The sequence below is a fragment of the Ensifer sp. M14 genome, from assembly GCF_003355565.1.
Lineage (GTDB): Bacteria > Pseudomonadota > Alphaproteobacteria > Rhizobiales > Rhizobiaceae > Ensifer.
The window spans coordinates 110940-167716 of the sequence record NZ_QJNR01000008.1 but is presented as its reverse complement, the minus strand read 5'-3'; the positions used below and the strand labels follow the sequence as shown (position 1 = coordinate 167716).

At 60.1% G+C, this 56777-nt stretch carries 50 protein-coding genes and 4 pseudogenes (2 of these 54 cut by a window edge); 22 read left to right on the top strand and 32 right to left on the bottom strand.

Annotation, left to right across the window (positions count from 1 at the left end):
* Positions 1-445 (top strand): annotated as a pseudogene (locus tag BLJAPNOD_RS26420) (penicillin-binding protein 2); it begins 1155 nt to the left of the window's first position.
* Positions 446-531: 86 nt separating this feature from the next.
* Here BLJAPNOD_RS26420 and BLJAPNOD_RS26415 read toward each other — a convergent pair.
* Positions 532-753, bottom strand: coding sequence for a heavy-metal-associated domain-containing protein (locus BLJAPNOD_RS26415; RefSeq protein WP_115422045.1), 222 nt, complete (start codon positions 751-753; stop codon positions 532-534).
* 667 nt (positions 754-1420) lie between these two features.
* Here BLJAPNOD_RS26415 and BLJAPNOD_RS26405 point away from each other — a divergent pair.
* From BLJAPNOD_RS26405 to BLJAPNOD_RS26395, 3 genes are read left to right on the top strand one after another with little or no spacing between them, the layout of a single operon-like run.
* Positions 1421-1825: a FixH family protein gene (locus BLJAPNOD_RS26405; protein WP_115422043.1), complete on the top strand. Its 405-nt coding sequence runs from the start codon at positions 1421-1423 to the stop codon at positions 1823-1825.
* Positions 1822-3243: an efflux RND transporter periplasmic adaptor subunit gene (locus BLJAPNOD_RS26400; protein ID WP_115422042.1), complete on the top strand. Its 1422-nt coding sequence runs from the start codon at positions 1822-1824 to the stop codon at positions 3241-3243. Before BLJAPNOD_RS26405 ends, BLJAPNOD_RS26400 begins: the two co-directional genes overlap by 4 nt.
* Positions 3240-6416: a CusA/CzcA family heavy metal efflux RND transporter gene (locus tag BLJAPNOD_RS26395; RefSeq protein WP_115422041.1), complete on the top strand. Its 3177-nt coding sequence runs from the start codon at positions 3240-3242 to the stop codon at positions 6414-6416. Before BLJAPNOD_RS26400 ends, BLJAPNOD_RS26395 begins: the two co-directional genes overlap by 4 nt.
* 356 nt (positions 6417-6772) lie before the next feature.
* Here the strand turns inward: BLJAPNOD_RS26395 and petA are convergent, their stop codons facing one another.
* The 14 genes from petA to BLJAPNOD_RS26320 form a co-directional block, all read right to left on the bottom strand.
* Positions 6773-7330: a ubiquinol-cytochrome c reductase iron-sulfur subunit gene (petA, locus tag BLJAPNOD_RS26385; RefSeq protein ID WP_237244028.1), complete on the bottom strand. Its 558-nt coding sequence runs from the start codon at positions 7328-7330 to the stop codon at positions 6773-6775.
* 92 nt (positions 7331-7422) lie between these two features.
* Entirely contained in the window at positions 7423-8007 is a 585-nt protein-coding gene (locus tag BLJAPNOD_RS26380) for an isoprenylcysteine carboxylmethyltransferase family protein (RefSeq protein WP_115422039.1), read from the bottom strand.
* A gap of 48 nt (positions 8008-8055) precedes the next feature.
* Positions 8056-8646 (bottom strand): hypothetical protein, encoded by a 591-nt coding sequence (locus BLJAPNOD_RS26375; protein ID WP_199566039.1) that lies wholly within the window; start codon positions 8644-8646, stop codon positions 8056-8058.
* A 13-nt stretch (positions 8647-8659) separates the two neighbouring features.
* Entirely contained in the window at positions 8660-9403 is a 744-nt protein-coding gene (locus BLJAPNOD_RS26370; RefSeq protein WP_115422037.1) for a cytochrome c biogenesis protein CcdA, read from the bottom strand.
* Between the two features lies 1 nt (position 9404).
* On the bottom strand, positions 9405-10178 hold the full coding sequence (locus BLJAPNOD_RS26365; protein ID WP_115422036.1) for a DsbA family protein: 774 nt from the start codon (positions 10176-10178) through the stop codon (positions 9405-9407).
* Positions 10171-10491, bottom strand: a complete 321-nt coding sequence (locus BLJAPNOD_RS26360; RefSeq protein WP_115422035.1) for a hypothetical protein — start codon at positions 10489-10491, stop codon at positions 10171-10173. The genes BLJAPNOD_RS26365 and BLJAPNOD_RS26360 overlap by 8 nt, the downstream gene beginning before the upstream one ends.
* A 12-nt stretch (positions 10492-10503) precedes the next feature.
* Positions 10504-11379 carry an exo-alpha-sialidase gene (locus tag BLJAPNOD_RS26355; RefSeq protein WP_158556180.1) on the bottom strand — a complete coding sequence of 292 codons (876 nt, stop codon included), beginning with the start codon at positions 11377-11379 and terminating at the stop codon, positions 10504-10506.
* A gap of 10 nt (positions 11380-11389) precedes the next feature.
* Complete coding sequence (locus BLJAPNOD_RS26350) at positions 11390-12118, bottom strand: SCO family protein (RefSeq protein WP_115422033.1); 729 nt, start codon at positions 12116-12118, stop codon at positions 11390-11392.
* Positions 12119-12188: 70 nt separating this feature from the next.
* The gene (locus BLJAPNOD_RS26345) at positions 12189-12467 is read right to left on the bottom strand and encodes a hypothetical protein (RefSeq protein ID WP_115422032.1); all 279 of its coding nucleotides are present in this window, start codon (positions 12465-12467) and stop codon (positions 12189-12191) included.
* Positions 12464-12952, bottom strand: a complete 489-nt coding sequence (locus BLJAPNOD_RS26340) for a hypothetical protein (RefSeq protein WP_147294590.1) — start codon at positions 12950-12952, stop codon at positions 12464-12466. Before BLJAPNOD_RS26340 ends, BLJAPNOD_RS26345 begins: the two co-directional genes overlap by 4 nt.
* Positions 12953-13002: 50 nt before the next feature.
* On the bottom strand, positions 13003-13593 hold the full coding sequence (locus BLJAPNOD_RS26335; RefSeq protein WP_158556179.1) for a DUF1573 domain-containing protein: 591 nt from the start codon (positions 13591-13593) through the stop codon (positions 13003-13005).
* On the bottom strand, positions 13580-14530 hold the full coding sequence (locus BLJAPNOD_RS26330; RefSeq protein WP_115422029.1) for a hypothetical protein: 951 nt from the start codon (positions 14528-14530) through the stop codon (positions 13580-13582). Before BLJAPNOD_RS26330 ends, BLJAPNOD_RS26335 begins: the two co-directional genes overlap by 14 nt.
* A 28-nt stretch (positions 14531-14558) precedes the next feature.
* Positions 14559-15197: a TlpA disulfide reductase family protein gene (locus tag BLJAPNOD_RS26325; RefSeq protein ID WP_115422028.1), complete on the bottom strand. Its 639-nt coding sequence runs from the start codon at positions 15195-15197 to the stop codon at positions 14559-14561.
* A complete protein-coding gene (locus tag BLJAPNOD_RS26320; protein ID WP_244611108.1) occupies positions 15194-15709 on the bottom strand; it encodes a DsbE family thiol:disulfide interchange protein in 516 nt (171 codons plus the stop codon). Before BLJAPNOD_RS26320 ends, BLJAPNOD_RS26325 begins: the two co-directional genes overlap by 4 nt.
* Before the next feature lie 809 nt (positions 15710-16518).
* Here BLJAPNOD_RS26320 and BLJAPNOD_RS26310 point away from each other — a divergent pair.
* Both BLJAPNOD_RS26310 and BLJAPNOD_RS26305 read left to right on the top strand, forming a co-directional pair.
* Positions 16519-19041 carry a heavy metal translocating P-type ATPase gene (locus BLJAPNOD_RS26310; protein WP_115422025.1) on the top strand — a complete coding sequence of 841 codons (2523 nt, stop codon included), beginning with the start codon at positions 16519-16521 and terminating at the stop codon, positions 19039-19041.
* Between the two features lie 157 nt (positions 19042-19198).
* A complete protein-coding gene (locus BLJAPNOD_RS26305; protein ID WP_173238127.1) occupies positions 19199-19711 on the top strand; it encodes a copper chaperone PCu(A)C in 513 nt (170 codons plus the stop codon).
* A 72-nt stretch (positions 19712-19783) separates the two neighbouring features.
* On the opposite strand, the gene BLJAPNOD_RS26300 is transcribed toward BLJAPNOD_RS26305, so the two are convergent.
* Entirely contained in the window at positions 19784-20989 is a 1206-nt protein-coding gene (locus BLJAPNOD_RS26300; protein ID WP_115422024.1) for a metal transporter, read from the bottom strand.
* Positions 20986-22113 (bottom strand): multicopper oxidase domain-containing protein, encoded by a 1128-nt coding sequence (locus tag BLJAPNOD_RS26295; protein ID WP_115422023.1) that lies wholly within the window; start codon positions 22111-22113, stop codon positions 20986-20988. The genes BLJAPNOD_RS26300 and BLJAPNOD_RS26295 overlap by 4 nt, the downstream gene beginning before the upstream one ends.
* 192 nt (positions 22114-22305) lie before the next feature.
* Between BLJAPNOD_RS26295 and mntR the strand changes: the two genes are divergently transcribed.
* Complete coding sequence (gene mntR / locus BLJAPNOD_RS26290; protein WP_115422022.1) at positions 22306-22791, top strand: manganese-binding transcriptional regulator MntR; 486 nt, start codon at positions 22306-22308, stop codon at positions 22789-22791.
* On the opposite strand, the gene BLJAPNOD_RS26285 is transcribed toward mntR, so the two are convergent.
* Positions 22782-23198, bottom strand: coding sequence for a helix-turn-helix domain-containing protein (locus BLJAPNOD_RS26285; protein ID WP_115422021.1), 417 nt, complete (start codon positions 23196-23198; stop codon positions 22782-22784). The genes mntR and BLJAPNOD_RS26285 overlap by 10 nt on opposite strands.
* Positions 23199-23313: 115 nt before the next feature.
* On the opposite strand from BLJAPNOD_RS26285, the gene BLJAPNOD_RS26280 reads away from it, so the two are divergent.
* The 3 genes and pseudogenes from BLJAPNOD_RS26280 to BLJAPNOD_RS26270 all read left to right on the top strand — a co-directional run.
* Positions 23314-23589 (top strand): hypothetical protein, encoded by a 276-nt coding sequence (locus BLJAPNOD_RS26280; protein ID WP_115422020.1) that lies wholly within the window; start codon positions 23314-23316, stop codon positions 23587-23589.
* A gap of 303 nt (positions 23590-23892) precedes the next feature.
* A complete protein-coding gene (locus BLJAPNOD_RS26275) occupies positions 23893-24936 on the top strand; it encodes a murein L,D-transpeptidase family protein (protein ID WP_115422092.1) in 1044 nt (347 codons plus the stop codon).
* Between the two features lie 279 nt (positions 24937-25215).
* Positions 25216-25485: pseudogene (locus BLJAPNOD_RS26270) on the top strand (helix-turn-helix domain-containing protein); the annotation flags it as partial.
* Positions 25486-26343: 858 nt separating this feature from the next.
* On the opposite strand, the gene BLJAPNOD_RS26265 reads toward BLJAPNOD_RS26270, so the two are convergent.
* Positions 26344-26991 carry a hypothetical protein gene (locus tag BLJAPNOD_RS26265; protein ID WP_115422019.1) on the bottom strand — a complete coding sequence of 216 codons (648 nt, stop codon included), beginning with the start codon at positions 26989-26991 and terminating at the stop codon, positions 26344-26346.
* Between the two features lie 418 nt (positions 26992-27409).
* Between BLJAPNOD_RS26265 and BLJAPNOD_RS36150 the strand changes: the two are divergent.
* Positions 27410-27965 (top strand): annotated as a pseudogene (locus tag BLJAPNOD_RS36150) (L,D-transpeptidase).
* 121 nt (positions 27966-28086) lie between these two features.
* On the opposite strand, the gene BLJAPNOD_RS26255 reads toward BLJAPNOD_RS36150, so the two are convergent.
* Positions 28087-28611 (bottom strand): hypothetical protein, encoded by a 525-nt coding sequence (locus tag BLJAPNOD_RS26255; protein ID WP_115422018.1) that lies wholly within the window; start codon positions 28609-28611, stop codon positions 28087-28089.
* Between the two features lie 581 nt (positions 28612-29192).
* Here BLJAPNOD_RS26255 and BLJAPNOD_RS26240 point away from each other — a divergent pair.
* The gene (locus BLJAPNOD_RS26240; protein WP_115422017.1) at positions 29193-30080 is read left to right on the top strand and encodes an efflux RND transporter periplasmic adaptor subunit; all 888 of its coding nucleotides are present in this window, start codon (positions 29193-29195) and stop codon (positions 30078-30080) included.
* A gap of 394 nt (positions 30081-30474) precedes the next feature.
* Complete coding sequence (locus BLJAPNOD_RS26235) at positions 30475-32019, top strand: oligosaccharide flippase family protein (protein WP_115422016.1); 1545 nt, start codon at positions 30475-30477, stop codon at positions 32017-32019.
* Between the two features lie 18 nt (positions 32020-32037).
* Here BLJAPNOD_RS26235 and BLJAPNOD_RS36415 read toward each other — a convergent pair whose 3' ends face one another.
* The 3 genes from BLJAPNOD_RS36415 to BLJAPNOD_RS26215 form a co-directional block, all read right to left on the bottom strand.
* On the bottom strand, positions 32038-32160 hold the full coding sequence (locus tag BLJAPNOD_RS36415) for a hypothetical protein (protein WP_256372341.1): 123 nt from the start codon (positions 32158-32160) through the stop codon (positions 32038-32040).
* Positions 32161-32723: 563 nt separating this feature from the next.
* Entirely contained in the window at positions 32724-33527 is an 804-nt protein-coding gene (locus BLJAPNOD_RS26220; protein WP_115422015.1) for a methyltransferase, TIGR04325 family, read from the bottom strand.
* A 137-nt stretch (positions 33528-33664) separates the two neighbouring features.
* Entirely contained in the window at positions 33665-34657 is a 993-nt protein-coding gene (locus BLJAPNOD_RS26215; RefSeq protein WP_115422014.1) for a CheR family methyltransferase, read from the bottom strand.
* 269 nt (positions 34658-34926) lie between these two features.
* On the opposite strand from BLJAPNOD_RS26215, the gene BLJAPNOD_RS35465 reads away from it, so the two are divergent.
* The 6 genes from BLJAPNOD_RS35465 (at position 34927) to BLJAPNOD_RS26185 (ending at position 43395) form a co-directional block, all read left to right on the top strand.
* Positions 34927-35118 carry a hypothetical protein gene (locus tag BLJAPNOD_RS35465; RefSeq protein ID WP_158556178.1) on the top strand — a complete coding sequence of 64 codons (192 nt, stop codon included), beginning with the start codon at positions 34927-34929 and terminating at the stop codon, positions 35116-35118.
* A 770-nt stretch (positions 35119-35888) separates the two neighbouring features.
* Positions 35889-36557, top strand: a complete 669-nt coding sequence (locus tag BLJAPNOD_RS26205; protein WP_115422089.1) for a CBS domain-containing protein — start codon at positions 35889-35891, stop codon at positions 36555-36557.
* A 78-nt stretch (positions 36558-36635) separates the two neighbouring features.
* Positions 36636-37949, top strand: coding sequence for a glucoamylase family protein (locus BLJAPNOD_RS26200; RefSeq protein ID WP_115422012.1), 1314 nt, complete (start codon positions 36636-36638; stop codon positions 37947-37949).
* A gap of 553 nt (positions 37950-38502) precedes the next feature.
* Complete coding sequence (locus BLJAPNOD_RS26195) at positions 38503-39489, top strand: HlyD family efflux transporter periplasmic adaptor subunit (RefSeq protein ID WP_244611107.1); 987 nt, start codon at positions 38503-38505, stop codon at positions 39487-39489.
* On the top strand, positions 39479-42265 hold the full coding sequence (gene rbbA, locus BLJAPNOD_RS26190; protein WP_115422010.1) for a ribosome-associated ATPase/putative transporter RbbA: 2787 nt from the start codon (positions 39479-39481) through the stop codon (positions 42263-42265). Before BLJAPNOD_RS26195 ends, rbbA begins: the two co-directional genes overlap by 11 nt.
* 2 nt (positions 42266-42267) lie before the next feature.
* Positions 42268-43395 (top strand): ABC transporter permease, encoded by a 1128-nt coding sequence (locus tag BLJAPNOD_RS26185; protein ID WP_115422009.1) that lies wholly within the window; start codon positions 42268-42270, stop codon positions 43393-43395.
* A 351-nt stretch (positions 43396-43746) separates the two neighbouring features.
* On the opposite strand, the gene BLJAPNOD_RS26180 is transcribed toward BLJAPNOD_RS26185, so the two are convergent.
* The 9 genes from BLJAPNOD_RS26180 to BLJAPNOD_RS26140 form a co-directional block, all read right to left on the bottom strand.
* A complete protein-coding gene (locus BLJAPNOD_RS26180; protein WP_115422008.1) occupies positions 43747-44658 on the bottom strand; it encodes a ribose-phosphate diphosphokinase in 912 nt (303 codons plus the stop codon).
* Entirely contained in the window at positions 44655-46241 is a 1587-nt protein-coding gene (locus BLJAPNOD_RS26175; protein ID WP_115422007.1) for a thymidine phosphorylase, read from the bottom strand. Before BLJAPNOD_RS26175 ends, BLJAPNOD_RS26180 begins: the two co-directional genes overlap by 4 nt.
* A gap of 37 nt (positions 46242-46278) precedes the next feature.
* Positions 46279-47550: an MFS transporter gene (locus tag BLJAPNOD_RS26170; RefSeq protein ID WP_115422006.1), complete on the bottom strand. Its 1272-nt coding sequence runs from the start codon at positions 47548-47550 to the stop codon at positions 46279-46281.
* A complete protein-coding gene (locus BLJAPNOD_RS26165) occupies positions 47547-49973 on the bottom strand; it encodes a heavy metal translocating P-type ATPase (protein ID WP_115422005.1) in 2427 nt (808 codons plus the stop codon). The genes BLJAPNOD_RS26170 and BLJAPNOD_RS26165 overlap by 4 nt, the downstream gene beginning before the upstream one ends.
* Positions 49974-50033: 60 nt before the next feature.
* A complete protein-coding gene (locus BLJAPNOD_RS26160; protein ID WP_115422004.1) occupies positions 50034-51476 on the bottom strand; it encodes a multicopper oxidase family protein in 1443 nt (480 codons plus the stop codon).
* A 133-nt stretch (positions 51477-51609) separates the two neighbouring features.
* Positions 51610-52278, bottom strand: a complete 669-nt coding sequence (locus BLJAPNOD_RS26155; protein ID WP_115422003.1) for an isoprenylcysteine carboxylmethyltransferase family protein — start codon at positions 52276-52278, stop codon at positions 51610-51612.
* Positions 52279-52280: 2 nt separating this feature from the next.
* On the bottom strand, positions 52281-52607 hold the full coding sequence (locus tag BLJAPNOD_RS26150) for a DUF2933 domain-containing protein (protein WP_115422002.1): 327 nt from the start codon (positions 52605-52607) through the stop codon (positions 52281-52283).
* Between the two features lie 131 nt (positions 52608-52738).
* Positions 52739-53056, bottom strand: a complete 318-nt coding sequence (locus tag BLJAPNOD_RS26145; protein WP_115422001.1) for a DUF5676 family membrane protein — start codon at positions 53054-53056, stop codon at positions 52739-52741.
* Between the two features lie 134 nt (positions 53057-53190).
* Complete coding sequence (locus tag BLJAPNOD_RS26140) at positions 53191-53610, bottom strand: hypothetical protein (RefSeq protein WP_115422000.1); 420 nt, start codon at positions 53608-53610, stop codon at positions 53191-53193.
* Between the two features lie 254 nt (positions 53611-53864).
* Here BLJAPNOD_RS26140 and BLJAPNOD_RS26135 point away from each other — a divergent pair, with 254 nt between their 5' ends.
* From BLJAPNOD_RS26135 to BLJAPNOD_RS26125, 3 genes and pseudogenes are all read left to right on the top strand, one after another.
* A complete protein-coding gene (locus BLJAPNOD_RS26135; RefSeq protein WP_115421999.1) occupies positions 53865-55151 on the top strand; it encodes a hypothetical protein in 1287 nt (428 codons plus the stop codon).
* A gap of 17 nt (positions 55152-55168) precedes the next feature.
* The gene (locus BLJAPNOD_RS26130) at positions 55169-55432 is read left to right on the top strand and encodes a hypothetical protein (RefSeq protein WP_147294588.1); all 264 of its coding nucleotides are present in this window, start codon (positions 55169-55171) and stop codon (positions 55430-55432) included.
* Positions 55433-55436: 4 nt separating this feature from the next.
* Positions 55437-56777, top strand: a pseudogene (locus BLJAPNOD_RS26125) (phosphoketolase family protein) (it continues 1012 nt past the right edge of the window).

Below are 56777 nucleotides of genomic sequence, written 5' to 3'. Positions count from 1 at the left end.
CGGCGGCGAGCTCATATCACCGACTTTCCTCCCACGATCCCGCGACGAGGCAAGAGCGAAGGCCCGGCAAGTGATACAGGCGACGACCAGTGCCGATATGCGCTATCTCTACAACCGGAACGGCGTGATGGGGTCTGGTCGAAGTGCCCAGGTTCCGGGCTTCCATGTCGGCGGTAAGATCGGCACCGCCGACAAGGTGATAAACGGCAGGTATGCCACGGACCTGAATTTTAATGCCTTTCTGGCAGGTTTCCCGATGGACAAGCCGCGATACATCGTCCTGTCGATCATCGACGCGCCGCTGACGGGCGAGAAGGGCGGACGCCAAGCGGCGTACACCGCAGCGCCGATTGTTAGAGAGATCATCAGCCGCGCGGGTTCGGTCTTAGGCGTTCAACCTCGGTTCGGTACCGAGAGCGAACCTCAATTGCTCGTCAACTATTGAAGCTCGTTCTCTCGCGCCTGATCTCTGAAAACTTGGAAAAATCGCACGCCGTCGAGACGGCCGTGATTGAGAAGTGGCGTTGAGTCTCAAGCAACGTGGCTGCAGCAGGATTTCTTGAATGATGCCTGATATCCAGCGTTCTCAATCGAAGCGATAAACGCGTCCGAAGCGACTGCCGACTCGATGGATGCAGTCTTCGAGTCGAGATCGACGGCAACCACTGCGCTCGGATCAACCGCCTTGACAGCCTTTTCGACTGCGTTGACGCAATGTCCGCAGGTCATGTCGGGTATGATGAGATGATACATTGAAAAGTCTCCTAGTTACTCCAGCTAACAGAATGTGGGGCTTCCAACGGTGGGAAGGTCAATAGGCGCTTCTGTCCATTCGCCTTCAAATACTCGCAATTTTAAGTCGGTAAGTGCTGGGCAGGCACCGAGGACCGAGTGCCTAAAATCTTCGTGAGCCACTTTCCAAGGCAGCTCGCGGCATGCAAAGCTAGGAACATGATAGTCGTGGCCGCCATTCGGCGTATCCTATATCTGATTGCGTTGCTCGGGATCGTATTTGGTCCAGTGAGCATAAGCACGGCTGCCAGCGCGATGGCGCTTTCCTCTGACATGCAGATGAAAGCAACGTCTGGCATGGACGACATGTCTTGCTGCCCAGAGGAACTGCCTTCGCAAAACAGCGACTGTGGCAAGGCCTGCCCTCTCGTGCTTGTATGCTCGTCCATCATTTTGGTCCATCAGAACACTGCCGAAGGCTGGAGCGTCGCTCTCAATCCGCGCAGCCTTCCGCTTGGAACTTTTGAGGAAAGCAACATAGCTTCGGCTGTCATTGAGCCGCCCGCACGGCCGCCAAAAGCCTGATCTCTCGCTCTGCACAGTTGGATGCCTCCTTCTCGTAAGGTGCGTCCGATCATTGTTATAATTCCGGGACGCGCCTCGAAGCGCCCGCCCGCGTGAGATCATTATGAAGACAATCTTTCTCTCTCCGAGGAAAATCCTCGGTGCGCTGGTCATCGTTTTGGCCGCAACAAGCACATCCCTCGCGTCTGCTGCCGATTATGAGTTCCAGCTGGTGGAGCCGGAGGTGGCGCAAGGCCCGGACGCAATGGTGGCCATCCGCCTCGTTGATAAGCGAACAGGCAAGCCGGTTGCGGACGCAGTGATCTTCACGACCCGAATGGACATGGCTCCGGAAGGAATGGAGACGATGACAACCTCGGTTGAGGCGATGGCTTCTCCGGAACCCGGGGTTTACAGGTTCAAGACGAACCTGAGCATGGAAGGTGGCTGGCGGTTCAAGCTGGCCGCCAAGGTCCAAGGTGAACCCGATACGGTCCAGGGTGAACTGGTTCTGCAGGCAAAGCCGTGAAGATTTACAAGTTGGCACTCCTGGCTGGCTCCCTCGCTATTGCTGGCGGGGGAGGGTACGTGGCTGGCACGCGTGGCCTAGGCCCCGAACTCAACGCACTTCTCTCCGAGCCAGCGCTCGGGGAGACGATGACCCCTGAAACTGCGCCGAACGGCGCGGTCATTTATTATCAGCACCCAGATGGAACACCGGAATACTCTGCCCGGCCCAAATCAACAACGGACGGACGGTCGTTCCGTGCCGTCCTGCAAAGCGAAGACGTAAGCTTTGAGCCATTAAAACCGAGCGCAGAAAGGACCGCGTCGGCAGGTGAAGAACGCAAGGTCCTTTACTATCGTAACCCCATGGGTCTGCCCGACACGTCAAAAGTGCCGAAGAAGGATCCCATGGGAATGGACTACATCCCGGTCTATGAGGGGGATGACGCAGGCGGTTCGGCAATCAAGATATCCCTCGGCAAGCTTCAGCGGACGGGTGTCAAGACAGCGACGGCAGAACGCGCTGTCGTTGGCCGCAAGACGCGGGTGCCCGGCACAATAGCATTGGACGAGCGCCTGATACGGATTGTCTCCATGCGCGTGGACTCATTCGTCGACGAGGTTGCCGACGTCACGACGGGGGACCGAATCGAGAAGGGTGACGACCTTTTCCATTTCTACTCGAAGGAGATTGCAAAGGCGGGAGCAGAATACGCCACCGAATTGCGAGGCGGCGGTAAGGCGAACCTCGAAGTCGGTGCCGCGCTCCAGCTTCGCAATCTTGGCGTCCCAGAAGAGGCAATCAGGGCGATAGCAAAAGATCGGTCTGTTCCGCGAAGCATTCCCTACCTCTCACCCAGCGACGGTGTCGTCCTCGAAAGGCGGGCGACAGCTGGAATGATGGCGGAGGCAGGTGATATTCTCTTCCGCATCGCGGACACCTCGAAGGTCTGGGTGATCGCCGACGTGCCCGAATACGATGCAGCTTCCATCAAACAAGGCGCACCAGCGACAATCAGCGTGCGGAACCTGTCCGGCAGAACCTTCACGGGTACCGTTGATCTGATCTATCCCGAGCTTCAAGCGCAAACGCGCACCACGAGGATGCGGATAGAACTTCCCAATTCGGAAGGCCTCCTCCTGGCGAATATGTATGCCGAAGTCGAGATTGATTCGGGAGTATCGGCACCTGTTGTAGCGGTGCCCAATAGCGCCGTCATAGATACCGGCGACCGGCAACTGGTGTTCGTTGATAAAGGTGATGGACGGTTTGAACGCCGGGATGTGATTTTGGGCATTCGCGGCAAAGACAAGACGGAAATCACCAAAGGGATTGCCGTGGGTGACAAGATCGTTGTTTCGGCGAACTTCTTGTTTGATGCGGAAAGCAATCTGAATGCCGCCCTGAGTTCGCTGAACGCCGACGAGGTTTCGCCATGATAGCGAGCGTCATCGCCTGGTCTGCCCGTAATCTTGTCCTGATCGTCGTTGGAGCCGCGCTTTCGATTGGAGCGGGTATCTATTCGCTTCGTACGCTTCCACTTGATGCGATCCCCGACCTCTCGGATGTACAGGTCATTGTCTTCACCGATTATCCCGGTCAGGCACCCCAAGTTGTCGAGGATCAGGTCACCTACCCATTGACGACGTCGATGCTGACCGTGCCGCGTTCAAAGGTCGTGCGCGGCTTCTCGTTTTTTGGTGTTTCATTCGTTTACGTGATCTTCGAGGATGGGACCGATCCCTATTGGGCTCGTAGCCGCGTGCTCGAGTACCTGAACGCCGCCTCAAGCCGTCTTCCAGACGGCGTGTCCCCGAGCCTCGGCCCCGACGCGACGGGCGTTGGCTGGGTCTATCAATATGCCGTGGTTGCCAAGGAACTATCGCTCGCCGAACTCCGCTCGCTTCAGGATTGGGTGGTCCGTTTTGCGGCCTCCAAGTCTGAAGGCGTGGCTGAGGTCGCGAGCGTTGGCGGCTTCGTCAAACAGTATTCTGTCGTGGTCGATCCAGCCCGATTGAAGGCCCAGAACGTAACGCTGAAACAGATCGCCGACGCGGTCCGTGCCAGCAATCGCGATGTCGGTGGTCGGACGGTAGAAATCTCTGAATTCGAGTTCATGGTTCGGGGTAAGGGTTACCTTCAGGGTATCCAGGATATTGAGAACATCGTTCTGATGACGGAAGGTGGGACACCGCTCCGTCTCGGTGATGTCGCACGGGTCGAAACAGTGCCTGACGAACGTCGCGGGATCACTGAGCTGAATGGTGACGGTGAGGTCGCCAGCGGCATCGTGCTGCAACGCTTCGGCGCAAACGCCCTGACTGTGATCGACAACGCCAAGCAAAGCCTGGCTGCGATCAAGGACAGCCTTCCAGCAGGGACAGAAATCGTTCCGGTATATGACCGATCCGAACTGATCAATGCTGCGATTGAAACGCTCAAGGGAACACTGATCGAGGAGTCCATCGTCGTCGCTCTGGTGACAATCGCCTTCCTCCTCCATGTCCGCAGCGCCCTAGTCGCCATCATCATGTTGCCAATCGGCATACTGATCGCCTTTACCGCAATGCGTGCATTAGGCATCGGAGCAAACATTATGAGCCTTGGCGGCATCGCCATTGCTATCGGTGCGATGATCGACGCCGCCATCGTCATGATCGAAAACGCTCACAAGCACCTGGAACGTGCTCCGCCTGACAAACCTCGAACCGAGGTCCTGATAAAGGCTGCGAGCGAGGTCGGGCCAGCTCTGTTTTTCAGCCTGTTGATCATCACTGTGTCGTTTCTGCCGATTTTTACATTGGAGTCACAGGAAGGCAGATTGTTCGGCCCACTCGCTTTCACCAAGACATTCGCCATGGCTGCGGCGGCACTGCTGTCGGTTACGCTTGTGCCAGCGCTGATGGTCGTGTTCGTCCGCGGCAAGATCGTCCCGGAGCACAAGAACCCACTCAACCGGTTTTTGATCTGGATTTACCGGCCAGTTATATCCGGGGTGCTTCGCGCAAAGACGCTGACCATTCTTCTGGCCGTGATCGCATTGGTGGTCACGGTCTGGCCCGCCCGTCAGATCGGCAGCGAGTTCATGCCGAACCTCAACGAAGGCACGCTGATGTATATGCCGACGACGCTTCCTGGGTTGTCGATCACCAAGGCGGCCGAGTTGATGCAGACACAGGACCGGATCATCAAATCCTTCCCGGAGGTCGAAACCGTCTTTGGGAAAGCAGGAAGGGCGTTGACCGCGACTGATCCGGCACCCACCGAGATGTTCGAGACGATCATCACCCTCAAGCCGAAGTCTGAGTGGCGACCGGGGGTGACCATCGACAGCTTGAAGCAGGAGATGGATTCCGCACTTCAGTTTCCAGGTGTTTCCAATGCCTGGACGATGCCGATCCGCGCCCGCATCGATATGTTGTCGACGGGCATCAGGACACCCGTGGGCGTCAAGGTCTACGGAACCGATCTCAAGGAAATGGAGCGGATCGCCCGCGATGTCGAAGCCGTCCTGAAGACGATCCCCGGCACATCGAGCGCCTATGCCGAGCGGGTGATCGGCGGATACTATCTCGACATCGTTCCGGACCGCATCGCGCTCGGGCGTTACGGCCTGAGCATCGACGACGTCCAGGAGGTCATCGGCACGGCGCTCGGTTCGGAGGTGGTGACATCAACGGTCGAAGGCCGCGAACGCTACGGGGTGGCGGTGCGTTATCCGCGCGCGTTGCGAAGCGATCCGCAGTCGATCGCCCGCGACGTCCAAGTGGCGCTGCCGGGCGGTGGAACAGTCCCTCTCGGCGAGGTCGCCGAGGTGAAGCTGACGCGGGGTGCGACAACGATCCGAACGGAAAACGGTCAGCTTGCCGTCTACATTTTCGTTGATATCACCGGGCGTGATCTCGGCGGCTATGTCGCCGAGGCACGGGAGGCGGTGGCGAAGAGCGTCGAGATGCCTGCCGGCTATTCCGTGGCATGGAGCGGCCAGTTCGAGTATCTCGAGCGGGCGAAGGCGCGGCTGGCGATCGTCGTGCCCCTGACATTGGCATTGATCTTCCTGCTGCTCTACCTGAACTTCAGGAGGCTCACGGAAACGCTGATCGTCATGTTGTCGCTGCCGTTCGCGCTCGTCGGCGGCATCTGGCTGATGTGGTGGCTCGGCTTCAACGCCTCCGTGGCGGTCGTCGTCGGCTTCATCGCCCTTGCCGGCGTCGCCGCCGAGACCGGCGTGATCATGCTGATCTATCTCGACCAAGCGCTGGCCGAAGAATGGCGAGAGGCCATGCAAGCGGATCGTTTGATGACCCGCGCCGACCTGAATCGGGCGATCATGGTCGGGGCGGTCGAACGGGTGCGTCCGAAGATGATGACCGTTGTCGCGATCATGGCCGGGCTCGTGCCGATCCTCTGGAGCACGGGAGCCGGTTCCGAGATCATGCAGCGCATCGCCGTGCCGATGATCGGCGGTATGGTGTCATCGACGATCCTGACGCTGGTGGTCATTCCGGCAGTCTATGGCATCGTCAAAGGTTGGCGACTGCCGAAGCGGCAAGATGTTTCGGCACAGCCTGTCGATCGCGTGACAGTGCTGACGAGGCAGGCTGCGAAGTAACCAGCAGAGCCCCGTGTTGCATGGCAGCACGGGGCTCTGCATTGACGGCGGGTCCACGCTCAACGCGGTGACCGACCATGAAAAGTCATCGATCCAGAGCGACGAAAAGGTATGCTTCCGGCAAGGGATCCCCGATGCCTTCCACAGTTCCACTGACGCTCATTTCGTCTGCCGCCTCAAGGGCGCGCAGGAGATGTTCGGCGATGTCCAGTCTACGTTGTCGGCATGCCCGCTTGAACAGGATAAGGATATCTCGCTCCAGTCTGTCGCTTTGCACACTCATAGTGAACGCCTCCTTCACTTACACGATGCTACGGCTTGCCACGATGGGAAGGTCAAGCAAAGAAGCTGCGCATTCACCCAATTCTCAGCTTCTGTTCGCCCACGAATGCATAGGGCGGGACCTCAAGGTTACGAGGTGCTGGCCCCTTCCGAACCCTTCCTGAACTGTCATAGATGGACCCGTGGCACGGGCAGAACCAACCGCCGTAAGGGCCACGGGGGTCGCCATCCTGCTGGCCGAGGGGTATGCAGCCGAGATGGGTGCAGACCCCGACAAGGATCAGCCACTCGGGCCGCTGGACCTGCGTACTATCGGAAGCCGGATCGATCAGAGCCGGGCTGGCATCGTCAGCCTGGGCCTGTTTGACCATCTCGTCGGTGCGATGAACGATGAACAAGGGTTTGCCGCGCCATTTGACCGTGACGCGCTGCCCGGGCTCGATCAGCGATATGTCGATCTCGACAGATGCCATGGCCGTGACATCGGCTGATGGCTGCATGCTGTCGATGAAGGGCCAGAGTGCAGCCGCCGCGCCGACCGTGGCCGCCATGCCCGTGGCGATATAAAGAAAATCGCGCCGCTCCGCAGACATCGGCGTGATAGGGTCGAAATGTTCCACCTTCATGCTCATGTCGGGCCTCCTTTCAGGCATGCCCTGTGCCGTGGCTCGGCGTAATGTTGTCGCGACATCCAGCGAAGCCGAGGTTGCGGGTCCGCGTTACACTATGCGCCTCCCGACAGCATGCGAGACAACCCACGCAAATGCGGGACGAGCATGGGCACCCGCCGCCGAAAGTCTTCGTACGTGTCTCCGAGACGCTTAACCAATCGTGCTTCCTCGTATCGGGCCAACCGCAAGAGCCAGACGATTACCGGCGCGAGCGCCAGCGTGAACACGGTCGGCCAGTGAACGAGCTGCCCAAAGACGGTCACAAAGATGCCGGCATATTGCAGGTGTCGGATGAGGCCGTGGGCGCCATCGGTCACCAGCGTGCCATCGCTGAAATAGATCTTCACCCAGCCCTTGATGATCAGGAGCAACCCGATCAGGACGAAGACGGAGCCGGTCATCATCTCGACGACCGCACCCGTGTGGCCGAAACCCAGCAAGGTCGCCCAAAGATGGCCGCTCGCATGCACGAGCGGTATGTCGGCGGGCAGGGCACTGGTCAGCAAGTAGATCGTCAGCGGAAAGCCATACATCCCGGCGTAAAGGGCAATGATGAAGCTGTGGAGGGCGCCGCCCAGTAAGATCAGCAGGATCCCGTAGGGCCATAGCCGGATCCACGGTTCGTACCCGTCTATCATCGCTCGTCTCGCCTCATCCTTCGTTCCCTTTGTCCGCGAAGGGAGATTTTAGTTTTGCGGATGGACGTGGTCTTCGCCGCCACCGCAGCCATCCGAAAGGTCCCAAACAGCCGCCACCTGCTCGCCCGTGTAGCCGTGCTCTTGGATCAGATATTTTGCCAGCCCGCCGTAGACCCGCCAGCGCCAGCACTGGCAGCAGCATGGCCCCTGTTCATCGGAATTCTTCATTGCATAGTCGTAGGCGACCTGCTCTTGCGCCGTGAGCTCGACCGAATAGCGCGCTATAAGCTGCCGCGCGATACCGGCCGGCAAGTCGTAAGGATCGGCCGGAATCATCGTGATGTCCTTGTACTTTCTCAGCCCCTTGACCTGCTCGATATAGCGATGCTCGTCCATCGGGCTGCAGCACGAGCCTTGCAGCTGCGCCATCGCGGGAAGCGTGGCGATCGATTCCATAAACGCGCGCGAGCAGTTGCTGTTGCCGCTTTTGCTCAGATACTCGAAGCGATGCTTGAGTGCTTCATCGCTAGCTTGTTCGGCGGCAAGGTTTCCTTCCGCGGGCAGTCCCGCTCCAAATCCAACTAGGGCGAAGATCAGCACTCCGTAGATTTTTCTTCTCGGTCGCAATTTTCGAGTCACCTGGATATCCTCCTCAGCCGATTTTTGTGAGAACGGGGAATTGCTCGAGCAGCCAGAACGAGAACATCGGCATGGTGCCGGTCATCATCGTCACGCCCATTCCCACCATGACCGCGCCCGCTGCAATCTGGAGCAGCCGTCCCGTGCGCTTCAGGCCCTTAAGCCGCCTTGCAAGTGTTTCGGTGAACAGGGCGGAGAGCAGGAAGGGCCCGCCAAGGCCGAACGAATAGATACTGAGAAGCGCGATCCCACTGGAGGCGGTCGAAGAAAACGCGCTGACGCTGAGAATCGCGCCGAGCACCGGGCCGATACAAGGGGTCCAACCGAAGCCGAAAGCCAGGCCAAGAACGAAAGCGCCGAGAGGGCGGCCACCGGGCAGGCTACCGTGAAAGCGGAACTCGCGTTGAAGCCACGGCAAACGGACGAGCCCGGTCATAACGACGCCGAAGACAATGATGATGGCTCCGCCAAGGATGTTCGTTTCGTAGCGGTATGATAGCAGGAGCCGGCTGATAACCGTGGCGCTGGCGCCCAGCGCCACGAAGACAACCGAAAAGCCGAGAACAAACCACGTGCTGAGAAGCAATGCGGAAAGCCGGGTACCGACAGACCGGTGTTGCCCGCCAACCGCGGTTGCGTTTCCAGCCACAAAGGAGATATAGCCCGGGACGAGCGGCAGGACGCAGGGCGAGAGGAAAGAAATAGCTCCCGCCGTAAGCGCCGTCAGAATGCCGATGTTGGAAATCTCAAACACCATATCAATCCTTGGGTTTCTCTCGAGCATTGACGATGAATTGCTGCAGTGTCGCGAGGTCGACGAGGCCGCGAACGATTTGATCGCCGACGACGAAGGTCGGCGTACCGGCGATGCGCAGATCGTTGGCGAGCGCGCGATTGCGCTCGATTCCGGCCGCAATGGCGGGATCCTGCATATCCTGCTGAAGCCGTTCGATATCGAGCCCGACTTCTTTTGCAACGATCAGGGTAGACTTTTCGCCGGCGGCACCGGAATGGGACATCAAGGCCTTATGAAAGACCTCGTATTTTCCCTGTTTGTGGGAAGCAAGCGCCGCCTTCGCGGCGAATTCAGATCCCGGCCCCAGGATCGGCCACTCCTTGAACACCAGCTTTAGACCGCTATCCCCTGTCATTGCTTGCTGGAGTATGGCCGCGGCCTTGCGGCAGTAGGGGCAATTGTAGTCGAAGAACTCGACTAGCGTCACGTCGCCTTGCGGATTGCCGCCGACCGGCGCGGTTGGATCGTTGAAGATCTCCTCGCGTCGTTCGACGATGATCGCCTCGAATTCATTGGTCGCCGCTGCCTGGCGGCGTTCTTCCAGTCGCTGAAGGGCTTCGGCGACGATTTCCGGTTTCTGCAGCAGATATTGCCGCGCCTGCGCTTCGAAATTGGGCGGCGCCGGCCTCTCGGCGCCAAGCAGGCCGGCGGCAAAGAGTAGCGCCAGGCCAGAGAAGAGCACGGCAATTCCTGAGAGGATAATAGCGGCGGCAACGCCCTTGTTCACCTTAGACATGATCCTGCCTCCGAAGTGGAATAATTTGCGCGCCGACCGCGCCTGACCTCAGGTTGTGCCGGATTGGCCGGTACGCCCACCAGAAACCGAGAAGCGGGACGATGATCCACTGCGCCAGCGGGGAAGGGCCTGCATTGATGATGGGGATAACCGGCATCACGTCCTTCGCTTCGCCGGGCATCAAAGCAAAACTCACGCCGACCATGGTGGTGGCGAGAAGAACCTGCGATGCGGCCGTCCACCGTTTACCACGGGCGCTTGCATTGCGGTTGCCGGCCCCTTGGTTTTCGATAGGCTCTCCTGTGAACACCATTGCATAGCCTCCTTACGAGCCAATGGGCACCCAGTTGCGACCGCCGTCGGTGCTGACCAGGATTTTACTCTTGTCCGTCACCGCGAACAGACGCTTCGGGTCGTTGGGATCGATCGCGAGGTGGAGAAGGATTTGGTCTCCGAATTTGTCGGAGACCGGTTCCCAGGCGAGCGCCATCGCGGGCGCTTTAACCAGCCCCGAGCCCAGAACAAAGGCGTAAACGGCGCCGTCCGGCCCCGCCTTGACCATGGAGGCGGGTTGGCCCTCAAATCCGGCGGTCGCCCAGCTACTGCCGCCGTCACGGCTGATCATCAGTCCGTTCCGGGTGGCGGCATAGACAATGTCCGGATTGACCGACGACGCCGCGAGATCGAAGACGTCAGCCGGCGGCGAGCCGCCGGCCTTCCAGCTCTTGCCACCGTCCCGACTGACCTGGAGGTTGCCGTAAAGGCCGTAGATCACATTTGAATCGGCGCCGCTTATGTCCATTGCATGGAAGTCAACCGGCCCCTCAGCACCGTTTGCCAACTGCTGCCAACTGCGGCCGCGATCGCGAGAGATGATCACACCCATATTGCCGCCCTCTTCGGGGTGGCCACTGCCCAGGAAGACGCCCGCCTCCGATGGGTGGGGTGTGAAGCCCATATAGTCGTTGCGGTTGTCCGATATCCGTTCCGCAGTTCCCTCGGTCGAGGTGTGCCAGACGCCGTAATGGGTGGCGAGATAAAGTCGCGACGGGTCCGCCGGATCGACGGCAATTCCGTGAATGTGTGAAACCTCCGAAAGAGGCAAGCGTTCGCCGGCTTGGCTCTGCCGCCAGGCAGCATCCACGATAACAACTGCTGCCAGCGCCCCGGCAAGGGTCAATGCGTTAACGAGAAGCTTCATGATGAATTCCTCAATTGATCGTATCTTTTGTTGTTTCCGGGAGCAGCGCGCGGAAGCGCTCCCAGAGCGATGCAGGCCTGGGTTCCTGGTGGGGTACGGTTGCATTCGTTAGCGCGTTGATGAACACGACAAGATTCATCGGTTCAAAACCGAGACCGTGAAAATTCGCCACCCATCGGCCGTTCTGGTCGATGAGATGGGTGACGACGCTGTGGATCTGCAGTTCGTCTTCCGTAACGATGAACTTGTGGCCGAAGCTCTGCGCGAGCTTGCGGGTGGTATCGTCAGGTCTGTCCGGCCCGCTCGTCAGAAGAACCCAGTTCATTGCCGGATCGAGGCCGTGCGCCGGGCCATAATCTCTCAATACGTCCGGCGTATCGCGCTTGGGATCCGTGGTTATGGTGATGAACTGGACCCGGTCCTTCATCGGTGTCTGATTGACCATCTTCTGGATTGCTGCGATCCGCTCCGCGTGCAATGGGCAGACGTCCGGGCAGCCGGCGTAGATGAAGTGAAGGACCACGACCTTGCCGCGAAAATCCTCAAGCCGGGCCGGATTGCCGTCCGCATCCTGAAGCACGAAATTCGGCGCAGGGTCGTCCTTCACTTGAAAATACTTCTCCTTCTCGAAGAGCTCTTGCTGCACGTCCTTGAGCGAGTGTGCCGGGGCCGGCGAGGGAGCAACGACCACGGCAATGACGGCGACTGTCGCGGCACCCAGGCCTGTCGTAAATCTCATCAAGGTTCTCCTCGGCTCTCCAGATGAAAGGCAGGCCGGGATGAACGACCTGCCTCGCGACGGGGACTATTTAGCCCTTGTCCGGCTGCTTGCCGTCTTTGGGGGCGGTGTCCGTGGTCGGCATCATGGCCTGCATCATCTTGGTGCAGGCCCCCATCATGTCATTCATCTGAGTCATCATATTCATCATGGGCATCATCCCCGTGCCGCCGTCCTTCATCATGTCTTGCATGTTCTCGGACGCGGCTGGCGGCTTCGCGCCAGGCTCGTTCTGCGCAAGGGCGATCGGGGCAGCGGCGAGGGCCGCAAGCGTGAACATTGTAGCGATGGTTTTTGACGTTCTGTTCATTGGATCTTCTCCTTATCCAGACTGATTTCTTCGCCGGAAAGCCCAGCGTCCTCGGGCAAAGCTCCACGCTTGCCCTCAACGAGGTTGAATTTGGCTGGGGGGGTGGCAACGAGGGGAGCCGCCGGTTCCGTGCTCCTGTCCGCAGATCGACCGACGGTCATCGGAGCGCCCACCTTGTCGGCCGCCTGCGATTGCGAGCAGCAACCTGCTCCACTGCCGATTTTGTCAGAACCGACGTCACTCGCGTTTGCGTTGGAGCTGCCTTTCATTGCACACAGGCCGAGCGCGCACATGATGGCGCAAGGGGCCACGGCGACGAGAATCGGTGCCATGCCGACAGCCACCAGCCATGGCCACCCGAGCCAAAGACCAGGAATGGCGACGGCCGCCGTCCCGGCGACCAGGCCACGGCGACCGCGGAGCTGGTAACGCAGGTAGCGCCATATATCGGCGCTCAGCGATGTCTCAGATACGGAATTGCTCATCAGTAGTCCTTTCTTCTGTGTGATCGGCAGACGTGATCCTCGGTTGGTCATCAGCCCGACGTTGCTCCCTTCACCGTCGCATGGACGTCAAGCTCGACGACCGGCTTTTGCGGGTCGTTGGTGGCGAACTTGACGTTTCGCGCGACAGAGCCTTCCACGGGCATCAGCGAGGGCTTGTAGACGACGGTGACGGTCGCCTCCTCGCCGGGGTCAAGCACACCCTTCCAGGCATTCACGGCGGCATCGTTGTGCATCGCCATGTTGAATTCCGGACTATTTCCCCTTGGCAGGGCGATATCGGCAAAGGTGCACATGCAGGACGTGCGGACCTGGCTGATCTCGATCGGCTCAGTGCCGCTGTTCTTCAGCCGGAAACCCGCACGGCCCACTTCGTCGACCGCCAAGACGCCGAGCTCGGCCACCTCCCGATCGATGGCAAGGGTGGCTCCCTGGGTCACCTTCGCCGGCAGGATTTGACTGTAGTTCGCCCGCGGCACCGGCGGTGCAATCGCCGTATAGGCCGCGACCGCCGCCCCGCCTGCCATCGTCGCGATCAAAAGCAACCGCATCAACGTGGCCTTGCCGGCGGCGATTGTCCGTCGCCGCGATTTAGTCATACGCATCGATCTAGTGCTGTGCATTGTCATCTTCCGCTCTTGTCCAGCGTTCTCCGGCGTCAGCGCTGACGAGGACCGTGCCATCCGCGCCGACGGCATAGACATGGCCGGGATCGCCGGCGTCCAACGTCACGACGGCGTCCTCGATCAAGTCGGTGATCGGTCTCCAGCTTCGCGCGCCGTCCGTTGTCTTGAAGATGCCGTCGCGCAGGCCTGCATAAAGGGTCGTCGGGTTCGACGGATCGGCCGCCAGACTGTAGACCCGGCCTTCAGGCAGCCCTTCGTTTGCAAGCTTGTCCCAGCCGCAGAAGCAGTCCGGGCTCTTCATCACACCCATGTCCAACCCCGCGTAGAGCCAGATTCCGCCCATGCCGGTCGGGCTGTTGACCGAAACGAGGCTGCGGATTTCTTGGTTTTTCGGGCCGTCATCGACCCGCTGCCAGGAGCCTGCGGCATCCTTGCTGCGGTAGAGCCCCTTGCCGAGCACCCAGACGTAAAGCGTATTCGAGTCTCTGCCATCAACGGTGAGGCCCTCCGCGGAGAGCCCGTCAAGCCCCGAACTTGCGGAATTCCAGGTCTTGCCGCCATCAACGCTCTTAACCACGCCGATCCCGTGGCCAGTGGTGTAGATCACCTGCGGATCGGACGGACTGATGGCGATCGTCGTGATGTTGGCCCGTTCCTCGCTCTTCGGGATGCCGTCGATCGCTGTCCAGGATTTCCCGCCGTCCGTGCTGCGGTAGATCAGCCGGGCACCCAGGAAGATCTCCTTCGTCTGCGGGTTCACCGCGAGCGCACGAACGCGGCCACCAAATCGGCTCGGTGCCAGATCTTTGCTATGCTGGCTTGCTTGTACGGCCGGGAGCACAGGTGTTGCGCCTTGTTCGGCCATCGCGGACCCGGCAAAGACCATGACTGCGGCAATCGCCGGAAGTAACAGGTGTCTATTCGGTCTTTTCATGTTGGATTCCTGTTTACAAAGCGAGGTTTCAATTCGCCTCGCGAGGCGTCTTGCCGAGTTGCCGTTGGATGATGTTGATCAATGCCGGACCGTCCCATTCCGCCGGACCGACGAGGCGTCCTGCTTCCAGGCCGGCAGGATTGATCAGCAGGGTCGTTGGAATGCCGACGGTGCCAAGCCGGGCGGCAGTCCTGCCGGATGCATCGACGTAGATACCGAGCGCCTTCAATCCAAGTTCGCCGTAGAAGGCCTTGACGGGGGCAAGACCGCCGCGGTCGATCGAGACCGCGACAACTTCGAAGTCGGGACTGCCGAGCTTTGCTTGAAGCCTGTCGAGCGCGGGCATTTCCTTGCGACACGGTACACACCATGTCGCCCAGACGTTGAGCAGGATCGCCCTGCCGCGGAAGTCGACGAGCGACAGCTCGCGCCCCTCGTCGTCGACAAAAGAAAGCTCCGGCACGGGTTGCGGTGTCTCATGAAGCACAAGTGAGCGGTCAGTCTTGGCTCCCGTGGATGCTGGCGCAAACGGGTTCGAAACCACAGCGTCGTCCTGCCGAGTGCCGGCAAAATACTGATATGCGCCTGCTATGGCGAGGCCGATCGCACTCAGCGAAATTACGACGATGACCGTTGTCAGGCGCGTTCCAGCCACCTCCGTCCTCATTTCCGCAACTCCGCGATAATCGGGGCCAGTTTCTCCCGGTAGACCTCGGGCGTGACGGCGCCGACATGTTTGAACGCAATTCGGCCATCGGCATCGATCACGAAGGTTTCCGGAACGCCATAGATGCCCCAGTCGATCGAGACCCTGCCGTTGAGATCCACTCCGGTCCGCGTGTAGGGGTCGCCCATGGTGTTGAGCCATTTTTCCGCATCCTGCGGCCGGTCCTTGTAGTTAAGGCCGTGGATAGGAACAGCGTTGGTTCGCCGCAGTTCCATGAATACGGGATGCTCCTCGCGGCACGCGGTGCACCAGGACGCAAAAACATTGACCAGCGAAACCTCGCCCTTGAGGTCGCCGCTAGACAAGCCAAGCGTACGCCCTTGAACTGCCGGCAGGCTGAACTCCGGCACCGGCTTGCCGATCAGGGCCGAGGGAATGACTTGGGCGTTGTGGCTCAATCCCCAACCGAGCGCGACCGCCAATGCCGAAAAAACACCGAGCGGCAGCAGCATCAGCAGCCGACGACGCCCTTTTGACCGGTCATCGGGCGCGTATGCCCTGTCTCCGGCATGGGGTGCTGGAGCACTCGCATCAATGCGAGCCGTATGTGAATTGGTGAACATCCCATCCTCGTTGGCTGGGTGTTTTGTCACGTGCAGGCATCAGGCTATGTGAATGCCGTCCATGCATCCGACACGCCAAGGCGTGCAGGACCATCCGGAGACAGGACAGGGAACTACCGCGCGACGCGGAAAGAGCCGTCCTAAGCGAGGATGTCAGACCTGGGAGGGAAGGGGTCGGGTGCCCCTTGAAAGCCGCTGATGTGGTCAGCGTCGTACGAGTACGACAGGGGAACGCTCTGCGCGATGAAATTGATTGAAGCCGGGATCGAGCCCAGCCCGCAGGCCCCAAAAACGGAGCACATGGTTCCTGCCATAGCCATGTCTTTGTCGCCACAATGGTCGCAGCCGTGAGGAACTCCATCATCCATCGGGGCCCCGACGACAGCGGGCTGAACCATGGCATCGGCCTGTATCGGAACCATAGTTCCGCTGGCCCCGAGAACGAGGAGCAACAGCGCAGCTATGAGGCAACGAACGCTTTTCATCACAGACTAATATAGAGACCTCGCACCCAGATGCCAATCACCTCATCGAGAGATAAGTTTAACGCGGTTACGACCGAGCATCGAAGCGACGGGCCACGCTCCTCAAATCCGCTAACCTGTGCCTGACGAATTTCACTCGTTCGGCGATTTTCACTTGCACCTCTAGTAGCTAGAGGTCGTAAACAGGCTCACGAACAGCATGAGGATTGATCGATGAGCGGACCGCTGCAGACGAGATTCAGAGTTGAGGGTATGGACTGTGCTTCATGTGCGAGCAAGATCGACACCGCTGTCAGGCGCATGCCTGGAGTCTCTGATGTCTCGGTATCTGTTACGGCTGGCACGATGACGGTAAGCCATGACGGCAGCGGCGACCTTGATGCAATCGGCCCAAAGCTGTCACGGCTCGGTTACAAGGCGAAAGCTATCGAAGCAAAGCCCAGCGTGATAGGCGAGCCGAAGCCGGGCCACGTGCACGGACCCGGCTGCTCGCATTCACACGACGACCACGATCACACGCATGCGGCCGTCTCCCAACCAAGCAGCAGTCAGACCCGTTTTCGTGTCGGCGGAATGGATTGCGCCTCCTGCGCCAGCAAAATCGATACCGCCGTCCGCCGACTTCCGGATATCGAAGAGGTGAGCGTGTCGGTGACCTCCGGCACGATGACTATCACTCACGCGCCCAGCGCAGACCTCGATGCTCTGCAAAAGAAGGTATCGGGCCTCGGTTACTCGATCGCGCCGATTGTCAGGACCGCAAGGCCCTCGGCTGCCCCAACCCCGGCAACCGGTGAACACACGGGCCACGTACATGGGGCAACTTCCGGAGCGGAGATCGAGGGCCTGCACGGACACGACCATGGGCCAAGCGAAGGCGCCTGGTGGCGAAGCAAAAAGGGCCACCTGACGATCCTGGCCGGAGGCTCGCTTGTCGTGGCATATGGCATCGGCCATCTTTTCCCGGCGATCGAGACCTACGCGTTCATGGTCGCCATGTTGGTCGGACTCGTTCCGATCGCCCGCCGCGCCATCATGGCCGCACTCGCCGGGACACCGTTCTCGATCGAAATGCTCATGACCATCGCGGCGGTCGGGGCGCTTTTAATCAACGCCACCGAGGAAGCCGCCGCGGTTGTCTTCCTGTTCCTCGTCGGCGAACTGCTCGAAGGTGTCGCCGCGGGCAAGGCGCGCGACAGCATCAAATCGCTGACCGCGCTGGTGCCCAAGACCGCATTGTTGGAAGATGGGGGAAAGACCCGCGAGGTTCCGGCTGAAACACTCACCGTCGGATCGATCATCCTCGTCCGACCCGGAGACAGGATCTCCGCCGACGGCGTGATCGTCGCTGGCGAAAGTTCGGTAGACGAGGCTCCCGTGACGGGCGAGAGCGTTCCGGTCCGCAAGGGCGTTGATGACAGAGTCTTCGCGGGCACCGTGAACGGCGATGCAGCGATGCGAATCCGGGTGACGGCCGCGGCCGAGGACAATACCATCGCCCGCGTCGTACGCCTCGTCGAGGAAGCGCAGGAATCGAAGGCTCCGACGGAGAGGTTCATCGACCGCTTCTCGCGCTACTACACGCCAGGCGTCGTCGTAGTTGCCGCACTCGTCGCCATCATACCGCCGCTCTTTGCCGGCGGCGTCTGGAGCGAATGGGTGTACAAGGGCCTTGCAGTGCTCCTGATCGGCTGCCCATGCGCGCTCGTCATTTCGACCCCGGCGGCCATTGCCGCGTCGCTGTCTTCCGGAGCGCGCCGTGGCCTTCTCATGAAGGGCGGTGCCGTTCTCGAGGGGCTGGGCAAACTGACCGCCATCGCCTTTGACAAGACGGGCACGCTCACGGAGGGCAAGCCCAAGGTGACGGATGTCGTTCCGTTCGGCCGCAACGTGGAAGATGTACTGCGCTACGCTGCGGCGCTCGAGACCGGATCCAGCCATCCGCTCGCACTCGCCATCCTCGACAAGGCAAACGAAGACGGGATCGATACTCCGGCCGCCACCGAGGCGAAGGCGCTTGGCGGCAAGGGCGTGACAGCGGTCGTGGACGGCGTCGAAGTTTTCTTCGGCTCTCCGAAGGCTGCCGCCGAACGCGTGACGGTGCCGATGGCCCACTCCAGGAAGATCACATCGCTCAACGATGAGGGAAAGACGGTGTCGGTGCTGATCATAGGCGACGTCCTGGCAGGGGCCATCGCGATGCGCGACGAGCCGCGGCCCGATGCTGTCGCGGGGCTGAAGGCCCTGACCGATGCGGGCATCAAGACGGTGATGCTGACGGGCGACAACGAGAGGACTGCGACGGCCATCGGCGCGCAGCTCGGTATCGAGGTCCGTGCCGAACTCATGCCCGAAGATAAGCAGCGGATCGTCGGCGAATTGAAGAAGGACGGCTACGTCGTCGGCAAGATCGGCGACGGCATCAACGACGCTCCGGCACTTGCGGCTGCCGATGTCGGGATCGCGATGGGTGGGGGTACCGACGTTGCTCTCGAGACGGCTGACGCGGCGGTGCTGCATGGTCGGGTAGGGGATGTCGGCCTCATGGTCGATCTCTCGAAGCGGACGATGCGGAACATTTTCCAGAACATCACGATAGCACTTGGGCTGAAGGCCGTGTTCCTGGTGACCACCATCATCGGCATCACTGGGCTATGGCCTGCCATCCTCGCCGACACAGGAGCAACCGTTCTGGTCACGATGAACGCGTTGCGGCTGCTGCGCCCGATCAGGTGAGGCGTCCGTGCTGAGACGTTGGTTTCCTCCTCCTCCTCGTCGCCGCTTCCGCGGTGTCCAGCGTAGTCGGCGTCGTTTCGGTGTGGATTCCGATGCAGTTGTTCGGATATGGAGACCTCTAATGGAATTCGACTGGTCCGCGTGTGGAGAATACAGAATGAAGTCCAGGATCGTGGAAACAGCCCGGATGGCGGCTCTCATGCTTGCGCTCGCGGTCCCCGGCATTTCTGCCGCGCACGATTTCAAGGCCGGAAGCCTGGAGCTGAAGCATCCATGGTCGGCCAAGGCACCTCCGGTGGCTCCGGTACTTGGCGGATATCTGACCATCGTGAACACAGGCGCGGAGTCGGATCGCCTGCTGGGCGGGAGCACACCGGTCGCCGAGCGCCTGGAGATCCACGATTCCTCGATCGTCGACGGGATCGCGAGGATGCGGCCTGCGAAGGACGGGATCGAGATAGCCCCGGGTGCGACCGTCAGCCTCCAGCCGGGCGGTGCGCATATCATGCTCGTAAATCCCAAGCAGCGGCCCGCCGAGCGTGAGAAGTTCAAGGCTACCCTGCAGTTCGAGAAGGCGGGCTCTGTCGAGGTCGAATTCGTGGTCCAGGGCAAAGGCAAAGCCACTGCGACGCCGCCCGCCGAGGATCACAATGCCCATGGCAAACCCTGACGCCGCATCGGCGCATCCGATAAGCCGCCCTCTGCGGCGGCTTTCTCACAGGTACATTTGAAGGCGATGGCGTCAGATCTTGACGAGCATCGCGGTCGCGTACATGAACGCCAGCCCGGCCGCGATGCCGCTCAAAGCTGCAGGTGTCAGAACCTGCGTGTAACTGGCACGGTCGCTGTCGCTCCTGGCAAGCAGGCCCGTGACTTCCAGTATGACCTGCGCGATGGCACCAGCGCCGATCGCCAGAGCGATAGCGGTCCAGTGCGGAGCGACGGCCAGGCTGCCGAGCCAGATTCCAAGAACCGCGGGGCCGCCGGCGAGCAATGCCAGGCCGACGAAATGGACTAGCTTCGGACGGATCTTCAGAATTGGGGCGGCAATCCCGATCCCCTCGGTGATGTTGTGAAGCGTGAAGCCGAGCACCAGGAACGTGCCTAGCCCTGCAGCGCCTGCCGCGAACGCCGCGCCGATAGCAAGGCCCTCGCCAAAATTGTGCAGTCCTATGCCGAGAGCAATATAGGTCGCGAGCGCAAGGCCGGTCGGCGAACCTTGTCGGCGGCCGATGGCGACGAGTGTCAGGAAACTGGCCGCTGCTGTCAGGATCACCATGACGCTGCCTTGGAAGATCGCCGCCGACTCGGATGCGAATTCGAGGGCCTCCTGGATGGTGTCGACGAACAGAAAGGCGAGCAGACCGACGGTCATCGCCAGCAGGAATGTCATGGTGTTGCGGCCCGCGCCGCGCAGCGCCGGATAGCACATCAGTCCGATTGCCACTGGCAAGATACCGACAAAGGCTCCGAGGACTGCTTGTGAAACGAGTGCGTTTCCGCTGGCCTTGGGCGTCGAGACGGCCACGGGAATTTCATGTTCGAAAGTCGCACCGGTGTTGGTGACGAATGTGACATTGTGGGCCTCACCGAGAACCCACGGGAATGGGATCGCAACCCAGGCGGCGTCGCCGCGCGGGATCGTTCCGGCGGGCTCCTGAGTGAACTGCCAGTAGGCGGCGTCGACCTGCACCTGCGCGATCGTCATCGGTTCCGATCCGCCGCCGCGCACCTGAAGGCGCAGACCGTTCTCGTCGAGCACGGTTCGTTCTACCGTCAGGTTCTCGACAGGCGGAGCACCGTTGTTGAAACCTCGCAGGGGGTCGCTCTGAAGCAGCCACAGTACTGCTGCGATCAGCACGATTAGCGGTAGTGCAAGCCACAAAAGGTGCCGTTGGGTCGGCGCGTTGGTGGAGACCGATCGGAAGTTGCGAGGATTTTCGTTCATGACAGCGTCTCCCCAACATCGAACATGCCCATCCAACCAAGTTCGGTGAATTCGGATTGGTGGGCGTGAAACATATAAAGCCCGGCTTCGTGTTCCTTGTAGGTGAACTCGATGATGCCGCGCTGGGCCTGGCATTGCGTGATGAGGTCGACCACCCTCAGAGTCGGCGTGAGCGTCGTTCCCTGGTCGAAATAGTCGAAGAAGTTGCCATGGAGATGGAACGAGTTGATCGGATCGAACTCGGTGACGTTCACCAGGTAGATCCGGACCGGCCGGCCTTTTTCGATCCTGATCGGTTCCTTGGCGTAGCAATGGGCGATGGTGTTGCAGGCATAGAACTCATTCTCGCCATCGAAATTGGTGTCGAACGCATTCATGATCATCGCCAGTTCTTGCCATTCGGCGTTTTCTGGCGAGCCGAAGAGTCGGGACTTCGCTACCTCAGCATTGTCAGGGTGACGCGTCGGGTCCGGATCGATGACGAAGAGGCCGTACATCCCCTTGTGGATGTGTCGCGCCAACGGCAAGGCATGACAGTGGTAGAGGTGGCAGCCGAACGGCCTAGCATCGAACTCATAGACGAATTCTTCCCCGGGTCCAATCAATCCCGCGCCGGCTACCCCGTCCATGCGTGCCGAATGGATGCCGTGGAAGTGCATGGAATGCGGATGTGATCCGTAGTTCCTGAAGACGATCTTCAACCGCTCGCCCTCGGTTGCGCGGAGCGCTGGGCCCGGCACCCTGCCATTGTAGGTCCAGGCAGGGAACATTACGCCGGGTGCGATCTCGATCTCCTTGTCCTCCGCGGTGATCTCAAAGGTCCGGAGCTTTCTTCCGTCTGGTAGATCGGTGACAGTTCCGGTGTACCAATCCGTCAGCATTTTCGTGGGGTGGAATCCATTTCGCTCGTTATCCACCGTCCCGACGGTGATCATCGCCCCGTGCCCGGACTGATGGGACGGTACCGCGGCAGGGTCCTGCGCCCCGGCTACCGTCGCTTGGTTGGTATGGCCTTCCTGCGCCATCGTCTTGGTCGCGCAGATCGATGTCGCACCGATCGTCGCGGCACCGCCGCCCAACAGCAAACTCCGTCTGCTCAATGCCGCATTTGCCCATTTCAGCATATTGGCTCCATTATCCATTAGCAATTTAGATGAAATAGAGCACGGTAGGTGGATTATAGCAAGTGCTATAATTTTATGGAGGAGCTAAGCGCCAATTGTTCTGATATGCAATAAATGTTCGGTTTCGGATTGAAAAATAGCCTTGGCTATACTATCTCATAGTGATAACGCTGCCCTACAAGGAGCATTGGATTGTCGAAGCATGAGAAAATCGGGCACGAGCACGAATCGAGCCTGATCAATGCCGACGCGCAGGTCGAAAGCTTCCGCCAGACCCGGAATAATCGCCGTACCGAACTCGTCGAGGACTATGTCGAACTTATCGCCGACCTTATCGAGGACGGCGGAGAGGCGCGTCAGGTCGATATCGCCCAGCGTCTGGGGGTAGCCCAGCCAACCGTCGCCAAGATGCTGAAGAGGCTCATTTCCGAGGGTTACATCCAGCAGCGCCGCTACCGTGGCATCTTTCTCACGCAGGACGGCCAGAAGCTCGCGGAACTCTGCCGCGAGCGGCACCATATCGTTGAATCGTTCCTGTGCTCCATCGGGGTGTCGCCCGAAACGGCGCGTATTGACGCCGAAGGAATGGAGCATCACGCCAGCGCGGAGACGATCGAGGCGTTCAAGAACTTTCTGGCCCCCTCGACGTCACCGCACAGCGACACCGATCAGGCATGATCAGTCTCGCAGAGGTCGTGGTTTGCAAGCGCCTGAATGACATAGCAGTCGCGAACCTGGCTGCCGTGGCACAGCGTGGTGATGCGCTCCAGTTCCGTTTCCAGCTTCTTTAGCCGAGCGATCTTGCCGCGGATCGCCTGTAGCTGTTCGGCGGCGATGCGGTCGGCCTCGGCACACGGCTTCTCCGGATGGTGGCTGAGATCAATGAGTTGCCGGATGGCCTCGATGGTCAGACCTAGTTCCCGTGCGTGCTTGATGAAGGACAGGCGCTCGCGCTCCGTCTTCGAGTAGCGGCGCTGGTTGCCTTCGGAGCGTTCTGCATGGGACAGCAGACCCATCTGCTCGTAATACCTGATGGTTGGCACCTTCACGCCGGTCGTCTTCGACAGGCACCCGATCGTAAGCATCTCAGTCCTCGCATTAATTCTGATTGCGGCGTCACATCTAGGCATTCAACTTGGACCATGGGAAGACCTCACTCGGCCGAGAGACCTGATGTGATGATTTCGCCAGGAAATCAAGGTGGCATTCGTGATGTCGAAGCGTCGGCGTTCTGCCTGTTCCGCCAGCCCCGGAACACACGAAGGACTCGATCCCGATCGCGGCTCCAAGGATGATCGGCGTCGTCAAGCTGAACATAGCTTCGAGGCGGTTGTGTCCGCCGAGCTTGCAACGAGGGTGAACCCAAGTTTCACCATGACGACGCCCGCCAGAAAGAAGGCGGCGATCCAAACGGTCGCTCTCGCAAGTCCTGCGATACTGATCTTCATCAGATGGAACTACGGCCTGCCTCGATGAAAAGGAAATCAAGACTTGTTGTGTGCCGCATCTTTGATGCGCGCGGGGCAGACTCTTTTCGCGGCCGACCTCTTGCACCTCAAGTTGCTTGAGGTTTTATGATCCGGCCGCTTGTGATCGCATGAAGAGAATCACGTCAAGCGGCTTTCTCAGTCGGTCGGATACAAGACGGAGCCTAAACTGCTTCCAGCCAATCGTGCGGGATACATGCGGTAGCCGCAAGTGATTGAATTGAAGAGTGGCAGAATGAACTGGTTTTTCGATTTTTCCCGGGGTTCGACGCGCGGCGGCGTGCCGGGACTCATGCATCGTGTGGCAGCCGCTGCCGTCATGGGGTTGCTCTTGTCCGGTTGCGTAGCCGACATGGCGCTCGACGACCTATCCCAAGCTCCGCCGCAGATATCGGGCAAGCTGCTGGCGGAGATGTCCAAGAAGCGCATGAAATCGGAAAGCCCGGTGCTCGTCAGGATCTTCAAGCAGGAGAGCGAACTCGAGATCTGGAAAATGGACAGATCGGGTCGCTACGCACTGTTGAAGACCTATCCAATGTGCAGGTGGTCCGGGAAGCTCGGTCCCAAGAGGAAGGACGGCGACCGCCAGGCTCCCGAAGGCTTCTATCACGTGTCGGCCGGGATGCTGAATCCTCAGTCTCAGTACTACGTCTCCTTCAATCTCGGCTATCCTAACAAGCTGGAATCTGCATTGGGGTACACAGGCGAAGCGCTCATGGTCCATGGAGCCTGCTCCTCGTCGGGCTGCTATGCGCTCACGGACCAGGGAGTGGGCGAGATCTATGCCATTGTCTCCAAGGCGCTGGCGTCCGGGCAGGACCGCTTCCAGGTCCAGGCCTATCCCTATCGCATGACGCCGGAGAACATGGCGCTTCATAAGGGCGATGAAAACCTGCCATTCTGGCGGACGCTCAAGGAAGGCTATGACGCATTCGAGCTGACGAGACAGCAGCCGAAGGTTTCTGTCTGCGGCGGCCGCTATGTCTTCAATACCCAGTTCAAGGACGGCGAGCCTCGCGATCCGCTCGCGGTTTGCCCCTCCGCTACGGCGCCATCGGATCCACAACTCATGGCGAAGATAGCCGTCGAGAAGCAGAAGGTCGACGTGGCATTGGCCGACAGCAAGGTTGTTCCCGTCAACGCCTACCTGGACGGCGGTATGCATCCAAGCTTCCGGTCACTTCTGAAGAAGAACGGTGCCGACAAGCTGGCGGCCAGCATCTCAAGCATCCGGTATCCGGTTAGCAGACCCGACGCGGCGCTCGCGGATCCGTTCCAGGGTGTCTCCAAGCGTCCGAGTGCGGGCTTGATGTTCGACCTGCCTTCCGGAGATTGAGGCCACATGGGTTTGGACAACGAACAGTGTCAACGAAGGATCCTGCAAAGCAACAGGATTCTCCTTGTAGCACTTGTAATCTTCATCGTTGCGGTATTCGCATACAGTTTCCTTCACATCCAGCAGGAAGCTCCGCTCGATTCTGCGCCCGCTGCGGCTCAGACACGTCCGTGACTGCAGCCGACATGAACGCTGGAGTGAAACGCAAGGAAACTGCCGCATAGATGTTCTCGTCATCGGAGGGGTCAGGCGAGCCTTGCTGCTCAACATGGGCTGACGATGGCGGGCATAGGCAATCTGCAGCGGATCAAGGTTTTGTCGAAGGTTGTCGCTGGTCGGATGACGATGGTAACGGCTGCGCATGTTTTGGATCTGAGCACGCGCCAGGTCCGTCGTCTTTTGGCGCGGATGACAACTGGCGGTGCGGCATCGATCCGACACAAGGCAATCGGCCGACCGTCGAATAACCGGATCGGCGACGGGGTTCGGGATTATTCTGTGGCGATGGTGCGAGAACGGTATGCCGACTTCGGTCCGACGCTGGCCTCGGTCTCGCCAGGCAGGAACCGTCGGGCGGCTGTGCTGTGTTCGCTGGCAGACGGCACTGTCCCGGATACCGGAACGCTTGTGGATGTCGTAGCATGTTTCCGAGCCGCCATGGTCGCAAGCGATCGTGTGCTATACTCGCCAAAGGTGCCGAGATGTCTGGAACAGTTATCAAAGCCAGAAGCAGCGCTGCTATCCAAAACAAATTGTTGTGCGTGAGCATCGAGATCAGACCAAGAACGGCCACGAGTTCTAGCTGGACCTTTTCCCCCCTGCCCGCGATGTGGTCAGGCAGGTGATGCAGACGGAGAAAGAGGACGCCCATCAGCATCACAATCACGGGGAAGGCGATCGTGACACCGACGAACAAGTAGTCCGTTCCGCCGGGAGCGGTTACGAAGAACGGAAGCTCCTCCGCATTGGGAGGGGTCATTAGGATTGCCCTTCGGCCGTCTCTGGTGACGGCGAGACCTTATCACGGTGGGTGGAAGGCGTAATCTGCCCCCGCAATCGGCGTCGATTGATCAAGGTCAAGGCGATGCATGCAGGCATTGCGCATTGTGCTCGAAGAAAGCACGGGGTGTCGAGCGAGACCGCCCCCATGAAATGCGGACCACATATCGGCGGAGGCGAACATGTCGTTTCCCCGCAGGTGAAAGCCGATCTCCACGCAGAGATAGAAACAGGAGCAGAAAGCGTGCTGCAAACGCATCTGCAGCCTGCGCTACGCGCTGTTCCCGGCTCCGATCTTCGGCGAAGTCACCCTGAATTCCGGCAGTCGGAGTCATTTGTAGGAGAGGCGCCGAGCACAGCGCACCCCCGTCGGCTGAAAACGCATAGACACAGTGGTCTTCTCAAAATCTAACCTGGAGGCCCGGTGTAGCCGACCGCATTCGGCCCCCCGTTCATCTCTCGTAGCTTGACGACGTACTGCTGCGGGCGGAGCCAGATGCCAGGCGTCTTATACCCCATGGAACGTGCGATTTTCCCCACGAAGGCATTGCAGTTACTGACTGTCGCCTGCCAGAAACGGGAAGTGGCCTGCAGCTTGCGTATGTACGCAACAACTTGCCTGTATTCAGGTTCGTTCAGCGTAACGTGCCAGCTAGCCGATCTGTACCTGTCATCCAGGTCTCCGTCGCTCTCCCCGGTCTCGGCTGGCACCGGGATATAATGGCCCAGGATGTAGGGTATAACGCTATTCGAAGCCGGGTGCAGACCGGCCACTTCGCGATCAATTATATTGCCTGTCTTGCCCATACGCCCAAAAATCACGAAGGTGTGGCCGTAGCTGAGGGCATAGCGGGAACGGAACTCAATGAAAAATCGCCCTACCTTTTGTTGATGTCGCGCTGCTGTGACCACATTCCGTGGTGTCGTCGCTGTCGGAACGGCTGCACCGTCGCCGGACGCAGAACCCGACCTTGTTTCCCCTCGCGTCGGATAAGCCGCTGCTGCGAGTGCGAGCAAGGTAACAAATAATAGGCGACCGCTCATGAGCGACTCCATTCACGAACTCCGAAAAACACACACGAAGCTGGATGGTTGGACGGCCACGCCGCATGCCTTCGGTCCGATCCGGTCCGGATCAAGCATTGAGGAGCCGATGCAAAGCCTCCTCAGTTGCGAATTCTGGTTGTAGATTTACCACAAACAGAGCTGGCCGCATAGGGACCTAATATCCACTATCAGGTCTGCGGGCATGGAGGAGCCTACTTTTGAAAGCTATGGGCAAGACAAGATCAACAACCTGGGATCGATGACCGTTTTTTGGTTGAAACGTGGTCTCGTTGGTGCGTTGCCGACATGATTTGGCGCGAGGACGCTTCTTGCCCTGTAGTAAGACTTGGCCGTTAAGTGCCGGAGTGCTAAATAGAGTTCAGTATTTCTCGTCTGTACGTAAGCAGAGCAGAAATGAAGCGATGAAATCATTACCCGCCGGGCGCTCGTGCTGGGTAGTTTGCACTGATGACTTCCGGATGCACGCCTGCAATACCGCAGGCGTGGGGGCCGATTTCCTATCCCTTCGCAGCTCCTCCAAGAGTAGACCCGCGTTACATGCGTCAGCAGGTGCCATACAATGGAAGTGAGCCGCCGGGGCCCCCTATGCTGTGTAGGAAAACGGTTGGGCAACCCGCTATGGCGTAGCGGTCGGCGAGTAGGGACTGACTCTCAAGGGTAGAGCGACCATCCAGCGAAAAGAAGTGTGGCCTTCGTGGAGGCCCAGCGAGAGTATGATGAAACACAAGCCGGGCCTTTTGCAATATGCAAGTGGCGTCCCGTTGGGCCACACAACCCTCTTGGTGCCCGTGCGCTCTATCTCTACCGCGGCGCACGCGACATCCTGTTCCGGCTGCACGGCACAAACGAGCCATGGCTAATCGGCCAAGCCGTATCGAACGGGTGCATCCGTCCTAACGAATGAGAATGTCATTGAACTCTACGACCGCACTCCTTTGGGAACGACGGTCTTGGTTATCTGACGATCCGGCCGGCGTCCGATGCTTCGTCTGTGCCATGCCCGGGTGGCGCTCCTGGGCATCGCTCTGGCGTGCAAATTGGACACTTATCATGCCTACATCATGCCGTTGACGAAGGCGGCACTTACCTGCGGCCGCCTTGCCGCTCCTGGTGTTTGCGCCATCCGTATCTGGTCATTCCGTGCGGTTTGTACACCGATAGCATTGTCGTTACGAGCAGTACGACGAGACCACCGGCAGCGTGGATAACGAGTGAGCGCCTCAGGCCGAGAAGGTCTGTATTCAACAAGGTTGTCTCGGCCGACGCCGTTGCCATATAGGATATTCCCTCCATCTGCAGCAGCAAGACGATCAGAGTAAATAGGGTCAGCAGGAGTTTCACCAAGACCCAATAATGTCTGAACAGCCCCCATGTGGTACCCACTGACTGAACGAGCCCAGTCAGCAACGAGACGAAAACCAAAGGCACTACGACGAACCGCGCGATCACTTCCATCGCAACATAAAGGCTCCGCATCACCAGGGCATCCTGACTGGTCAGCCCGACGACGGCGAGCGCAAGAAAGCCCGCGACCGCGCCGAGCGATCCGACCGAGGAAACGATATGCGTGATGAGAGCAATCTTGCGGAAGCCAGGTGTCATGATCATCAGTGATCACCTGCGGATGGTCTCTGGCCGTCCGCAGGGGGAGAGAGGTGGCGGCCTGGTCCGTGGGGACCACCAACGCCGGAGACCATCAAAACGACAGCCAGCAAGATTACTACGCCGACAATGATCCCGGATACTTTTACCCAACGTGGCATACCGGGGTAGATGGGCGGAGGAGCCATCTTCGTTTGTGTCCTGTGGGCTCGGTTAACACTTGCCTTCAAATCTGGAATGAAGAAACTGTGTCCGATAACGGATATGATGTTCACTGATGTCAAGAAACAAAAAGTCGGCGTGGTAGGATCCTGGACAAACAGCTCGATCTGACCGGGAAAACTGATGGAGCAACGGAAACATACGATTGATCGTGGCATCGGTCGCACCAAGACCGCGCTGCATCGCGCTTGATTTCGCTGCCCTGGGAAAGGGCTAAGATCCGATCCCTGTTGAGGAAATCTGCCAAACAGCAAACTTCGGCCGTTCGACGTTCTACCTGCACTACACCAGCAAGGATGACCTGAAGCAGAGCGGCCTGGACAGCTTGCGGAGGCAACTCACGGACTCGGCCTCTCGCACTGTGCATGATGTTGGTCCGCAAACACGACGATCAGGGTGAGAAACACCTCCCAGTCCTGGTTGGTGTGCATCGCCTCCCGAACTTCAGGCCGATGCCGCCAGCGCCGACCGCGCCGATTATTGTTGGTGTCGCGCTGCCTGACCTTCCGTGGCTGCCTTCCATCGTCGGCGTCGAAGGCGTCGCGGCAGCTGCCGCGACTACCGACGCGGTAGGATCGGGGCCTGTCGTTTACTATCGCGATCCCGATGGCCGCCCCGCTTATTCAGCGGGGCCTAGGAAGACGACGGATGGTAGGGATTTCGGGCCGTCAGGCAGAGTGAAGATATCAGCTTTGACGCGGGCGGAGCCCAAGCTCTCCGAAGAGGCGCCTGCACCGACCACTGCCCGATACCTCGCCGACACCGAAAAAGGACTCGATGGGAATGGACTATCTTCCCGTCTATGCGGGCAAGGATCAGGACAGTTCTGCGGTCTAGATTTCGCCGGGGAAGCAGCAGCGCACCGGCGTGCGCACCGCCGAGGTTGGGCTTACAGCCGTCACCCGCAAAATCCGGACACCGGAACAGTCGTCATCGACGAACGACGGATCAGCGTGGTCACCATGCGGGCTGACGCCTTCATCGACGACGTCGCGAAGGTCACCACCGGAGATCGTGTCACCAAAGGACAGAGCCCGTTCCGCTTCTTCTCGAAAGAGATCGCGGCGACGGGTGCCGAGTTCGTCGCCCCGCAGCGGTCGGGATCCAGCACCGATGATGGAACGGGTAGCGCGCTGAAGCTCGTCAATCTCGGGCTATCGGGTGAGGTCATCCAATCGATCCGAAAGAACCTCAAGGTGCTACGCGTATTTCTTAAGATGCGCCGCTCGATGGCCTTGTCATGGAGCGAATGACCACGGCGGGCATGATGGCAAAGCCGGGCGACGTGCTGCCAAATCGCGACGAGGATTCTGCGAGGGACGAAGACCTCCTGGAGGCGTTAGACCTCATTGCCCACCCTTCTTACATCGTTTGGCTTACCGATTACGCCTACCGTCCGAATTGACCCCAAGAGGAGGCGGGCTACTAATGACATACGCGGACACAATACCATTCCGCGTATGTTCACGGCCGGTCCGGCTCACAGCGAGATGCACCACCGCTAACGAGAATGTCCCATGCGGCTTTACTAGAACTGTTCGTGTTGCCGGGGTTATGCCAGCCTGCGACGAAACGATTGGTGCCGTGAATAGGGGAGAGATGAACAACGGCTCCCACACCCGACACCGGGCGAACTCAGGAGGCACGATGGTGGTTGAGACAGACGGGATGAGCTCGGGAGTGGAGACGAAACGGCGGTTCCGCTTGAGCACCCCAACAATCGTTGGGGGAGGCCTCTGGGCGCTGTCGGCAAAGCTCGTCTCCCAGGTAGCGCAGCTTTCCGCGTTCATCGCCGCCGCCCGCATCCTCACGCCCCAGGAATTCGGCTTCTTCGCCTTCAGTTCCGCCGTTGCCACCTTCCTCGTGGTGTTCGCCGAGGGCGGATGGGCCGAATTCGTCATGAAATCGGCCGACGGGGAAGGGCACCTCGACCAGGTGACCACCATCTCGCTCGTGAGCGGTCTTCTGTTCACCGCCCTTGGATTGGGTGCCGCCGGCATTCTCTACGAAGCCTTCGACAAGATCTTGGAGGCGTCGCTCCTGGCGCTGTTCAGTTGCTTGATACTGCCTTGCGCAATGACAACCGTTTACGACGGGGCGCTCGTCCATCGCGGGCAACTGCAAAGCCAGGCGATCATCCGGATCACCGCCGAGGCGGCGGGGCTGGCCCTAATCGTCTTTGGACTGTTCATGGGGTGGAACGTCTTCGCACTCATCGCCGGGCGGCTGGCGATGCAGCTTGTTCTCCTGTGCGGCTCGATTATGGCTGTCGGTTGGGTTCGACCAGTTGGTCCAACCCGGATGCTCACGCGCGAACTGCTTGGGTTCTCGCAGCATGTCGTCGCCAACAGGCTGATCGTCTTCTTGCGCTCCTATTCGGGAACGCTCGCAGTGGGCGGTTTTCTCGGTCTGGCCGAAGCCGGTTACTATCGGGCAGCCGAGCGCATCGTAGCGGCGCTCTATGAGCTCGTGGGCGAGCCGGCGCGGATGCTCGCATGGATTGTCTTGCGGCGCGCGCGCGATCGAGAGAACTCGGAAGTAGGCAAGGATGATGCGGTCAGGAAGGCGGGAAACATGCTGTTTCCGCTCCTTCTGGCTGTTGCCACCCCCGTGCTTCTTGGGCTGGCATTGGTCGCCGACGACTTTGTCGATCTCGTGCTTGGCGAAGTTTGGGCACCGGCAGCAACAGTGGTCAGCATTTTATCGATAAAGCAGTTGCTGATGGTATCCGGCTGCATGACCGAGCCACTCCTTTCCATTCAAGGCAATATCCGCAGGATGGCCCCGGTTGGCCTGGCGAACTCACTTGTGATTATTGGCCTTGTCGTGGCCCTTGCGCCTTTCGGTTTGCTCCCGCTGGCATACGGGCAGGTTCTTGCCGGCATCGTGGTTCTGGCCACCTTGATCTGGCTGCAGGGTCGTTATGGCGGCCTCGACTGGTACGGCATCGCACGTGGCAGCGGTTTTGTCCCGCTCGCCGTTGCGGGTATGACCTGTACAATGTTTGCGCTGGGGCTGGCGATCGATCTCTCCACATTGCAGACTTGGGCAACGCTCGTGCTTCAGGCGGCCGCGGGTGCGACCGGCTATCTTCTAGTCCTGCTTCTTGTGAGGAGATTCGCCACGGGCATGTTCCCCGTCTTGGTGGTGGTAGCCCCCCTCACACCCACGCACGACATCGCGGGACGTTAGTGCACAATAAGTGCGCGCCTACGGCCCTGACGGCTCGGCGCACGGCTTGTCCTCGTGGCTGCCGAGATTGTCGAGGTTCACGATGTCGCCCTTGGCGAGCGTGGGCACGAGGACCTTTCCGAGGCACCAGTCCCGTGGCATAGGCAGTTGTCAGCGCCGTGGGCGCCTTCAGCAACGGCTCCGCTTCGAGAAAGCGCACGACCTCGTCGGCGCTCCGGATCGCTGGCAGCTTGCGCGGCGTGCGCGTATTGGCAGTCCGCTCGGGATCTCAGCCCGGTCCAGCGTCACGCCGTAAAAGAACCGCAGCGCAGACCGTCTGGTTGAGCGCCGGGCAGGAGACGCCCTGCGACACCAGGTATCCAGCAAAGCGCGCGCATCCCAAGCCCAGACGATCCGGCGAGCGGCCGAAGTACCAGCTGAACTTTGTCACGGCATGCAGGTAGGATTCGTTGTGTGGCCGGCGACAGGTTGCCAAGCGTCATATCGTCGATCACGCGGCGGCGCAGCTGGCTCACCGCCGCCGGAGCGTCGGTCATTGGTCGGTCTCCCGGTAAGGGTTGGTTCTCAACACCCCAACATCCCACCAAGAGACCATGCCTCCAAACCCCACCTCTTCCCGCGTCAGCGGGTTAGTTCCCGCGACGCGTCGGGCCTATTGTGCCCACGAAAGCGGTGGCGCGTACCCTGCTACGATCTACCCAATCTTATCTTTTCCGCAGCATGAAACCCCAGCTTTCACTGCATCCCTCTTCGGGATGGCTCGCTATCGCGTGCGTAAGGTATTGTATTTGCCAAGCGTCGACGACATCGTATCCGAGAGTATCCAGCTCGCGCAGAAACGCACCTCTCTCGCGGATTTGGTACGGGAGATAGGCTGGACCGCCCCTCTGCAGCGAATAAATCGTCTTTCCATCCCGAAGTGCGACCTTGTTCAAGATTATCACGTCGGGGCGCGCGGGAAGTCTCGAGACAAATTTAGGGAACGGTTCATCCAGATACTGCAGAAGGCCGGAACAGAGAAGGATGTCAGCTTTCCTGGTCTTCGCAACGTCGCTGCAAAAGGATAGCTTTTCTTGAATCCCATCTCGCTCCGCCATTTCGGCACCAGCCTTCACCATGGGAGGAAGTTCGTAGACCTCCCACCTCACCTTCGACAGATTCATCAAGCGACTGAAGGCTCGGTATTTCGTCCCGATATGTCCCCCGGCATCGAGCAAATTGGTCCACTCATCCCCGCGCGATAGGAACTCTCGCTCGAGCCAGAACATGACCGGATAGTCCCAGTCGATGACCTTGCACATCTTTTCGAGACCAACTTCGACGGTCTCTTCATTGTTGTAGCCGGCCACCGCCCACTTGGGAATTGCCGCCATTGCGCTGTCAAAGTCAGGATATTTTCCCGTCAGCTCGCCGCGGCGGGCGATCATGTGCAACTTGGCCACTGCAGATTGAAACGGCAGGGCCATTTTCTTGATTTTGGACGCATTGAAATGCATTAGAGATTGCATTGGCTTACTCCATGGCGGCGCGATGAACCTGGCGATTTCTTAGTTGGTCGTTCGGCCGCTTTGCTATGGCGGACTGCCTCGGACAACCAGGCGAGAGACGAATAAGCGGTGCGCGACTGAAACTGGGATGCGGGGCGTCATAGCTGGCCAGGTGCATAGAGACCGGACCTTGCAGAAAGCGAGGAGCCTGCGTGGTCACCTCGGGTTTCATCGCTCCTCTCCGGCGAGCGGAAGACGACGGAATTCCTGTACCGCCAATCCATTTGCTCTGGTCGAGCGGCTCCCTGCTTCATGTCGTCCTTGGCCAACGGGTCCTCCGACATATCAGACCACCCGCTTTCCGCCAAGCGATCGATCACAGGAACGAAATGCAGAGACGCGAGAACTCGCGTTTTCACGTCGAGGTCCACCCCATCGACGACGATGATGCCGCCGGGAGCCACCAAATGCGCCACGTTGCGCAGACACGACTCGGCTAGACTATCGTCAATCAACCTCATGAAATTGTTGGCCATGACTATATCCTGAATGCCGATCTGGTGAAGAAGATCGACATCCGTCACGTCCGCGGCCAACCACGTGATGTTCTCACGCAGCCAATCCCTGACACATAAGGCGCTCGCGAATTGGCGCTCGAGCATGCCTTCGGCGGCAGCAAAATCGCAGTCGAGAAGTTCCGATCGCCCTGGAAGGTACAAGCCTGCCCCGCTAGCAGGAGCGTCGATGCGGTGAACTGCTTTCCGGGCTGCATTCACCCCTGAGTCGGATACATCGATGCCATAGCACGCGATCCGCAGGTCCGGGCGAGCCGTGCGAAGGACGTAGAGCGCAGAATAGAGCTCCACGCCGGCGCGGCAACCGAAGCAGGCTATCCTGACTTCTCCGCTACTAGGGTATTTACGGATTAGGTCGGCGAGCATTTCAAGCAACGGAGGCATGCGCATGAACTGCGCGTAGTGATTCTGGATTTTGGCTGTATGGCGAGTGTAATACCCGCACAACAGACGCCCGAGGCGATACATTGCCGTTCTGCCTACCGTCCCATCAGTCAGCGTCTCCCATATCTTTCTGGCGAGATTGGCTAGCAAATGTGTACGCGTGCGTGCGAGGTTCTCAACGGAACGGGACATGACTAGCTCCTGAGAGTTATTTCATAACAACCAGCCTCCGAAGCTGTTCGCCGATCGGAAGTGCGATTGTCGAGACCGCTGAAGTTTTTGGATCAGCTGCAGCAAGCCGCAGCCGACGACCTGTGCCGGGGTTCGCCAGGCCCGTGGTCAATCTTTCGCCAGTCACGGGAAGACTGTATCCTCTCGCACCAGCCCGATGCCGATTTTCGTCGGCGCGTGACCGGAGTCCTTGCGACCGGAGGTTAAGCGTTCAGACGATGGGAGGTTTGTTGGGGTTCGACGGTTCGGCTGATGCCAACTCCGTCGTGACTATCGGGTCGACCGCGACAGAATTGGAGAACGCGGACATAGTAGGCAGGCTATTCAGGATAGCGATGATCGAACAGCTTGTGCCGCAACAGCAGGAGTCCTCGGAATTCGTCGTCTCGTCGCTGGCGGGCGCGCTCGCCTTCCATGCGTAAGAGTCAGCAGAAATGGTCCCTGCGTCTTCAGCGGCCCGAAGCGGGTGCGACCAATCCGTTTGGTGCCATATATCAACTCGCAGCGCACCTGGTGGCAACAGCAGCAACAGGATCATTGCCAGCCTTAGCAAGATAAACGTCGTTTTCCCAAGTATCGCTCTCATGCGTCATTTGTAGCTTTTGGTCGAGTTCTGTCAATGTAGATCGGCGGCCTTAGGTCTTAGCCAAATGGGGTATACTGCTATAAATCTCCCGCTTCTGGCCTATCCTTTAGGTCTCAGAATATGGGTTCGATTAATCGTACGGTGCTCTAGCGTTCCTTTTACCTCGACGACGAGCTATGCGGTTTTTGCTGTAATGATTAGCTTTGGCTGCTCTCATCTGCTTTGCTTTTGTGCAGACGCGAAGGCGAGGGCCGGCTTCATGCAGCGATCCAGCCAAGGTGTCCTTCCGGGGCGTGGGACGGACGATCTTGGCGCGCGGGCTGCGCGCCCCGTCTCGAAGTCGACGTGATTGATCCAACCCGATCCCAAGTTCAGAAGGAACGATACCGTTCAGGCCGAGGGTTGATCTAGCTCAAGGACCTAGCATCGCTTCTTGCTATGATGCTGTCACATTTCCTATCCCGCACATTGTCGAAGAGGAACTGGCGTCGATCAAGTGTTCCCAACTGCTTGAGCAAAGCCAACGGCTTGAACAAGAGGGGGAAGTATCGTCGACTACGTCGAACCTGAGGGCAAACTCCAACCGAGCTTATGGGATCAAAAATGATGAAAGCCATGGATGTTATGAGGGTGGAGGTGGTTACCGTCTCGCCGGACCATAGTGTAATGCACGCAGCGCAAATTATGCTGGATCAATCTATCAGCGGCCTGCCGGTGGTTGACGATGATGGCCACGTGGTCGGTCTTGTGACGGAAGGCGATCTAATGCGCAGGGCGGAACTCGGTGCCCAGGGGCTCTCGCCCGCCGACGGGGAATTTAGCAAGAGTGAGGACAAGACGCGCGCTTATGTAAAAAGCCATAGCTGGAAAGTGGCAGATGTAATGACCTCGGATCTGGTCAAGGTCGACGAGGAAACGCCGCTAGCTCGAGTTGCTGCGCTCATGGTGGAGCGCCGCATAAAGCGCGTACCGGTAATGAGGGGAGAGCATCTGGTCGGCGTCGTCAGCCGGACCGACCTCCTGCGTGTTCTCGTTGCGGCCAAATTCGACGACACGGCGTCAGGCGACGACGCGATCCGACGCAGCATTCTTACACGATTGCGAGAGGACGCCGGCGTCAAGGGAGACGGCCTAATTCTCACGGTCAGTGACGGCCTGGTCTGTTTCTCGGGAGTGGTTACCTCGCAGAGTGAACGGGATGCTGCCCGCGTGGTTGCCGAGGGCATAAGGGGCGTCAAGGGTGTGTTCGATCACCTGTCCATTGCCCAGGCCTGAACCAGGAGGACGGAGGCACAAAGATGCGAACGTATCCATCGCAAACCTGCTACAGGTGACATTGTGAGCACCTCCGCCATGCAAGACGATCTGGCGGCGTTGCAGCGCGAGACATTCGACTACTTCATCCATGAAGTGAACCCCACTAACGGTCTCATTCGCGATAAGACCGAAGCGAACTGGCCCGCAAGCATCGCCGCCACCGGCCTTGCGCTGGCCTGCTATCCGGTGGGCGTCGAGCGCGAATTTATAAGCCGGAGCGCTGCCACGGAACGCACTCTGGCGACGCTACGCTTCCTCTGGAACAGCCCGCAGGGGCCGGAGCCGGACGCAACAGGATATCGCGGCTTCTACTATCACTTCCTCGATATGCAAACCGGCCGGCGAGCCTGGCGCTGCGAGCTGTCGACCATCGACAGCACGTTCCTGTTCGCGGGCGCGCTGGCCGCGGCGGCGTTTTTCGATGCGGACACGCAGGCCGAAGCCGAGATCCGCACGTTGGCAAATGCGCTCTATCGCCGTGCCGACTGGCGCTGGGCGCAGGACGGAGGGGAAACCGTCACCCACGGTTGGACGCCTGAGCGCGGATTCCTGAAGCATCGCTGGGAAGGCTATGACGAGGCGCTCCTGCTCTATGTCCTGGGGCTGGGTTCGCCTACCCATCCACTGCCGCCGACCAGCTACACGGCCTGGACCGCAACCTTCCGATGGGAGCACTGCTATGGCTACGACTACCTCTACGCGGGGCCGTTATTCATCCATCAGCTCTCGCACGTGTGGATCGACTTTCGGGGTCTGCAGGACCCCTTCATGCGCAGCAGGGGAAGCGACTATTTCGAGAACAGTCGGCGCGCCACCCACATCCAACAGCACTACGCTATTGAAAACCCGCGTGGATTCGCGGGCTATGGCCAACATTGCTGGGGCATTACCGCGAGCGAGGGTCCCGGCCCATCCACGCTCAAGCTGGACGGCATCGAGCGCCGGTTCGAGGACTATGTCGCGCGTGGCGTCCCGTATGGTCCCGACGACGGCACGCTCGCTCCCTGGGCGGTCGTGGCTTCATTGCCGTTCGCTCCAGAAATTGTCCAGCCCGCGATCGCCTTCTGCATCCATCAGGCCAAGCTCAAAGCCGCCAACGCGTACGGCTTCAAGGCCGCCTTCAATCCCACACACCCGGGCTCGCTCGATAACGCCTTCGGCTGGTGGATTTCGCCTTGGCACTTCGGCCTGAACGAAGGTCCGGTCGTTCTGATGATCGAGAACGAACGCAGCGGCCTGTTGTGGCGATTGATGCGCACGTGCCCTTACATCCGCAGCGGCTTGCAACGGGCAGGGTTCGAAGGCGGCTGGCTGGGACAGTTGCCAAGGCCGTCATCGCCATTGGCTTGAGCGGCATATCGACGGCCGAAAAGCCAAGGCACCATCTGCCAAAGTGCTGTTGCCTCCTATACCTGCCGTTTGCCGTTTCGACGGTCACCAGATGCCGCAATGGGCTGGCTGTGGCATTGACTATTTCCGGGTGCCAACAAGGGCCTTCCGGACATCTGTCCGGCGAGCCATGCGGACCAAGGCGTCGCCACCGGCTCCAATTGCGGGATCGCCCTTCCGCCGCTTCGCGGGGCGCAGGCTGTAGTGACGATTTGGTGGGGCTTTCGCGATCCCCGCGGCAGCCGTCACCTATGGTGGGTTCTTCGACTTGCCCGGCGCTCATCTCTGGGAGGTTGACGATCTAACGATCACTACCATTGCCAAAAGAGTTGGAGGAGGCGCTTGGCATCTGGCAAGGTGAAATCTCGACAGGTATCGCTGATCGTGGTTTTGCGCTGAATCAAAGCAATCATCTGCTTATGCGTATCACATCATAAGACTGCTCGCCCGTAGCTGGGGCCGAGGCAGTTTTGACGGACGTGGCGCGGTTTGTGCGCGCAGAATGGATGAAAGAATGCGCACCGCTCCGATTATCACTGTCGCTATCCTCGTCGCCGCCGCTGGAGGCGGCTACGCATACTGGTTGAAGGAGCAGGCGACCCGTGTTCCGGTGGGATTGGCACGAGCCAATGGTCGGATCGAAGTCGAGCGGGTCGACATCGCAACCAAGTACGCCGGCCGCCTCGCTGAGGTGGGTTTCAACGAAGGCGCTGATGTCGAAAAGGATGATATCCTCGCCCGTATCGACACGACAGAAATTCTTGCCCATCGTGCCGCGGCGCGAGCTGCTGTGCACCGCGCCCACCAAGGCGTAGCCGGCGCCGAGGCCAATGTCGCGGTGCGCGAGGCGGAGTTGAAGCTCGCGGAGATTGAGCTCAAACGCACTATTGAACTCACCCGCGGAAATACAGCCACACAAGCGGAATTGGACCGCCGCACGGCGCAGCGAGACATTTCGAGGGCCTCTCTGGATAGCGCAAAAGTGGCTGTCGAAGATGCCCGGGCTGGGGTTGAAGCTGCTGAGGCTCAGGTGACCCAGATCGAAGCGGCGATTGCCGATATGACGTTGAAGGCTCCCGTATCGGGTCGCGTTGAATATCGTCTCGCTCAGGCGGGCGAAGTCGTCGCGGCGGGCGGGCGGGTGCTGACGCTTCTCGACCTTTCCGACGTTCATATGACGATCTTCCTGCCCACTAGCCAAGTCGGACGTGTCGAACTCGGTTCGGAGGCACGGATCATGATCGATGGTGCGCCTGAATACGTCGTTCCAGCCACGGTTTCCTTCGTTGCCGCGGAGGCGCAGTTCACCCCGAAATATGTCGAGACTGCGAACGAGCGCGAGAAACTGATGTACCGCGTCAAGCTGCAAATCGATCCGCAAATCCTCGAAACTTACCGCGGCTATGTAAAAGCAGGCATGACCGGCAACGCCTACGTCAAAGTGCAAGCCGGAGCGACCTGGCCCAACGATCTAATTCCGAGGCTCCCAGATGTCCGCTGATGTCCAGCTCGCCGTTAGGGTTGCTTCGGTTTGCCACCGTTACGGCAATACGGTTGCGCTCGACGGCATCAGCCTTTCGATCGCCTCTGGATCGACGGCGGCCTTCATCGGCCCCGATGGCGTCGGTAAGTCCACCGTCCTCGGCCTGATCGCCGGCGTCAAGCGCATCCAATCCGGAACCTTAACGGCTCTCGGCGGGAACATGGCATCGCGCGCGCACCGCGACATGGTAGCGCCTCGCATCGCCTATATGCCACAGGGTCTTGGCCGCAACCTCTATCCGACACTCTCAGTCGTCGAGAATATCGATTTCTTCGGCCGCTTGTATGGACAGGCGGAAGGCGAACGCCGCAATCGCATAGCGCGCCTGCTCACCGCCACGGGCCTCGATCCGTTCCCGGATCGTCCGGCCGGCAAGTTGTCGGGCGGGATGAAGCAGAAGCTCGGCCTCTGCTGCGCCCTGATCCACGATCCCGATCTATTGATTCTCGACGAGCCCACGACCGGCGTCGATCCCCTGTCGCGGCGACAGTTTTGGGATTTGATCGGCCGGATCCGCGCTGAGCGTCCCGGTATGACGGTGTTGGTGGCAACCGCCTACATGGAGGAGGCCGAGCGCTTCGGCCACATTGTCGCGATCGATGAGGGCAGGGTCATTGCCGCCGGTGATAGGGCGGGAATTCTTGCCCAAACGAAAGCGAGCACGCTCGAGGAAGCCTATATTGCTCTCCAGCGCCCCGAACGTCGCGGCGACCACACTGAGCTGAGGATCCCAAAGCTGCAACATAGCGACGGCCCTGCCGCGATTGCCGCCGAGAACCTGACCATGCACTTCGGCGATTTCACCGCTGTCGATCGCGTCAGCTTCCGCATCCAGCGCGGCGAGATCTTTGGGTTTCTGGGATCGAACGGCTGCGGCAAGACGACGACGATGAAGATGCTCACGGGACTGCTCACGGCGAGCGAGGGGCGATCCGAACTATTGGGCAAGCCGGTCAACGCCCGTGACATCGCGACAAGAATGCGGATCGGCTACATGTCGCAAGCGTTCTCACTCTACGAGGAAATCTCGGTCCGGGCGAATTTGGAACTGCATGGACGTCTCTTCCGCATCCCGGCTGGCGAACTCGAAGCACGCGTTGCGGCGACGTTGAGCCGTTTCGACCTCAGCTCCGTTCCTGACGCCTTGCCCCCGGCGCTGCCACTCGGGATGCGACAGCGGCTCCAGCTTGCTGCAGCCTGCCTGCATCAGCCCGAAATACTGATCCTCGACGAACCCACCTCCGGTGTCGACCCGGCGGCGCGCGACAGGTTCTGGCGTCTCCTCGTCGAGATGTCTCGCCGCGACAGCGTGACGATCTTCATATCAACCCATTTCATGAACGAAGCCGAACGCTGCGACCGCGTGTCGTTAATGCATGCAGGCCGTGTTCTTTCCATCGGGAGTCCAGAGGAGCTTCGCCTGGCGCGGGGCGCTCACAATCTCGAGGACGCTTTTGTGGCCTACCTCGAGGAAGCATCGGCACAGGCGGCGCTGCAGGAGACGAAGGATACTCCTTTATTGTCCGTCATGGCGGATCCGTCCAATACTTCGGATATTTCCGCCGCAGAGATAGCATCTGCGCCCCAGACACCGCACAGGTCATCGGCGGCGTCTTTGCGCCGGATCTGGGCCTTTGCCCGGCGAGAGGCGGTCGAAGTGCTTAGGGATCGTATCCGGCTTGCCTTCGCACTGCTAGGACCGCTCGTACTGATGGTGACGTTCGGTTTCGGCATCTCGTTCGACATTGAGAACCTCCGATATGCGGTGCTCGACCGCGATCAGTCCTACGAAAGCCGCCTGTTCCTGGAGCAATTTTCGCAGTCGCGCTATTTCATCGAACAAGCGCGGCTTGGCGACGAGTTCGAGATCGACCGCCGGTTGCGATCGGGCGAGTTGCGCTTCGCAGTCGATATTCCGCCCGGCTTCGGTCGCGACCTTCTGCAGGATCGCCAGCCGCAGGTGAGCTTCTGGCTCGACGGCGGCAACACCTTTCCCGCAGAGACGGCGCGTGGCTATATCCAAGGCGCCGTCCTGACCTATGCGGCAGATCGCTATCGCCAGTTGAATGGCCACGATCGGCAGATGCTGCCGATCAATGTCGAGCCCAGGTTTCGCTACAATCAGGACTTCCGTAGCGTGTTCGCGATCACGCCCGGCACGATCATGCTTCTACTGGTCCTCATTCCCGCCATGCTCACCGCGGTTGGCGTCGTGCGGGAGAAGGAAATGGGCTCGATCACGAATGTCTACGCCTCCCCCGCGACGGTGGGAGAATACCTCATCGGCAAGCAGCTACCCTACATAGCGATCGGCTTCGCCAGTTTCGTCACGCTGGTGCTCTTGGCGGGCGGCCTCTTCGGCGTCGTGCCGAAGGGATCGGTGACCGCCTTGTCGATCGCGGCGCTCATGTATATTTTCGCTGCAACAGCATTCGGTCTTCTAATATCCGCGTTCGTCTCGACGCAAGTCGCGGCGATCTTCGCGACGGCCATACTGACCGTCATTCCGGCGGCGCATTATTCCGGATTTCTCTACCCGGCCTCGACGCTCGACGGCGTGGCCTGGGCGATGGGTATCGGCTTTCCCGCTCAATGGTTCCAGACCGTGAGCCTCGGCGTTTTCGCCAAGGGCCTCGGGGCGGGTGCGTTCGCGCAGGAAATCGCAGTTCTCTTCGGTTTTGGCGTCATTTTCCTCGTGCTGGCTCGTCTGGCCATCCGCAGGCAAGGAAGCTAGCGATGAGACGATGGGCACTGAACGTGTTTCGCCTCGGTCTCAAGGAGGTCATGAGCCTCTCGCGGGACGTGGTGATGGTCGTTCTCATCATCTATGTATTCACGGTTGCGGTTTACGCCATGGCGACCGGCATCAAGACCGAGGTGAGCAATGCCAGCGTGGCCATCGTTGATGCGGATCGCTCGACGATTTCGTCACGCATCAGGGATGCGCTGCAGCCGCCCTACTTTCGCGCACCGCGCGATATCGACCGCTCGGAGGTCGATGAACTCATGGACAAGGGCGTGTATACGTTTGTTCTGGAGATACCGCCGCGCTTCGAAGCCGATCTTTTGGCAAACCGGCGCCCGTCCATTCAGATCAATGTCGACGCGACGGCGGTGAGCAACGCCGCCGTCGGAACGGCCTATATCCAGGAAATCATTGCCCGAGAGACGGAGAGCTTTCTGCACGAGCACGGCGAGAGCCAAGCCGTTCCGATCGAGCCCGTCATCCGTGCGCTGTTCAATCAGAATCTCGAAGCGGTTCGCTTCAACGCGAGCATGGACATCATCAACAATGTGACGATGCTCGGAATCATTCTCGTCGGGGCGGCCGTCATGCGCGAGCGAGAGCACGGCACCATCGAACACCTATTGGTGATGCCGGTGCGGCCGAGCGAGATTGCCGTAGCGAAGATCTGGTCGAATGGCTTGGTCATCCTGCTGGCGGCTGGCCTCTCTCTTCACGTTGTCGTGCAGTTCGTGCTGCAGATACCAATCATCGGCTCGGTCGAGCTCTTCCTAGCTGGAACCGCCGTCTATCTCTTCGCGGTAACGTCGCTCGGCATCTTGCTGGCCACGATCGCCAACTCGATGCCACAATTCGCGCTGCTGGCGATCCCGGTCTTCGTCATCATGTTCTTGCTGTCGGGCACGTTCACGCCGTTTGAAAGCATGCCGCCTCTCCTGCAGGACATCATGTACGCCGTGCCATCGACGCATTTTGTGAAATTCGCGCAGTCGATCTTGTATCGAGGAGCCGGCCTCGATGTCGTCTGGATGGACCTGACGATCATGGCCGGGTTGGGCGCGGCGTTTCTTGCAGCCGCCTTATCGCGGTTCAGGACAATGCTCACACGGCAGTCGTAGGGGGGCGTTCGTGACAAAATGAAGCGGCGATTGCCATTTCCAGGTCCAGAGGCTGTGGACGCACATGGCCTCGGGCTACGATGGCGAATCCGCGTCAATAATGTGACAAACGTAATTCCATTCCGGCGCAGTGACTACTGTTCTTCGATGTAGGGATGCCTCGGCGGACTCGCCGGAGGCATTCCCTGACCAGGGCCTACCGGTGCAACTTCGCCGCGATGCGGATGTAACTGGCGGTTCGCAGCCGGCTCAAGGTGGCCACCTGGCGCCGCTGGGAGTCCTCCTTGATCGTCACACTCTGATCTCACTCCGGGGAATCGGCGACGCATGTAAAGCGGGCGAGCACTGTGATCACGATTTTTCCTTTGAGGGTGCATCTCCGAAAAGTTCAATGCTGGCCTGGGCCAGCAAGCCGGCGATGGAAATTGCGTTTGACGGATGGGGAATTGAGTCCGTGCTGACGACACGGGCAGGCCCGGCTGCGAGCAGTTGCTCGTAGGCGTCCTGGGCGAAGACGGGATGGATACCGACACAGACAGCAGGAGGAAGGCCCAACCGCTTCAGGTGACCGAGGGTTTCGATCGCTGTCCGGCCCGACGAGACTATGTCATCAACGATGACGGGGGTTCGGCCGCGGGCCGCACCGATCGAGGGAAGGCACACCTCGACGTCGCGGTCACCCCGGCGGTTTTTTGTCAAGACCTGATACGGAACCCCGGCGCGGTTGGCGATATCGGATACCCATTGACCGCTTTCGCTGTCGGGACCGATGAGGACCGCGTCGGGGACGTTGTCTCGGATCCAGTCGGCGACCAGCGAAGCCGTGGCCACCCGGCGGACCGGGATTTTATACAGACCGGAAAGCTCGGGATTCCTGTGCAGATGGGGGTCGGCCGTTACCAGCCAATCGAAATTCTCTTCGAGAAATCGTGCAAACAATGGTGCGCTGACGGCTTCGCCGGGATTGAACCGTTTATCCTGGCGCATGTAAGCCAGATATGGCGCTATAAGTCCGACGGAGCAAGCTCCGAACTCGCGCGCTGTCGCCGCGGCGAACCGCAAAGGAAGGGCAAGTTCATCGGGATTGCGCAAACTGACGACAAGCGCGACATCGACGCCGGCGAGAGCTTCATCGATCGCGACGAGGGACTCACCATCCGGAAAGTGGCGCCAGTCCAGCCGTCCGGCTCGCGAACCAAGTAAAGGGGCCATCGCGTCTGCCAGTGTTCGCTGCAGCGGGAAGGGAAGGAGCACACGGGTCATTGTGTGACTGCAACCTCGAATATGTCCGGATGGACCGAAGCATACTCAAATGCGTATTCCAGTTCTCCGGGTGATTGTGAGTGGACGTGAAACAGCGGCTCACCGGCGTGGATGCCGTCGCCAATCCGAACGCGGGAAACAACCCCTGCGGTGGCGCCTCGAGGAGCTCCGGCGACCTTGGCGACCTTTGCAAGCTGTCGGTTGTCGATCGCCTGGATCTGGCCGGTCCGGTTGGCGAGAACCGGACGAGTGTGGGGAGCCACTCCTGGCTCGGCAAAGCCACCCTGTGCCTCGCAGACCGCGAGAAACTTGCGCAAAGCGGCGCCGCTGTCGAGCAGCATGCAGGCGATGGCCCGCCCGCTGCCGGGCGCGGCCCCGGGTGCGGCATCAAGCAAGGCGCCGGCAAGGTCGAGCGCACGGCTGCGCAGGTCGCACGGCGCTGCTGCGTCCTTGCGCAGTACGCTCAGCACATCTTCGGCTTCAAGGGCGGGACCGATGCCGTACCCAACGGGTTGGAGGCCATCGGTGCGCAGCATCGAGAGGTTAAGTCCGAGCGCCTGCGCTGTCGCAAGGAGTCTTGCCTCGAGGAACGCAGCGGCGGCGGAAGAACGCACCTTCGCCGTGGGTCCGATCGGAATATCAATCAGCACGTGGGTGGAGCCAGCCGCAGCCTTGTTCGAAAGCACACTTGCGACCAGTTGTCCGTCGCTGTCGAAGTCGAGCGGACGCTCGATGCGGATGAGGACGTCGTCGGCCGGGCTGAGCCGGACATTGCCGCCCCAGACTATGCAGCCTCCTTCGCGCTCGACCACGCGTCGCATGGTATCGAGGTCCAACGCCACCGGTGCCATGACTTCCATCGCATCGGCGGTGCCCGCGGGGGACGTGATCGCAAGTGAGGACGTCTTGGGGATCCGGTGACCGGCGGCAGCAACGATCGCAAAGACGATGGGGGTGGTGCGATTTCCCGGAAGGCCGCCGCCGCAATGTTTGTCCAGCACCGCGCCGCTGCCCCAGTCGATGCGTTCCCCTACTGCGAGCATCGCTTTGGTGAGCGCGACCGTCTCCTCCTTGTCGAGCCTGTCGCCGGCGCAAGCCGTAACGAATGCCGTCAGTTCGATATCCGACAGGCGGTTGCTGACTGTGTCGCGCATGAGAGCGAGGAAGTCCGCCGAGCCGAGCCGCTGGCCGAAGACCTTCGCACGTAAGGCCGGCGCGGAATAGCCTTTCCGCTTCGCATACCTTGCCTCTTCTTCTTGAAGGTGGCCGCTGTCGGGAAGCAGCAGAGAACATAGCTCGGCAGTGGCGGGCGTGCATATCACCTCGCCACGAAAGCCGTTGCGGACAAGGGCAGGAATGTAGCCCGAATGATCGAAATGAGCGTGAGTCAGCAGTACCGTATCGATCGTTTCGGGCGGCACCGGGAACGCCGCGCGATTTCGATCGCGCAGCTGCTTGTAGCCCTGAAACAGACCGCAGTCGATGAGGACGCGGCGTCCATCCGCTTCGAGCAAATACCGCGATCCGGTTACCGTCCCGGCGGCGCCGAGAAATTGAAGCGAAGGTGAGGAATGTCGTTTCATGTGGCTCTCCAAACATTTGGCAAGGCTCTTAGGACGCCTATTCTGGAACGTTCCCGGTGGAAACGGCGCGAGGGTCAGCCGTCACCGGCGCCATTAGCCGCGGCAGCTTCAGGCTTGCCATCGCAGCGACCCCCATCGCCACGGCAGCGGCAAGGAAACCGGCGCCTTGCAGGCCGTAGAAACCGAACAGCAGACCTGCGCCTGCAGAACCCACCGACTGCCCGAGACTTACCGTTGCCGACTGAATGCCAAGTTCGACGCCCTGGCTTCGCGCTGTGATCCGCGTCACCCAGAAGGCGAGCAGCGGACTGATCACCCCGGCGGACGCAGCGACAATGGAAACCGCGAACAACATCTCGCTGAAGCCGGTAATTGATGGAATAACCGCCAGACCGATCGCCATCACCAGGAAGGCTGGTGCAACAAGCACTCTTGTCGCTGCCGGCTTGACGAGTGGCGAAAAGACAAGGCCCTGCACCGCAAACATAACCACGCTACAGGTCGCGAACGTAAAGCCCAACTCGGCGGGAGTCATTGTGAGTTCATTATTGCGCAGAGTGAGGCCCACCTCGAATGCTCCAAGTCCCGCCGCGGCTACAGAGGCAAGGGCGAGCAGACGTATCTCCCCGGGCACGAAAGTTGATGCTTCGCGGTTCTTCGTTTCAGCAGCGTCGCCAGTCACTCGGCCTCCAGGTAAGATCAACCTCACGCCTCCGGCTGCGGCCAAGGCGAGGCCGGACGCAAGAAGAAAGGGGGCAGCCTGTAGGGAGGAAGCCGCTCGGCCCGAGCCAAAAGCCCATCCGGCAGCGAGGCCGCCGAGCATGGGACCGAGCAGAAAGCCCGCAATCGATGCCATACTGATCCAACCGAAGGTTCTGGCACGACGATCATCGTCACCTGTCGTGTCGGCAATGAATGCAAGGGCTGTGGGCACAACCGCGGCAGCGAAGGCGCCGTTCAGGATTCGTCCGATATAGAGAAAGAGTAAGTTCGGTGCGAGCGCCGAAGCCGCCAAAGTGACGGCGAAGCCGATCAGCCCGACGATAAGGATGGGTCGGCGCCCGAGCAAGTCCGACACCCGCCCCCACAGGAATGCGACAGCCATTGGCGCAGCGACATAGGCAGCGGTCAGAAAGCCGATGTGCCGCGCGTTGAATGTCGGGTCTACGGGGTCAGCAAGTCGTTCGACCATTTTCGGCAGGACCGGTAGGACGATCCCATAGCCGAGCGCAACGATGAAGGCCGAAGCCAGAAGTGCGCCCAGGATCCATGATGACGCGGGCAGGGGAGGTCTTGCAGTCCCGCTCATGCCGGCGCCCCGGTCGGCTGCTCATGAGCGGCGCTTGCGGCCGTCGATGCGGCGGCGGGACGAATGCCCTCGAGCCTGGTTCGCTTGAGCAGAAGAGCGTTTACGGCCACAAGGGCCGAGCTGCCCGACATTGCCAGCGCGGCGATCTCGGGGCTCAGGAGGAAGGGGTAGAACACGCCTGCCGCAAGCGGGAACGCGACGACATTGTAGCCGACCGCCCACCACAGGTTCTGATGCATCTTGCGCAATGTGGCCCGTGACAAGGTCATTGCACCGACCACGTCATAGGGATCGCTCTTCATCAGCACGATATCGGCGCTTTCGATCGCCACATCGGTGCCCGCGCCGATGGCGAATCCGACATCGGCCTGCGTTAAGGCTGGCGCGTCGTTTACGCCGTCGCCGACCATGCCGACCTTCAGGCCCTGTCCCTGCAATTCCTTGATCTTTTCGGCCTTCTGCCCCGGCAGGACATCGGCCAGAACGATGTCGATGCCGAGAATGCCTGCGATGCGCTTGGCAGTCCCGGCATTGTCGCCCGTAAGCATGGCGACGCGGACGCCTTGCTCGTGGAGCTTCTTGATGGTGCCGACGGCGGTCGGGCGCGGGGCATCGGCGATGGCGATGAGCCCAAGAAGATTGCCGGAGCGTGCCACGTGAATGACGGTGCGGCCTTCGCCCTTGAGCGCTTCAGCCTTCTCGCCGAGCGCCAGCAGGTCAATCTTCTGCTCGTCCATCAGGCGCCGGTTGCCGAGGAAAACCTGATCTCCCCCGATGACGGCGCTGGCGCCCTTGCCCTCGATGTTGAGGAAGCCGGAGACCTTGGGAATTTCCAGGCCCTTGGCCCGCTCGACGATGGCGACGGCCAGCGGATGATCCGACCCCTGGTCTACGGCGGCTGCGATTTGCAAAACCTCGTCGGGCGAAACACCGGGCGCGGGCACGGTTTCGACGACCTTGGGTTGGCCCATGGTGAGCGTCCCGGTCTTGTCGAAGACGATCACGTTGAGTTTTGTGGCCTCTTCGAGCGCAGCCGCATTCTTGAACAGGATGCCGTTGGATGCTCCGAGGCCGGTGCCGACCATCACCGCCATCGGCGTGGCAAGTCCGAGGGCGTCGGGACAGGCGATAACAAAGACCGTGATCGTCAGCGTTAGAGCGAACAGCAGCGGCTGGCCGAGCCACCAGAACCACACGACAAAGGTCGCAAGGCCAACGACGATCGCGGCCAGCACCAGCCACTGCGAGGCGCGATCGGCAAGCAGCTGGGCCGGCGCCTTCGAATTCTGTGCTTCCTGGACCAGCTTGACGATCTGAGCCAATGCCGTGTCGGCACCCACTTTGGTGGAGCGGTAGCGCAGCGTGCCGCTCTTGTTGATCGTGGCACCGATCACGGCATCACCGACCTTTTTTGTGACGGGCATGGACTCGCCGGTGAGCATCGATTCGTCGATGGTCGACTCGCCCTCGATCACTTCGCCGTCGACGGGAAGCTTGTTGCCAGGCCGCAGCACCACGATGTCACCGAGCACGACGTCGGCGGTCGCGACTTCGATCTCCTTGCCGTCCCGGACGACGATGGCCTTGGGCGGCGCCAGATTCAGCAGCGCCCTGATCGCGGCGGAAGCGCCCGCCCGCGCACGCATCTCCAGCCAATGGCCGAGCAGGATGAACACAAGCAGCACGCTCGCGGCTTCATAGAATTGCTGCCCTTCGAAGAAGAACGTCGCGCCGACGCTGAAGAGGTAACCGGTGCCAACGCTCAGCACCACCAGCACCGCCATGTTGAGGACGCCGTTCCGCAAGGCTCGCCATGCGGCAACCACGAACGGCCAGACCGGATAGAGGATTGCCGCGCTGGCCAGAAAGAACATTGCAAGATCTTCGCTGAGACCGAAAGGGGGGGCCAGCCAAGGCTCGCCCATTCCCATGGGCTCCATGGCGAAGATGGGAAGCGTGAAGACCAGGCTGACAAGGAACCTGTTCCGCATGTCGCTCACCATGTCCTGCATGTCCATGCCGGCACCGTGTCCCATCTCATGGGCCATAGCGTCATGGGGCACCTTGGCTGCGACCGTTCCCTCCCGTTCGCCTGGTGCCACATGGATCGTGGCGGCGTGCTCCGCGTGGCGGTGTATGTGTCCGGAGGGCGCGCGCGGATGCCCGGGAGGAACCGTTGTGCTGCCGGACACGCAAAGGTGCCGTGGCACAGTCTCGCCCCTGCAGTGAAACCCGCAGGTTTCGATTTCGCGGGCCAAACTCTCAGTGTTCGTCCGCGCTTCGTCGAATTCGATGGTTGCGCTTGCCGAGCCAGCGTTCATGGCAACGCTGGCAACACCCGGCAGGGCTGCGAGACGCTTTTCGATCGCGACGAAATCCAGCATGCCAAAAAGGTCACGTACTTCCAGCGTCGCCTTCTTCATGGTCAGTCTCCTATGGTTCGGTTTTGCCGCTGCGGATAAACACCGCGATCCGCAAATGTCTTAGGCTCGATAGGCGAAGGTCGACATCATCCCGGTCGCCATGTGGTAGAGGTGGTGGCAGTGGAAGGCCCATTGGCCGGGATTGTCGGCATCGACGGCGATCGTCACCGAGCGATTGGGGGGCAACAGGACAGTGTCTCTCACGGCGCCTGCAAAGCGCTGCCCATCGATCGCGACCACCTGGAAATGATGGCCGTGCAGGTGCATTGGATGTGCCATCATGCTGGTGTTACGCAGCGTCACTTCCACGCGGTCGTCCGGATCCACGACGAGCGGCGGGTTCGACTGCAGGCCCCAGCGGTAGGCGGCCATGTCACCGGTGAGCGCTATATCGAACGTTTTGTCAGCAGGGCGCGACGCCAGTGGCGCGGCGGCCCGTAGCTTCGCCTCAAGCAGCAGATCTAGAACCGGGGCGTTGTCATCTCCCGCCGTCGCGATCTTTGCCACCGCCGAACCGGCCGGACGCAGGATGACGCCGGACCTTTCCTTGCTCCCCTCGCGCAACGCCAGGATAGGGAAGAAGCGTGGTTCGCGCGGAAGCTGCAGGCGGACGTCGATGCGCTGTCCCATCGTCATCGGAAATCGACGGCCTTTGATCGGCTCGATATCCTGACCATCGACCGCGATCAGTTCGCCTTCTAGTTCGCCGAAATCGATCGTGAACGCCGTCGCGGTCGCGCCGTTGATGATACGCACCCGCGCGCGGCCGCCGGCTTCCATCGAGACGACCTCGGGATCGTCCAGCGTGCGATCATTGGCCAGATAGGCGTCGTATTCGATGTCGTTGATGTCCATTGCCATGGCTTGGCCACCATGGTTCATCCCAGCCATCGCATCCGTTTGCGCCCCCTCCATGTCCATCCCGCTATGGATCATCGGCATGGCGGCGCCGATATTTTTGCCCTGCAACCCCGCCAGCAGTTCCTCCGGCGATGAGAACGAGAAGTCGTGAAGGAGAATGACAATCTCCTGCTCGTCCCTTTCATCATCGGTGGGATCGACGACGATCAGCGGGGCGGCAAGAAGTGCCTGCTCCTGCAGTGTGTGGGCATGCATCCAATGGGTGCCCGGCTTGCCGACCGGAAAGTTATAGCCGCGTTCGGCTCCGGCGGCGATGAGCGGGAGCGGCGCGTCCGGCACGCCGTCGCTCGCCCAGGGCGGCGTCAGCCCGTGCCAATGCATGATCGTTGACTCGGCAGTCTCGTTGCGGAGCAGGACATTGAAGGCATCCCCCGCCCGCAACCGGAGGCCCGGCGTGCCGTCGGCCTGTTGAAGGCCGAAGACGCTGGCCGCCTTGCCGTTCACCTCGATCGTGCGGCGGATAATGCCAAGCCGCATTTGGCCGGCCGACTGACCAGCGAACGTCGGCCTGAGCGAGAACGCTGGCGCCGCAAGAACTGCGGTCCCAGTAAGTGCGCTTTTAAGGAAATCTCGGCGCTTCATCATCGCCTCCTGGGGTTTTGAGCTCCTAAATCTCGGAACTCACGGTTTCATTTAGGACAACAAAGCCAACATTCGACCTGGCAGAAGTGCCGTCGCTGCAATATCCCTGCCCAGGATGACGCAGCGAGGGTGATCAATGCGTGCGGGGCCTGTCGGCAGCGCCGAACAACCTATTCAAGTGCGGGAAGAAGGCGGGCACCCGGGCCGCGTAACGGCCGTATGCTTCGCCGTACTCCTTCCTTGCCTCGCGCTCTTCCACGAAGGAAAGCCGCACATACATCGCTACCAGGATCGGGAACATCGCGAGGGTCAGCAACGTCGGCCATTGGACGAGAAAACCCAGCATGACCAGAACGAAGCCGACATACTGCGGGTGGCGAACATAGCTGTACGGGCCGCCGGTCGCGAGGAGACCTTGACGCTGTGCTTCGTAGAGCACTCGCCAGGCGGCCGAGATCAGCACGAATCCGCCACCAATCAGGATGAAACTAACAATGTGGAACGGGCCGAAATGCGGGTTCAGCCGCCATCCGAACATCATCTCCAGGAGATGGCCAGCATCATGCGAGAACCAGTCGATGCCTGGGAACCGCGATTGCAGCCAACCTGAAAGCAGATAGATCGTCAGCGGAAAACCATACATCTCTGCAAACAGCGCCACCAGGAAGGCGCTGAACGCGCCGAAGGAGCGCCAGTCACGGCCTGTTCGAGGCTTGAAAAAACTAAAGGCGAACAGGATGAAAACCGCCGAATTGACGATGACCAGGCCCCAGAGGCCATAGGCTTGAGATTGCTCGACCATGGTTATGCTCCTTTTCCGCGTGTCGAACCGTTTTGCGCGCCCGGATCGGGTTCCTTCTGCTGGCCATGCCCCCCGTGACCGCCGTGCCCACTGTGGCCGCCATGCATGAACATGTGCAGCAGAGGACAGGCCAACAGCAGCAGGATGGGAACGAAGCCGAGGGCATGCACCCGGTGCTCAGAGAGAAGGAAAAAGGCGGCGATTATGATGAACGCAATCGTGACAAGCCCTACCTTCGAAGTCCAAAACCCACGCGGCCTTGGCTCGAGCTCGCGCTCCGGTTCAGGCCCGGCCGGGTGATCAGCCGGATGTAGTGTATGCGGGTTCATAGGTTGGGCTCCTTCCACTGGTGAGTTGATAGAGGTTGGGTGCACGGGGGCCCGGCGACTATCACGCCACCCACAGCGAAAAATACCGGCGGGAAAGTCCATGAATTGCCTGCAGGTTTCATAAACGATCCTCAACTTGACGCGCTGTTTCCCGGCGGCTGCGTGGGTCTATATCGGCTCCCGCTGGCGACGGCATTGTAGATCGAGGCGTACACGACACCCGCGGCGAAGCCGACGATGCCCAGGCCGACAACGCCGTAGAGAACACGTCCAGCACTCATTGGCGCAGTCGATTTGACCGCGCCAAGATCAAGTCCGTGGGTGAACGCGCCGAAGAAATCGAGTGTAGCGTTCGGCCAAAACGCGAAAGTCAGAGCACACAGCATGCTCAGAAGCGCGAACGTGACGCCCAACGCGATACCGACGAACAGAGTGCTAAGCTTGTTCATGGGAGTTCCCCACTTATTCGGCCCGCTGCCTGGGCCGTTCGCACACCCGGTGATCGGTGTGCGAGCAGCCCGCTTCGCCGAACCCGGCGAGGCCTTCGCGGACCATTGGTGGAATGACGACCCTGCTGGTTCTGTCAGCCAAACAGATCCGAGAACCGCGATGCCGCAGCTTCAGGCGAAGTTTGTGGAGGTCGTAGAAGAGCCTCGGGATCGATGCCCGCTGCTAGGAGCCCGGCATCCACGATGCCGTATGCGGCGATTGACGCCCAATCGAGAGCCTTGCATCCGCTGGTTAGGGAAACGGCCGCAGCGCAACAACCTGATCCAGCCGAAGGCACGCAATTCATGCAGCAGACTTGCCTGCAACCGTTTTTGTGGCTGTCCTGGTCTGAACCGTGCGCGGGACGTGCTATACCGTCACCGGCAATGGCGAGTTCGACAGCGATACCCGAAGTATATCCGGCAGGACCAGCTGCGCTACTCACCATCGCGCTGCCCGCGATCAGGATGATCGCGGCGAGCAGGAAGCGGAGGTGAGTCAGCGTGAGTTTCATTTTTATAGTTTATAGAGCATATCACGATCCCACTTTGATACAAATCAAAGTCAGAACATGTCGAGCGCCGTAAATGGCTAGATAATCCTGGGACGCTGACTGGATGTCTGTCTTGACGTTCTGAACGGTAAAGCTCGGAAATGGATCACAAGTATCATGCGGCTGACGGCCAGTCGCGACAGCAAGCGGCTGATGCGGCAAGCTGTCACCGCCCTTCCTTTATGAGAGCGGCCAATAGCAGGCGAGGACGAGACATGAACGTCAAGGTTCCCGGTCTGGCAGCGGCAAGCCGTTGCGCGACAGCGCGGTTTAACCGGAATTGCTTCTGCGTTACCCTCGACCGCGCAGCGCTTGGGGCGGCGCTGAATCACGAGGCCGGCGACACCGGTTTCTACGAAGCTTTCATCGAGTCCCGGCCGCATCTGTTTTCCAATGTCCCCGTCTTCCTCTCCAGGTCCGCCATCGAAGAGATGGGCGGGATTGTCGATGCCATTGAGGCAGCGACGAAATTGCCGAGCTACCGCGAGACCGTCCTCTCCTGGGCCCCCGAAATCGCGCAGCAGGATTTTGGCCCCGCCGGGGCGCTGATGGGTTACGATTTCCATCTCGACAATGATGGCCCCAAGCTGATCGAAGTCAACACCAATGCCGGCGGTGCGTTCCTCAATGCGCTGCTGGCCAAAGCTCAGAGGTCCTGCTGCGCTGAACTCGACCAAGGGCTGGTCGGCGCCAGAGACGATGATTTCGAAACCCGGGTTGTCGCGATGTTCGGGGACGAATGGCGGCGTCAGCGCGGCACCGGTTCGCCACGACGAATCGCGATCGTCGATGATCGGCCGGAGGAGCAATATCTCTATCCTGAATTCGTGCTCGCCAGGCAGTTGTTGTTGAAGCACGGTATCGACGCTGTGATTGGCGACGCGAGCGAGCTGCACTATGAAGGCGGCAGGCTCCGGCTCGCCGGCCATAAGATCGACCTCGTCTATAATCGCCTGGTCGATTTTGCACTGGACCGCCCGGAGCATACAGCACTCAGAGCGGCGTATCGGGAGGGCGCCGTGGTGGTTACGCCCAATCCGCACAACCATGCGCTTCTTGCGGCCAAGCGCAATCTGACGCTGTTGTCCGATCCGGCCGCGATGGAAGCCGTTGGCCTTTCTGCAGACATGCGCCTGCGTCTTGCCGGTGTTCCGCGGACCGTTCTGGTCACGCCCGACAGTGCGGACGTTCTTTGGCGGGCTCGCAAGGACATGTTCTTCAAGCCGTTCTCCGGCCATGGTAGCAAGGCGGTCTACCGCGGCGACAAGGTGACGAAAGGGGTGTGGGCCGAGATCACCCGGGGTGGCTACGTGGCCCAAGCCTTTGCCGCACCCGGGCAGCGCATTATAGAGCTCGATGGAACACCCACGTCGCGCAAGATGGACGTGCGGCTCTATACTTACGATGGCAAGATGCTGCTCGCGGCCACTCGGCTTTACCAGGGCCAGACTACCAATTTCAGGACGCCGGGCGGCGGCTTTGCCCCCGTGCTGGTGGTCTGAAGATGCAGGGACCATCGGTGCTGACGATCAACGGCGGCTCGTCGAGCATCCGATTCGCTTTGTTTACGACGGCGCAGTCTCTAATTCGGCGACTGCATGGCAAGATCGATCGGGTCGGCCAGCACGATACCAACCTGGCCTTCAAAGATTTGGCGAGCGGTGAGAACCAGAGCCACGCCATTGGCGCGCTCGACCACAGGCTAGCCGCGTTCCTGATCGAAGAACTGGCGCGTGTCGCCGGCGAAGAAGAAGCCTCCGGCTGTGTAATCACAAGGAATTAGGCACATGAACGAGCCGCTCTCGCCAGACCTCCTCCGCAAGATGCACGCCTACTGGCGGGCTGCCAACTTTCTGTCCGTCGGCCAGATCTATCTGCGCGACAACCCGCTGCTCCAAGAGCCGCTGCATTTGAAGCACGTGAAGCCGCGGCGCTTGGCCATTGGGGCACGACGCCGGGGCTGAATTTCATCTATGTCCATCTCAACCGGATCATAAAACAGTTCGACCTCGACATGATTTATGTCGCGGGACCGGGGCACGGCGGTCCGGGTCTGGTGGCCAACACCTATCTCGAAGGCACTTACAGCGAATTCTATCCGGATATTTCCCAGGACGAAGACGGCTTGAAAAAACTATTCACCCAGTTTTCCTTTCCTGGTGGCATTTCGAGCCATGTCGCCGCCGAGACGCCAGGTTCGATCAACGAGGGCGGCGAACTCGGCTATTCGTTGATGCATGCCTATGGCGCCGCCTTCGACAATCCGGACCTGTTGGTTGCATGCGTGGTGGGCGACGGTGAAGCCGAGACCGGTGCATTGGCCACCAGTTGGCACTCCAACAAGTTTCTCAACCCGGGGCGCGACGGCGCGGTGCTGCCGATCCTGCACCTCAATGGCTACAAGATCGCGAGCCCGGCAATCCTCGCGCGGATCAGCCGCGAGGAACTCGAAGCGCTGTTCCGCGGCTATGGATACAAGCCATATTTCGTCGAAGGCGATGATCCGGAAAAGCTCCATCAACTCATGGCCGAAGCGCTTGATCAGATCGTCGGAGAAATCCGGCAGATCCAGTCGGATGCGCGGGCCAACGGTTTTGCCGGACGTTCGGCTTGGCCGATGATCGTGCTGCGCACGCCCAAAGGATGGACCGGACCCAAGGAAGTGGATGGAAAGAAGACCGAAGGGTCATGGCGCTCGCATCAGGTTCCGTTGGCCAATCTGGCTAACGACCCCAGCCATCTTGCTGTGCTGGAAACCTGGTTGCGGAGTTATCGACCGGAAGATCTATTCGATGAAAAGGGCAGGCTTACCGCAGAGTTGAGGGCGCTTGCACCCGAAGACGACCGCCGGATGGGGGCGAACCCGCACGCCAATGGCGGGTCGCTCTTGCGCGATCTGAAGCTGCCCGACTTCCGCGATTATGCCGTCGATGTGCCTGCTCCAGGCAAGCCACCCGCGTCGCGGGCGTCTTTCTGCGCGACGTCATGAAACTCAACATGGCCGAACGCAATTTCCGCGTCTTCGGCCCGGACGAAACCGAATCCAATCGTCTGTCAGCATTGTTTGAGGTCACCAGCCGTGCCTTCACCGGCGAACTCGTTGAAGGTGACACCCAAATCGCGCCCGA

Excerpts from the sequence above, each read along its gene's own strand:
- BLJAPNOD_RS26415 (WP_115422045.1), bottom strand. The coding sequence starts at position 753 with ATGTATCATCTCATCATACCCGACATGACCTGCGGACATTGCGTCAAC.
- BLJAPNOD_RS26355 (WP_158556180.1), bottom strand. The coding sequence starts at position 11,379 with ATGAAGCTTCTCGTTAACGCATTGACCCTTGCCGGGGCGCTGGCAGCA.
- BLJAPNOD_RS26200 (WP_115422012.1), top strand. The coding sequence starts at position 36,636 with ATGCAAGACGATCTGGCGGCGTTGCAGCGCGAGACATTCGACTACTTC.
- BLJAPNOD_RS26180 (WP_115422008.1), bottom strand. The coding sequence starts at position 44,658 with ATGACCCGTGTGCTCCTTCCCTTCCCGCTGCAGCGAACACTGGCAGAC.
- BLJAPNOD_RS26235 (WP_115422016.1), top strand. The coding sequence starts at position 30,475 with ATGGTGGTTGAGACAGACGGGATGAGCTCGGGAGTGGAGACGAAACGG.
- BLJAPNOD_RS26350 (WP_115422033.1), bottom strand. The coding sequence starts at position 12,118 with ATGAGATTTACGACAGGCCTGGGTGCCGCGACAGTCGCCGTCATTGCC.
- BLJAPNOD_RS26380 (WP_115422039.1), bottom strand. The coding sequence starts at position 8,007 with ATGATAGACGGGTACGAACCGTGGATCCGGCTATGGCCCTACGGGATC.
- BLJAPNOD_RS26255 (WP_115422018.1), bottom strand. The coding sequence starts at position 28,611 with ATGATCATGACACCTGGCTTCCGCAAGATTGCTCTCATCACGCATATC.
- BLJAPNOD_RS26340 (WP_147294590.1), bottom strand. The coding sequence starts at position 12,952 with ATGAGCAATTCCGTATCTGAGACATCGCTGAGCGCCGATATATGGCGC.
- BLJAPNOD_RS26170 (WP_115422006.1), bottom strand. The coding sequence starts at position 47,550 with ATGAGCGGGACTGCAAGACCTCCCCTGCCCGCGTCATCATGGATCCTG.
- BLJAPNOD_RS26395 (WP_115422041.1), top strand. The coding sequence starts at position 3,240 with ATGATAGCGAGCGTCATCGCCTGGTCTGCCCGTAATCTTGTCCTGATC.
- BLJAPNOD_RS26335 (WP_158556179.1), bottom strand. The coding sequence starts at position 13,593 with ATGCACAGCACTAGATCGATGCGTATGACTAAATCGCGGCGACGGACA.
- BLJAPNOD_RS26195 (WP_244611107.1), top strand. The coding sequence starts at position 38,503 with ATGCGCACCGCTCCGATTATCACTGTCGCTATCCTCGTCGCCGCCGCT.
- BLJAPNOD_RS26135 (WP_115421999.1), top strand. The coding sequence starts at position 53,865 with ATGAACGTCAAGGTTCCCGGTCTGGCAGCGGCAAGCCGTTGCGCGACA.
- BLJAPNOD_RS26295 (WP_115422023.1), bottom strand. The coding sequence starts at position 22,113 with ATGCTGAAATGGGCAAATGCGGCATTGAGCAGACGGAGTTTGCTGTTG.
- BLJAPNOD_RS26325 (WP_115422028.1), bottom strand. The coding sequence starts at position 15,197 with ATGAGGACGGAGGTGGCTGGAACGCGCCTGACAACGGTCATCGTCGTA.
- BLJAPNOD_RS26305 (WP_173238127.1), top strand. The coding sequence starts at position 19,199 with ATGAAGTCCAGGATCGTGGAAACAGCCCGGATGGCGGCTCTCATGCTT.
- BLJAPNOD_RS26240 (WP_115422017.1), top strand. The coding sequence starts at position 29,193 with ATGATGTTGGTCCGCAAACACGACGATCAGGGTGAGAAACACCTCCCA.
- BLJAPNOD_RS26285 (WP_115422021.1), bottom strand. The coding sequence starts at position 23,198 with ATGCTTACGATCGGGTGCCTGTCGAAGACGACCGGCGTGAAGGTGCCA.
- BLJAPNOD_RS26220 (WP_115422015.1), bottom strand. The coding sequence starts at position 33,527 with ATGCAATCTCTAATGCATTTCAATGCGTCCAAAATCAAGAAAATGGCC.
- BLJAPNOD_RS26140 (WP_115422000.1), bottom strand. The coding sequence starts at position 53,610 with ATGAAACTCACGCTGACTCACCTCCGCTTCCTGCTCGCCGCGATCATC.
- BLJAPNOD_RS26275 (WP_115422092.1), top strand. The coding sequence starts at position 23,893 with ATGCATCGTGTGGCAGCCGCTGCCGTCATGGGGTTGCTCTTGTCCGGT.
- BLJAPNOD_RS26150 (WP_115422002.1), bottom strand. The coding sequence starts at position 52,607 with ATGAACCCGCATACACTACATCCGGCTGATCACCCGGCCGGGCCTGAA.
- BLJAPNOD_RS26330 (WP_115422029.1), bottom strand. The coding sequence starts at position 14,530 with ATGAAAAGACCGAATAGACACCTGTTACTTCCGGCGATTGCCGCAGTC.
- BLJAPNOD_RS26405 (WP_115422043.1), top strand. The coding sequence starts at position 1,421 with ATGAAGACAATCTTTCTCTCTCCGAGGAAAATCCTCGGTGCGCTGGTC.
- petA (WP_237244028.1), bottom strand. The coding sequence starts at position 7,330 with ATGAGCATGAAGGTGGAACATTTCGACCCTATCACGCCGATGTCTGCG.
- BLJAPNOD_RS36415 (WP_256372341.1), bottom strand. The coding sequence starts at position 32,160 with ATGCCACGGGACTGGTGCCTCGGAAAGGTCCTCGTGCCCACGCTCGCC.
- BLJAPNOD_RS26175 (WP_115422007.1), bottom strand. The coding sequence starts at position 46,241 with ATGAAACGACATTCCTCACCTTCGCTTCAATTTCTCGGCGCCGCCGGG.
- BLJAPNOD_RS26265 (WP_115422019.1), bottom strand. The coding sequence starts at position 26,991 with ATGGAGTCGCTCATGAGCGGTCGCCTATTATTTGTTACCTTGCTCGCA.
- BLJAPNOD_RS26165 (WP_115422005.1), bottom strand. The coding sequence starts at position 49,973 with ATGAAGAAGGCGACGCTGGAAGTACGTGACCTTTTTGGCATGCTGGAT.
- rbbA (WP_115422010.1), top strand. The coding sequence starts at position 39,479 with ATGTCCGCTGATGTCCAGCTCGCCGTTAGGGTTGCTTCGGTTTGCCAC.
- BLJAPNOD_RS26300 (WP_115422024.1), bottom strand. The coding sequence starts at position 20,989 with ATGAACGAAAATCCTCGCAACTTCCGATCGGTCTCCACCAACGCGCCG.
- BLJAPNOD_RS26320 (WP_244611108.1), bottom strand. The coding sequence starts at position 15,709 with ATGCTGCTGCCGCTCGGTGTTTTTTCGGCATTGGCGGTCGCGCTCGGT.
- BLJAPNOD_RS26185 (WP_115422009.1), top strand. The coding sequence starts at position 42,268 with ATGAGACGATGGGCACTGAACGTGTTTCGCCTCGGTCTCAAGGAGGTC.
- BLJAPNOD_RS26155 (WP_115422003.1), bottom strand. The coding sequence starts at position 52,278 with ATGGTCGAGCAATCTCAAGCCTATGGCCTCTGGGGCCTGGTCATCGTC.
- BLJAPNOD_RS26160 (WP_115422004.1), bottom strand. The coding sequence starts at position 51,476 with ATGAAGCGCCGAGATTTCCTTAAAAGCGCACTTACTGGGACCGCAGTT.
- BLJAPNOD_RS26145 (WP_115422001.1), bottom strand. The coding sequence starts at position 53,056 with ATGAACAAGCTTAGCACTCTGTTCGTCGGTATCGCGTTGGGCGTCACG.
- BLJAPNOD_RS26370 (WP_115422037.1), bottom strand. The coding sequence starts at position 9,403 with ATGGTGTTTGAGATTTCCAACATCGGCATTCTGACGGCGCTTACGGCG.
- BLJAPNOD_RS26205 (WP_115422089.1), top strand. The coding sequence starts at position 35,889 with ATGAAAGCCATGGATGTTATGAGGGTGGAGGTGGTTACCGTCTCGCCG.
- BLJAPNOD_RS26215 (WP_115422014.1), bottom strand. The coding sequence starts at position 34,657 with ATGTCCCGTTCCGTTGAGAACCTCGCACGCACGCGTACACATTTGCTA.
- BLJAPNOD_RS26365 (WP_115422036.1), bottom strand. The coding sequence starts at position 10,178 with ATGTCTAAGGTGAACAAGGGCGTTGCCGCCGCTATTATCCTCTCAGGA.
- BLJAPNOD_RS26345 (WP_115422032.1), bottom strand. The coding sequence starts at position 12,467 with ATGAACAGAACGTCAAAAACCATCGCTACAATGTTCACGCTTGCGGCC.
- BLJAPNOD_RS26310 (WP_115422025.1), top strand. The coding sequence starts at position 16,519 with ATGAGCGGACCGCTGCAGACGAGATTCAGAGTTGAGGGTATGGACTGT.
- BLJAPNOD_RS26360 (WP_115422035.1), bottom strand. The coding sequence starts at position 10,491 with ATGGTGTTCACAGGAGAGCCTATCGAAAACCAAGGGGCCGGCAACCGC.